At 52.8% G+C, this 57,671-nt stretch carries 48 protein-coding genes, 1 pseudogene and 1 CRISPR repeat array (2 of these 50 running past the window's edge); of the genes and pseudogenes, 21 read left to right on the top strand and 28 right to left on the bottom strand.

Translation table 11 applies throughout. From position 1 onward, the window contains the following. The 4 genes from ACH50O_RS04205 to cas3f form a co-directional block, all read left to right on the top strand. Positions 1-505, top strand: the 3' portion of a protein-coding gene (locus tag ACH50O_RS04205; RefSeq protein WP_446810789.1) for a nuclear transport factor 2 family protein. Its footprint begins 269 nt before the window's first position; only the last 505 of its 774 coding nucleotides appear in the window; the start codon falls outside the window, past its left edge; its stop codon occupies positions 503-505. Between the two features lie 873 nt (positions 506-1,378). After that, positions 1,379-1,666 carry a hypothetical protein gene (locus ACH50O_RS04200; RefSeq protein WP_446810788.1) on the top strand — a complete coding sequence of 96 codons (288 nt, stop codon included), beginning with the start codon at positions 1,379-1,381 and terminating at the stop codon, positions 1,664-1,666. Then, positions 1,645-2,325, top strand: coding sequence for a type I-F CRISPR-associated endonuclease Cas1f (gene cas1f / locus ACH50O_RS04195; protein WP_446810787.1), 681 nt, complete (start codon positions 1,645-1,647; stop codon positions 2,323-2,325). The genes ACH50O_RS04200 and cas1f overlap by 22 nt, the downstream gene beginning before the upstream one ends. A gap of 185 nt (positions 2,326-2,510) precedes the next feature. Beyond that, positions 2,511-5,816 carry a type I-F CRISPR-associated helicase Cas3f gene (cas3f, locus tag ACH50O_RS04190; protein WP_446810786.1) on the top strand — a complete coding sequence of 1,102 codons (3,306 nt, stop codon included), beginning with the start codon at positions 2,511-2,513 and terminating at the stop codon, positions 5,814-5,816. A 2-nt stretch (positions 5,817-5,818) separates the two neighbouring features. Here cas3f and ACH50O_RS04185 read toward each other — a convergent pair whose 3' ends face one another. After that, on the bottom strand, positions 5,819-6,310 hold the full coding sequence (locus ACH50O_RS04185; protein WP_446810785.1) for a GNAT family N-acetyltransferase: 492 nt from the start codon (positions 6,308-6,310) through the stop codon (positions 5,819-5,821). Further along, on the bottom strand, positions 6,300-6,587 hold the full coding sequence (locus tag ACH50O_RS04180; RefSeq protein ID WP_446810784.1) for a type II toxin-antitoxin system TacA family antitoxin: 288 nt from the start codon (positions 6,585-6,587) through the stop codon (positions 6,300-6,302). The genes ACH50O_RS04185 and ACH50O_RS04180 overlap by 11 nt, the downstream gene beginning before the upstream one ends. 257 nt (positions 6,588-6,844) lie before the next feature. Between ACH50O_RS04180 and csy1 the strand changes: the two genes are divergently transcribed. From csy1 to cas6f, 5 genes and pseudogenes are all read left to right on the top strand, one after another. Beyond that, the gene (gene csy1 / locus ACH50O_RS04175; protein ID WP_446810783.1) at positions 6,845-8,083 is read left to right on the top strand and encodes a type I-F CRISPR-associated protein Csy1; all 1,239 of its coding nucleotides are present in this window, start codon (positions 6,845-6,847) and stop codon (positions 8,081-8,083) included. Next, positions 8,080-8,421, top strand: a pseudogene (locus ACH50O_RS04170) (type I-F CRISPR-associated protein Csy2); the annotation flags it as partial. The gene csy1 and the pseudogene ACH50O_RS04170, both read left to right, overlap by 4 nt. A gap of 97 nt (positions 8,422-8,518) precedes the next feature. Continuing rightward, positions 8,519-8,959, top strand: a complete 441-nt coding sequence (locus ACH50O_RS04165) for a type I-F CRISPR-associated protein Csy2 (RefSeq protein WP_446810782.1) — start codon at positions 8,519-8,521, stop codon at positions 8,957-8,959. 16 nt (positions 8,960-8,975) lie between these two features. Next, positions 8,976-10,013, top strand: coding sequence for a type I-F CRISPR-associated protein Csy3 (csy3, locus tag ACH50O_RS04160; RefSeq protein ID WP_446810781.1), 1,038 nt, complete (start codon positions 8,976-8,978; stop codon positions 10,011-10,013). 3 nt (positions 10,014-10,016) lie between these two features. Beyond that, the gene (cas6f, locus tag ACH50O_RS04155) at positions 10,017-10,655 is read left to right on the top strand and encodes a type I-F CRISPR-associated endoribonuclease Cas6/Csy4 (protein WP_446810780.1); all 639 of its coding nucleotides are present in this window, start codon (positions 10,017-10,019) and stop codon (positions 10,653-10,655) included. 131 nt (positions 10,656-10,786) lie between these two features. Next, positions 10,787-11,955: a CRISPR direct-repeat array (repeat unit 28 nt; unit sequence GTCAGCCACCGCACAGGTGGCTTAGAAA). Positions 11,956-12,115: 160 nt separating this feature from the next. Here cas6f and ACH50O_RS04150 read toward each other — a convergent pair. The 3 genes from ACH50O_RS04150 to ACH50O_RS04140 all read right to left on the bottom strand — a co-directional run bounded on the left by ACH50O_RS04150 (position 12,116) and on the right by ACH50O_RS04140 (position 14,638). Next, complete coding sequence (locus tag ACH50O_RS04150) at positions 12,116-13,060, bottom strand: hypothetical protein (protein WP_446810779.1); 945 nt, start codon at positions 13,058-13,060, stop codon at positions 12,116-12,118. 546 nt (positions 13,061-13,606) lie between these two features. Further along, positions 13,607-14,167, bottom strand: a complete 561-nt coding sequence (locus ACH50O_RS04145; protein WP_446810778.1) for a hypothetical protein — start codon at positions 14,165-14,167, stop codon at positions 13,607-13,609. Positions 14,168-14,179: 12 nt separating this feature from the next. Then, complete coding sequence (locus tag ACH50O_RS04140) at positions 14,180-14,638, bottom strand: hypothetical protein (protein WP_446810777.1); 459 nt, start codon at positions 14,636-14,638, stop codon at positions 14,180-14,182. 318 nt (positions 14,639-14,956) lie between these two features. On the opposite strand from ACH50O_RS04140, the gene ACH50O_RS04135 reads away from it, so the two are divergent. The 3 genes from ACH50O_RS04135 to ACH50O_RS04125 all read left to right on the top strand — a co-directional run bounded on the left by ACH50O_RS04135 (position 14,957) and on the right by ACH50O_RS04125 (position 17,919). After that, positions 14,957-15,919, top strand: coding sequence for a helix-turn-helix transcriptional regulator (locus ACH50O_RS04135; protein ID WP_446810776.1), 963 nt, complete (start codon positions 14,957-14,959; stop codon positions 15,917-15,919). A 130-nt stretch (positions 15,920-16,049) separates the two neighbouring features. Continuing rightward, a complete protein-coding gene (locus ACH50O_RS04130; protein ID WP_446810775.1) occupies positions 16,050-17,471 on the top strand; it encodes an Nramp family divalent metal transporter in 1,422 nt (473 codons plus the stop codon). A 97-nt stretch (positions 17,472-17,568) separates the two neighbouring features. After that, complete coding sequence (locus ACH50O_RS04125) at positions 17,569-17,919, top strand: hypothetical protein (protein ID WP_446810774.1); 351 nt, start codon at positions 17,569-17,571, stop codon at positions 17,917-17,919. 516 nt (positions 17,920-18,435) lie between these two features. On the opposite strand, the gene ACH50O_RS04120 is transcribed toward ACH50O_RS04125, so the two are convergent. The 4 genes from ACH50O_RS04120 to ACH50O_RS04105 form a co-directional block, all read right to left on the bottom strand. After that, positions 18,436-20,907, bottom strand: a complete 2,472-nt coding sequence (locus tag ACH50O_RS04120; RefSeq protein WP_446810773.1) for a TonB-dependent siderophore receptor — start codon at positions 20,905-20,907, stop codon at positions 18,436-18,438. Positions 20,908-21,239: 332 nt separating this feature from the next. Further along, positions 21,240-22,229: a FecR family protein gene (locus ACH50O_RS04115; RefSeq protein WP_446810772.1), complete on the bottom strand. Its 990-nt coding sequence runs from the start codon at positions 22,227-22,229 to the stop codon at positions 21,240-21,242. A gap of 71 nt (positions 22,230-22,300) precedes the next feature. Then, positions 22,301-22,810 (bottom strand): RNA polymerase sigma factor, encoded by a 510-nt coding sequence (locus tag ACH50O_RS04110; RefSeq protein WP_446810771.1) that lies wholly within the window; start codon positions 22,808-22,810, stop codon positions 22,301-22,303. Between the two features lie 244 nt (positions 22,811-23,054). Continuing rightward, positions 23,055-23,957, bottom strand: coding sequence for a LysR substrate-binding domain-containing protein (locus tag ACH50O_RS04105; RefSeq protein ID WP_446810770.1), 903 nt, complete (start codon positions 23,955-23,957; stop codon positions 23,055-23,057). Positions 23,958-24,311: 354 nt separating this feature from the next. Between ACH50O_RS04105 and ACH50O_RS04100 the strand changes: the two genes are divergently transcribed. Beyond that, positions 24,312-25,199: a hypothetical protein gene (locus ACH50O_RS04100; protein ID WP_446810769.1), complete on the top strand. Its 888-nt coding sequence runs from the start codon at positions 24,312-24,314 to the stop codon at positions 25,197-25,199. A gap of 18 nt (positions 25,200-25,217) precedes the next feature. On the opposite strand, the gene ACH50O_RS04095 is transcribed toward ACH50O_RS04100, so the two are convergent. The 5 genes from ACH50O_RS04095 to ACH50O_RS04075 form a co-directional block, all read right to left on the bottom strand. Continuing rightward, entirely contained in the window at positions 25,218-29,144 is a 3,927-nt protein-coding gene (locus ACH50O_RS04095; protein WP_446810768.1) for a PAS domain S-box protein, read from the bottom strand. Between the two features lie 46 nt (positions 29,145-29,190). Next, positions 29,191-30,333, bottom strand: a complete 1,143-nt coding sequence (locus tag ACH50O_RS04090) for a response regulator (protein ID WP_446810767.1) — start codon at positions 30,331-30,333, stop codon at positions 29,191-29,193. 224 nt (positions 30,334-30,557) lie between these two features. After that, positions 30,558-32,042 carry an N-acetylmuramoyl-L-alanine amidase gene (locus ACH50O_RS04085; protein WP_446810766.1) on the bottom strand — a complete coding sequence of 495 codons (1,485 nt, stop codon included), beginning with the start codon at positions 32,040-32,042 and terminating at the stop codon, positions 30,558-30,560. A 9-nt stretch (positions 32,043-32,051) separates the two neighbouring features. Next, positions 32,052-33,386, bottom strand: coding sequence for a hypothetical protein (locus ACH50O_RS04080; RefSeq protein WP_446810765.1), 1,335 nt, complete (start codon positions 33,384-33,386; stop codon positions 32,052-32,054). A gap of 101 nt (positions 33,387-33,487) precedes the next feature. Next, on the bottom strand, positions 33,488-34,528 hold the full coding sequence (locus ACH50O_RS04075; RefSeq protein ID WP_446810764.1) for a M14 family metallopeptidase: 1,041 nt from the start codon (positions 34,526-34,528) through the stop codon (positions 33,488-33,490). Positions 34,529-34,637: 109 nt separating this feature from the next. Between ACH50O_RS04075 and ACH50O_RS04070 the strand changes: the two genes are divergently transcribed. Next, positions 34,638-35,276 (top strand): hypothetical protein, encoded by a 639-nt coding sequence (locus ACH50O_RS04070; RefSeq protein WP_446810763.1) that lies wholly within the window; start codon positions 34,638-34,640, stop codon positions 35,274-35,276. A gap of 145 nt (positions 35,277-35,421) precedes the next feature. Then, a complete protein-coding gene (locus ACH50O_RS04065; RefSeq protein WP_446810762.1) occupies positions 35,422-35,766 on the top strand; it encodes an Imm51 family immunity protein in 345 nt (114 codons plus the stop codon). A gap of 11 nt (positions 35,767-35,777) precedes the next feature. On the opposite strand, the gene ACH50O_RS04060 is transcribed toward ACH50O_RS04065, so the two are convergent. The 7 genes from ACH50O_RS04060 to ACH50O_RS04030 all read right to left on the bottom strand — a co-directional run bounded on the left by ACH50O_RS04060 (position 35,778) and on the right by ACH50O_RS04030 (position 45,194). Beyond that, complete coding sequence (locus ACH50O_RS04060; RefSeq protein WP_446812108.1) at positions 35,778-36,986, bottom strand: IS256 family transposase; 1,209 nt, start codon at positions 36,984-36,986, stop codon at positions 35,778-35,780. Between the two features lie 247 nt (positions 36,987-37,233). Continuing rightward, positions 37,234-38,664, bottom strand: a complete 1,431-nt coding sequence (locus ACH50O_RS04055) for a glutamate-cysteine ligase family protein (protein WP_446810761.1) — start codon at positions 38,662-38,664, stop codon at positions 37,234-37,236. 115 nt (positions 38,665-38,779) lie between these two features. Beyond that, positions 38,780-39,139: a DUF4186 domain-containing protein gene (locus tag ACH50O_RS04050; protein ID WP_446810760.1), complete on the bottom strand. Its 360-nt coding sequence runs from the start codon at positions 39,137-39,139 to the stop codon at positions 38,780-38,782. A 10-nt stretch (positions 39,140-39,149) separates the two neighbouring features. After that, positions 39,150-40,163: a dihydroorotate dehydrogenase-like protein gene (locus tag ACH50O_RS04045; protein WP_446810759.1), complete on the bottom strand. Its 1,014-nt coding sequence runs from the start codon at positions 40,161-40,163 to the stop codon at positions 39,150-39,152. After that, complete coding sequence (gene nifJ, locus ACH50O_RS04040) at positions 40,156-43,791, bottom strand: pyruvate:ferredoxin (flavodoxin) oxidoreductase (RefSeq protein WP_446810758.1); 3,636 nt, start codon at positions 43,789-43,791, stop codon at positions 40,156-40,158. The genes ACH50O_RS04045 and nifJ overlap by 8 nt, the downstream gene beginning before the upstream one ends. A 310-nt stretch (positions 43,792-44,101) precedes the next feature. After that, the gene (locus ACH50O_RS04035) at positions 44,102-44,635 is read right to left on the bottom strand and encodes a hypothetical protein (protein ID WP_446810757.1); all 534 of its coding nucleotides are present in this window, start codon (positions 44,633-44,635) and stop codon (positions 44,102-44,104) included. Between the two features lie 91 nt (positions 44,636-44,726). Further along, a complete protein-coding gene (locus ACH50O_RS04030; protein WP_446810756.1) occupies positions 44,727-45,194 on the bottom strand; it encodes an SRPBCC family protein in 468 nt (155 codons plus the stop codon). 507 nt (positions 45,195-45,701) lie between these two features. On the opposite strand from ACH50O_RS04030, the gene ACH50O_RS04025 reads away from it, so the two are divergent. Beyond that, a complete protein-coding gene (locus ACH50O_RS04025; protein WP_446810755.1) occupies positions 45,702-45,827 on the top strand; it encodes a hypothetical protein in 126 nt (41 codons plus the stop codon). A 48-nt stretch (positions 45,828-45,875) separates the two neighbouring features. Here the strand turns inward: ACH50O_RS04025 and ACH50O_RS04020 are convergent, their stop codons facing one another. Continuing rightward, complete coding sequence (locus ACH50O_RS04020) at positions 45,876-47,621, bottom strand: L,D-transpeptidase family protein (RefSeq protein ID WP_446810754.1); 1,746 nt, start codon at positions 47,619-47,621, stop codon at positions 45,876-45,878. A 445-nt stretch (positions 47,622-48,066) separates the two neighbouring features. Here ACH50O_RS04020 and ACH50O_RS04015 point away from each other — a divergent pair, with 445 nt between their 5' ends. Beyond that, a complete protein-coding gene (locus ACH50O_RS04015) occupies positions 48,067-49,356 on the top strand; it encodes a hypothetical protein (protein ID WP_446810753.1) in 1,290 nt (429 codons plus the stop codon). Between the two features lie 8 nt (positions 49,357-49,364). Here the strand turns inward: ACH50O_RS04015 and ACH50O_RS04010 are convergent, their stop codons facing one another. Then, a complete protein-coding gene (locus ACH50O_RS04010; RefSeq protein ID WP_446810752.1) occupies positions 49,365-49,511 on the bottom strand; it encodes a hypothetical protein in 147 nt (48 codons plus the stop codon). Positions 49,512-49,569: 58 nt separating this feature from the next. Between ACH50O_RS04010 and ACH50O_RS04005 the strand changes: the two genes are divergently transcribed. From ACH50O_RS04005 to ACH50O_RS03995, 3 genes are read left to right on the top strand one after another with little or no spacing between them, the layout of a single operon-like run. Beyond that, the gene (locus tag ACH50O_RS04005; protein WP_446810751.1) at positions 49,570-49,785 is read left to right on the top strand and encodes a DUF2905 domain-containing protein; all 216 of its coding nucleotides are present in this window, start codon (positions 49,570-49,572) and stop codon (positions 49,783-49,785) included. A 23-nt stretch (positions 49,786-49,808) separates the two neighbouring features. Then, positions 49,809-50,312, top strand: a complete 504-nt coding sequence (locus ACH50O_RS04000) for a YqiA/YcfP family alpha/beta fold hydrolase (RefSeq protein ID WP_446810750.1) — start codon at positions 49,809-49,811, stop codon at positions 50,310-50,312. A 19-nt stretch (positions 50,313-50,331) separates the two neighbouring features. After that, entirely contained in the window at positions 50,332-50,505 is a 174-nt protein-coding gene (locus ACH50O_RS03995; RefSeq protein WP_446810749.1) for a rubredoxin, read from the top strand. A gap of 22 nt (positions 50,506-50,527) precedes the next feature. Here the strand turns inward: ACH50O_RS03995 and ACH50O_RS03990 are convergent, their stop codons facing one another. The 4 genes from ACH50O_RS03990 to ACH50O_RS03975 all read right to left on the bottom strand — a co-directional run bounded on the left by ACH50O_RS03990 (position 50,528) and on the right by ACH50O_RS03975 (position 56,366). Beyond that, positions 50,528-50,893: a hypothetical protein gene (locus ACH50O_RS03990; RefSeq protein ID WP_446810748.1), complete on the bottom strand. Its 366-nt coding sequence runs from the start codon at positions 50,891-50,893 to the stop codon at positions 50,528-50,530. Positions 50,894-50,997: 104 nt separating this feature from the next. Then, positions 50,998-51,963, bottom strand: coding sequence for a protease modulator HflC (gene hflC, locus ACH50O_RS03985; RefSeq protein ID WP_446810747.1), 966 nt, complete (start codon positions 51,961-51,963; stop codon positions 50,998-51,000). After that, positions 51,960-52,937, bottom strand: a complete 978-nt coding sequence (gene hflK, locus ACH50O_RS03980) for an FtsH protease activity modulator HflK (RefSeq protein ID WP_446810746.1) — start codon at positions 52,935-52,937, stop codon at positions 51,960-51,962. Before hflK ends, hflC begins: the two co-directional genes overlap by 4 nt. Positions 52,938-53,099: 162 nt before the next feature. Then, on the bottom strand, positions 53,100-56,366 hold the full coding sequence (locus ACH50O_RS03975; protein ID WP_446810745.1) for a bifunctional diguanylate cyclase/phosphodiesterase: 3,267 nt from the start codon (positions 56,364-56,366) through the stop codon (positions 53,100-53,102). 285 nt (positions 56,367-56,651) lie between these two features. On the opposite strand from ACH50O_RS03975, the gene ACH50O_RS03970 reads away from it, so the two are divergent. After that, entirely contained in the window at positions 56,652-57,194 is a 543-nt protein-coding gene (locus ACH50O_RS03970) for a peroxiredoxin (RefSeq protein ID WP_446810744.1), read from the top strand. Between the two features lie 81 nt (positions 57,195-57,275). Here the strand turns inward: ACH50O_RS03970 and ACH50O_RS03965 are convergent, their stop codons facing one another. Continuing rightward, positions 57,276-57,671, bottom strand: partial view of a hypothetical protein gene (locus ACH50O_RS03965; RefSeq protein ID WP_446810743.1) — the 3' portion only. It continues 6 nt past the right edge of the window; the window shows 396 of its 402 coding nt (coding positions 7-402); its start codon lies off the right edge, out of view; it ends in the stop codon at positions 57,276-57,278.

Below are 57,671 nucleotides of genomic sequence, written 5' to 3'. Positions count from 1 at the left end.
AGGATCGTCCAGAGTAAATACCCTCCGTGTTTTTCAGGACGGCGAATTCGTATTCGCGCACACTGACTACGATTTTTTTGGTCCGAAGGTTGGCTTCGATATTTTTCGTTTCGAGAACGGCAAGATTGTCGAGCATTGGGATAACTTGCAAGAAAAACCTGCTGCTACCAATCCAAGCAGCCACACTATGCTGGACGGCCCAACAGAGGTTACAAATCTGGATAAAACCGAAGCGAACAAAAACCTAGTGCATAACTTCGTTGACGACATTCTTGTCAATGGTCGTATGAATGTGTTGGCAACGTATTTTGACGGCGACCACTATATCCAGCATAACCCGCAGATTGCAGACGGTTTGTCGGGGCTGAGCGCCGCCTTGCAAGTCATGGTCAAACAAGGCATTACGATGAAATATCACCGTATCCACAAAATACTGGGGGAAGGCAATTTCGTTTTGGTGGTGAGCGAGGGCTATTTCAGCCGGCCGGCACAGCGCGTTCTATGATCTGTTCCGCGTAGAAAATAACAAAATTGCCGAACACTGGGATACGATTGAAACCATTCCATTAACGACCATGCATAAGCATGCAAACGGTAAATTCTGACTCAGGTTCAAGGGCATGATTGTCTCTGACCTTTAATCAACGGATTGATTTACCAGGCCAATTTGGCTGTTGATAATCAAGAGCAAATTGCCGGAGCTTAGTTGGCAAATATTGACCTATAGAAGGTGTCGGCAAACCTATCCGACCCTTTGACTGATACGTTTGTCTGTCCTCGGCGACGTATCGGTGGCCGTATATTTGCACGCCGACGCTATCATTCGACGGCCCTTGGACCGTTCGAGCTGAGCCTGTCGACGCACAAGCATCCCGTACGTTGAGCTTGTAGGTTAGCGGTTAGGCACGCCCCCCCTCAACATTGATGACCTTCAAATCATCAGTAACTTTGATTTCGCTTTGCCGATGGTTTCCGGGTGATTTTATGGCTGTCGCGTTGGCTTCGTGCCTCAATCTACGCTCCCCAAACCTTTTGTCGTTTTCGGGAGAAGCAGCGCCCCAATCAGCGGCTAATGTGCCGGTGCAGGTGTCGATAGCTAAAACCCTGCCGCAAATTGCAAAATTCCGCTACGCCTAGCACAGTATCCGATCTAAAAACGCAGCCCTTTAAAAGGCTGCGTTTTTTCCATCGTCGGTTCAACCTGCCTGCAGACCGTCAATTAACGAAATACGCCAGTTAACTTTCCGACTTTTGCGCTCCGAACATATAGCTCCCCGCAGTTCCAGATTCGTCACGCTCAACATCGCGATGAGATTGACGCTAACGAAAAAGGTCAGCAATAATCTTCTTCCTATAGGAATTTCAGGAAAATCAGGTTATGGAACAACTCACCGATCTCAAAGCCATCCTCCACTCCAAACGCGCCAACATCTACTACCTGGAAAAATGCAGGGTGATGCAGAAAGACGGCCGCGTGCTGTATTTGACCGAAGCCAAGGACGAAAACTATTACTGGAACATTCCCATCGCCAATACCACCGTTATCCTGCTTGGCACCGGCACCTCGATCACCCAGGCGGCGATGCGCATGCTGGCCAGCGCCGGCGCGTGCTGGTCGGTTTTTGCGGCGGCGGAGGCACGCCCTTGTTTAGCGGCTGCGAAATAGAATGGCTGACGCCGCAAAGCGAATACCGCCCCACCGAATATATCCAGGGTTGGCTGAAATTCTGGTTCGACGACGCACAACGTTTGACGGTTGCCAAAGCCTTTCAAAAAGCCCGAATCGATTACCTGCGCCGAGTCTGGAGCAAAGACCGCGACCTGCAAGCCGAAAACATCTTCGCCGACGACAGCGCCATAGCCGCCGCGCTGGACAGTTACGCCGCGCAAGTCGAACAAGCCGGCAAGGTCGGCGATCTATTGCAACGCGAAGCCTTGCTGACCAAACAACTCTACCGCTATGCTGCCAGAGCCACCCAACACGCCGATTTCAGCCGCGACCACGACGCCACCGATCTCGCCAACGGCTTTTTGAACCACGGCAACTATCTGGCTTACGGCCTGGCGGCCACGACCTTGTGGGTACTGGGCATACCGCACGGCTTCGCGGTCATGCACGGCAAAACCCGGCGCGGCGCGCTGGTGTTCGATGTTGCCGACCTGATCAAGGATGCCATCGTCCTGCCCTGGGCCTTTGTCTGCGCCAAGGAAAAGATGAGTGAGCAGGAGTTTCGCCAGCAAATCCTGCAAAAATTCACCGACCACAAAGCTCTGGACTTTATGTTCGAGCAGGTTAAGCGGCAGGCGTTAAAGGAAACGGATTAGCAAATGAAGGCGCCATACCTATGTGTGAATGAATGGTGTTCGTCGTTCCCGCGCAGACGGAAACCCAGAAAGTATCTGTTCCTGGATTCCCGTTCTCACGGGAATGACGGTCGGTCATCCTCGGGTTCTTTGCAATTAGGCAAGACTACGCGATCAGTTTACGGGCACGGAGAGGGCCGCCAACCATGATGGTCACCTTCGTCAGCCAATGCCAGAAAAAAGCCCTGGCCCGCACCCGCCGCGTGCTGGACGCCTTCGCCAACCGCATCGGCGACAACACCTGGCAAACGGTGATTACCGAGGAAGGCTTGCAAGCGGTGAAAAAGTTACTGCGCAAGACGGCGACGAAAAGTACCGCCGTGTCCTGCCACTGGCTCAGAGCGCGCAGCCGCAGCGAACTGGTCTGGATAGTCGGCAATCGCCGCCGCTTCAACTCGGAAGGCATCGTGCCGGTCAACAGCACGCAAAAAACGGTCGTAAACAATCAATGGGAAAGCGACTGGCACTTTCTGCCGCTGATCAAAGCACTGACCACTTTAGCGGCGCTATTTCACGACTGGGGCAAGGCCTCGCTGTGTTTTCAAAACAAACTTTTGACCAAGCAGCCGCCCGACCCCTTGCGCCACGAGTGGATGTCGTTGATGCTGCTGAAAGCTTTTATCAACGGCGCAACCGGCGATACCGAATGGTTAAAGCGTTTGGCTGACGGCGTGATCGACGAACATTCAATCCAGCAAGCCGTCCGGCAAGCCTGCAACAAGCCGATGGCCGACTTACCGGATGCGGCTGGCTTGATCGCCTGGCTGATTGTCACGCACCACAAACTGCCGGATTTTAAAACTAAGGACACCGCCAAAGCATGGCAAGACGAACCTGCTCCGAATCTACGAAAAACCCTCGCCTACATCACAGCCGACTGGGGCTACAGCAACGAATCCGACACCGACCGGCTGAACCAATGCTTTGAGTTTCCCCATGGTCTGTTGCGCCAGTCCGCGTCCTGGCTAACGCAACTAAAAACGGCGGCGGCCAAATTGCAAGCTTGCCTGCCTATGCTGGAACAAGCAATGGCCGACGGCGGCTACCGGCTGGTACTGCACTATTGCCGGTTGAGTCTGATGCTGGGTGACCACAACTATTCCTCGCAAGACGCCGATAAAAACTGGCAAAAAGTCGTGCCGCTTTACGCCAATACCGATAGGCACGGAGAACCCAAGCAATTGTTGGACGAGCACTTGGTGCGGGTTGCCAAACAGGCTGCTACCGTCGCTCGCCGCTTGCCCTTATTCGAATCCGAGCCGCCACCGGTGTATGACGTAAAACGACTGAAACAAAAAAGCGCCGATGCCCGTTTCCGCTGGCAGGAACAAGCAGCGGCGGCCATCAAGGCGTGGAAAGCCGCACGGAATTTGGCGGAAACTCGTTTCGGTTTCTTCGCGGTCAACATGGCCAGCACCGGTTGCGGCAAAACTCTGGCAAACGCCAAAATCATGCAAGCCTTGTCCAAGGACGGTGAAAGTTTGCGTTACGCTTTAGCCTTGGGTTTGCGGACTTTGACGCTACAAACCGGCGATGAATATCGGGCGCGCATCGGCCTGGATAACAGCGAATTGGCGGTAATAATCGGTTCCCGCGCGGTGCTGGAACTGCATAATCAAGCCCGGCAAAAGACGGAAGCCATAGCGGCTGACGAGAAAAGCGGCTCGGAATCGGCCGAAGAATGGTGGGACGACAACGACGTCGATTTCGACATTCCCGACCAAGCACTCAGCGCCTTAAGCACGCTATGGACGGATAGGACCGGTAAAATTGACCACCGTAAACAAAAATTCCTCTATGCCCCGGTGCTGACCTGTACCATCGATCATTTGATGGCGGCCACCGAAACCCGGCGCGGCGGACGCTACATCTTGCCGAGTTTGCGGCTGATGTCGTCGGATTTGGTCATCGACGAAATCGACGATTTCGACGGCGACGATTTGATTGCCATCGGTCGCTTGATTCATCTGGCCGGCATGTCCGGCTGCAAGGTGATGATTTCCTCGGCGACGATTCCGCCGGCCTTGGCGGAAGGTTATTTCAACGCCTATCGGGAAGGTTGGCGTTTGTTTGCCCAGGCTCGCGGCTTGCATAGCCAAATCGGCTGCGCCTGGATCGACGAATCGGGCTGCGAAGTTGCTACACTGCAAAATGCCGATATTCAAGCATACCGGCAAACGCATTGGAGCTTTGTCGAAAAACGTAGAGCCAAACTGCAAAACATCCGGCAAAGCCCCGCCAAACGCATCGCCGAGATCGTCGATTTTTCTCTGCCAGAGGATAACAACCTGTCCGTCGGACAGGTTTACTTTAAGACGATTCAACAAGCCGTCGTCGAGCAACATCGCCGCCATGCCGAGTCCGACCCACATAGTGGAAAACGGATTTCGTTCGGCGTGGTGCGGATGGCGAACATTCCTCCATGCATTGCGCTGACCCGTTACCTGGCACAAGCGCAGGATTGGCCGGACGATGTCGAGATTCGCATCATGGCCTACCATAGCCAGCAGATCTTGTTATTGCGCCACGAACAGGAACGGCATTTGGATGCGGTGTTAAAGCGCGACCAACCCGCCGCAGTGTTCAGCGAACCTTTAATCCGCCACCATATCGACCGCAGTCAAGCCGATAACCTGATCTTTATCCTGGTAGCGACGCCGGTCGAGGAAGTCGGTCGCGACCACGATTTCGATTGGGCGGTGGTCGAGCCGTCGTCTTATCGCTCCATCATCCAGTTGGCCGGGCGGGTGTTGCGGCATCGGCCACAGACGCCGAAAGCGCCGAATATCAGCCTGCTGCAATACAACTTGAAAGCGCTGTTGCAAGGCGACGATCTGCCGGCTTTTTGCCGACCGGGCTTCGAAAGCCCGCGCCAGCGCTTAGCGACGCATGACTTGAAACGGTTGATCCCCTCCGAACAATTGCAGGCTATCACCGCCGCGCCGCGTATTCGAACCAACGCCGAACTAAGGCCGGCCGAAAGTCTGGCCGATCTGGAGCACCATTGCATCCAAAATTTGCTGACCAGCTACGACAAACAAGGCCCGGAAAGTCTGCAAGGCTGGCTCGGCGGGTGCTGGTGGTTGACCGCCTTGCCGCAACATCTGGCCCCGTTTCGCCAATCCGATAAGCAGCGAATCTTATTCGACGTGCCGGACGAAAAAGCCGATTGGCAGTTCGTCGAGAAATTACCGCAAGGCGGCATCAACGTCGTTGAAGGCAATTGCAAAATTGAGCGCGTGGAACTGAGCAAATTGGAACGGGAAAGATGCTGGCTGTATCGGGATTACGCCGAACTACTCGAACGACACGCCGAGAAAAAAGGCTGGTCGCAAACCGACACGGCTTTACGTTACGGCGAAATCAATGTACGAATTGACGACAACGATTTGCTGACTGGCGAACGTTTAGTGTTTGCCTATTGCCAGCAATTGGGATTCTGGAAACCGTGAGTTTAGGATTGAACCAGCTTTTTGATGGCCGAGAACGGTAGGACCAAGCGGTTTTTGCTGGTGCTCAGGCGTTTAAAGCCAAAGCGTTGATAAAAACCGGCGGCGCGTTCGTCCTTGGCATCGACGATCATGCCGAAAATGCCGATTTTTTCGGCGGCTTCCACCGTGATTTTGAAGGCGTGAATAATCAAGGCGTCGCCCAAGCCTTGGCCTTGAAAGGCTTGATCGACGGCCAAGCGGCCCAACAACAAAAAGGGCAGTTCGTGGTAAGCGCCGGTTTTGGCTTGGTCCGCTAATTCATCGGTCGCCACCGAATACGCGCTGATCGAGTAATAACCGACTATTCGCCGTTGCTCGGCCAGCACGTAAACGCGTGACAAACCGCGGTTTTGGTCCTGATTGGCAAATTGCCGCAGATACAGATTGAGTGCCGTATCGCCGCAATCGAAGGTTTTTCGGTCATGCAAATCGGGTTGTAACCGCTCAAACTTCATCGGCAACGATGTTGTTGTAGGTCTGCAAAGCTTTTTTCATGCGTTCGGTCGGCTCAGGCGGGTTATCCAGCAACTCGAAAAACAGCCGCCAATCGTCCGCACTGAACTTGGTTTGCTCGTGCGCGGCGATCACGGCTTGGGCTTTTTCCCGAATGCTTTGGCGGATGAACTTACTTTTGTCCAAGCCGACATAGCTTCGGGCCTGCTCGAGCAGTTGTATGGTCGCTATATCCATACGAACTTTTAGAACGTCTTGTTTGCCTGCTTCGATTGTCATATTACGCCTCCTGAATGGGATGCATTGTACCCACAAACTAGGCTCTTTGTTCCTATTTAGGGGCACATAACCTGCCTGTGCGGCAGCGAATTTGGACAATACAAATACAAGCAAACATTTCTAAGCTGCCTACGCGGCAGGCATCAGTCAGTGTACTTCAAAAAATTAATGAAAACAAATAGAAGAAAACAGGATTGATAAATACAATAGTCTAGCCTACACTCTACGGCGCGAAAAACTGAACAAGGACTGCAAACATGTTGGAACCCTCAGTACAAAGTTTCCTGTCGGAACGCCGAACGGCGTGGCTTAAAGAAAAATTGAAGTTCGCCAAAACCGAAGCCGAGCAACAAGACATCGAACGCGCCGCCGCCGATAAATTCGACTTGGCGAATTGGTTGCCGGACGCCGCTAAGCGGGCCGGGCAATTGGCAATGGTCACACATCCCGGAAAATTCAGCCATCCCGGTGCCAAGACCAGTTCGGTGATAGCCGACGCCGAGCGAAAAGCGGACGGCTATCTGCGCACCGGTAACGTTGCCGCCGAATTTGACGTATTCGGCAACGCCGCGGCGCTGGACGTGCAAAAGTTTCTATCCTTGACGCTGAGCGACGGACAAACGGTGTTGGCGCACCTCGAACAGGATACCCCGTTGATCCATCAACAATTCAATATACCGACAGCCTTCCAGAAACTTCGGCAAGGCTTGCTGAGCATCAAATCCGGCGCTGCGGAAACGGTCAAAACCTCGGAAAAAATCAAACAAGTCTATTTCCCGGTCGACGACGGCTACCACTTGCTATCGTTGCTGACGCCGTCCGGGCTGATGTTCAAGCTCAAGGAACGCATCAATGTGTTGCGTTTTTCCGAAGCCGCCAAGCAAGCCCGCAATGACCGCCGCAATCAAATCCATCACGAACAAGGTTTCGATGAACTCTACAACTTGACAGTGATTGGCTTCGGCGGCACCAAACCGCAAAACATCAGCGTATTGAATAACCAAAACGGCGGGACCGCCTATCTTCTGCCTTCGCTGCCGCCGCCTTTGGAACTGCGCGCCACGCAGAAACCCACCACCAACTTCTTTGCACAAAGCCTGTATCTCAAGGATTACCAGGACAAATTCAAAGCCCTACATAAATTGTTTCTCGATGCGGTCCCTAACAACATCGCCGTGCGCGAGGGCCGGGATTACTGGATTTTGCAGATCGTCGAACAACTGATGGAAAAGGTTTGGGCGATTCGCGAACTGCCCGGCGGCTGGTCGGAAACCAGCGCATTACCGCCAGCGCAAAAACTTTGGCTGGACGCGGCAAACGCTCAGCGGCGCGACAGCGAAGACGAATGGCTGGACGAAATCATCGTTGCCGTGGTGTCTTGGTTGGGCATCGCTTACAAAAAAGCCGTTGGCGAGCAAAAAGCCATCCCTCTCGGCGACCCCGAATCCAGGGCGTTTCGGCAATTACTCACCGAACATCGGGAGGTACTGCGATGAACCGCTTCCTGATCATCCCGCGCCTGAAAATCCACAACGCCAACGCGCTATCCAGCCCATACACCATCGGTTTCCCGGCCATGACGGCCTGGCTGGGCGGCGTGCATGCTTTACAGCGCAAGCTTAATGCCGCGTCGTTAACCGAACTGCGCTTTACCGCCTGCGCCGTGTCTTGCCATCAAATCGACCTGCAAACCTACCAAGGTAGGGGCGATTACGTACATTCCATCGTTGGCACCGGCAATCCGCTGGACAAAACCGGCGAACGACCGTCTTTTATCGAAGAAGCCCGCAGCCGTCTCAATGTCACGTTAGCCATCGAATATCAAGGCGTGAGCATGGGCGAAACCGATGAGTTTTTAGCCGTCGTTCAGCAGCAACTAACCACAATGAAACTCAGCCGGCGGCGACATCCTGTCTTTCGGCAAGCCGGAATTGCTGAAAATCGACGGCGATATCGAGCTTGGCAAACTGACCCGCAAGCTGATGCCCGGCTACGTCTTGCTGGAACGCCGCGAGCTAATGGCCCAGGCCATGCAAGATGGACAAGATGCTATCGATGCCATGCTCGACTATTTGACCGTCCACCACCGCAGCCAAATCGACACCAACGGACATGTGACTTGGAGCGCCGAGCGCAAAACCAAGGGCTGGATCGTGCCGTTTGCCTGCGGCTTTCACGGCATCGGCGAGCTGGGCCTTGCCGAGCAGCAGCGCGACCTAAACACCCCGCACCGTTTCGCCGAAAGCCTGGTCACTCTGGGCGAATTCGTGATGCCGTATCGGCTTAAACGCCTTGATGACCTGCTTTGGCGCAGCCGCTACGACGCGCAAAACAAGCTGTATTTAATCGAACAACATTCCCGCAACGCTTAACAGCAAGGAAAACATCATGGCAAAAACAGACAAAATCGCCGCTGCAACCGTACTGGCTTTCGAGAAAAAACTGGTGCCGTCCGATGGCCGGCTTTACGGCACGCAGTGGGATAAACGGCATGAATCGGCGGAATCGCTGAAACTGCAAGAAAAGTCGGTGCGCGGCACCATTTCCAACCGCCTGAAAAAAGCGCTGCAAGACGACCCCGCCAAATTGGACGCCGAAGTCGAAAAGCCCAACCTGCAAACTGTGGATAGTTGCGCGCTGGGTAGCGAACAAGACACCTTAAAACTCAGCTTCAGCCTAAAAGTGCTGAGCGGCGTCGAGATACCGTCTGCCTGCAACAGCGCCGAATTCGCCGCCAGTTACCAACAGGCCGCAGCCGGCTATATCCAGGCCGAAGGCTTTAAAGAACTGGCCAAACGCTACGCCACCAACCTGGCCAACGCCCGCTTCCTGTGGCGCAACCGGGTGGGCGCGGAGCGTATCGAAGTGGTGGTCAGCGTCCGCAACGAAGGGCAGCAAACCGTCTGGACCTTCGATGCCAAAGCTTTCGACTTGAAAAATTTCGACCACGGCAGCCCGGATGTCGCCGCGCTGGCCGATAAAATCGCCGCCGCCCTTAGCGGGCAAAGCGAATTTTTGCTACTCACCGTCGATGCCTACGCTCAAGTCGGCCAGGCGCAGGATGTCTACCCCAGCGAAGAGTTGGTGCTGGACAAGGGCAACAGCAAATCCAAAAAAAGCAAAATTCTCTATCACATTGACGGCCAGGCCGGCATGCATTCGCAAAAAATCGGCAACGCGCTACGCAGCATCGATACTTGGTATCCGGTAGACGAAGACAATCCGTTCATCGGCCCGATTGCCGTCGAACCCTACGGCGCGGTGACTAATTTGGGTAAAGCCTTCCGCACGCCTAAAGCCAAGGCCGATTTTTACACGCTGTTCGATCGCTTCGCGCGCGGCGGAGAACTGAGCCAAACTGAGCAACATTACGTGATGGCGGTGCTGGTGCGCGGCGGCGTGTTCGGCGAAAGCGGTAAGGATTAAGCCATGCACTGTTATTTGGAAATCACCTTGCTGCCCAATCCCGAGGTTGCTCTCAATTTCCTCTGGTCCAAAGTGTTTCAACAACTGCATTTGGGTTTGGTCGAAGCACAGGACGCCGAAAAACGAGTACCGATCGGCATCGGCTTTCCCAAGTATCGGGCCGAGGATAAACGGTTTAGCCTGGGCGATAAATGCCGCCTGTTCGCCGCCGACGAAGCCGCTCTGGAACGCTTCAACGCGCCGCAGCGCTTAGCGCGCCTCAGCGACTACGTGCACTGCACCGGCATCCGGCCGCTGCCGAACAAAATAGCGGGGTACGCGGTTTACCGGCGCGAGCGGCCCAAAACCAATCCGATACGCTTGGCCCGGCGCTATGCCAAGCGGCACGGATTGGATTTGGAAACCGCGCTGAATACGACCGTGCAGTTGATGACACCGGCCGGCGATGCCGGCTATCCGACGACATTTCGTTATGCCGACATGGCCGTACCGTCGGTGGCGTTGCCGTTCATTCGGTTGCAAAGCCTGAGCGGCGGGCAGACGTTTTGTTTATGGATCGCCAAAACCGAGGTTGCCGCACCGGTGGCCGGCGGTTTCAGCGCCTACGGTCTAAGTAGCGTCGCCACCGTACCGGAATTTTGACCCAATATTTTCCGCTCTTTAACAATATGAACTAAATCAGCCGGTTACGACCAACGGTTTTGCGGATGGTAAAAATAGATCAAACCGCCCGCAAGCCTTGTCGTAACCGGCCTCCCGTTTCTTTATAATCAGTCAGCCACCGCACAGGTGGCTTAGAAAAAGCTGGCCGGTGACCAAAAGTTGGAAGAAACGTCAGCCACCGCACAGGTGGCTTAGAAAGTTGCCGGTCACTTCGCGTTTAGTCGTGCCGAGTCAGCCACCGCACAGGTGGCTTAGAAACATGTTAGAGATTACTGCGAAATGAAGGTCATGTCAGCCACCCCACAGGTGGCTTAGAAAAACCTGGGCTACCGTCCCGCCGGCGTGGTGCAGTCAGCCACCGCACAGGTGGCTTAGAAAAGCACACGGGCAATCGAGCCGGCGCGGATGTGGTCAGCCACCGCACAGGTGGCTTAGAAATCCACCAGGTTGTTGCCGTTTTCCACCTGGCCGTCAGCCACCGCACAGGTGGCTTAGAAAGACACGAACTGGGCATCGCGCTCAATGACGGCGTCAGCCACCGCACAGGTGGCTTAGAAATTACGACAATACGGTGCGCAAATTTCGCGCGGGTCAGCCACCGCACAGGTGGCTTAGAAAGTTTGCGCGAATGAGGTGAACAGCATTCGCCGGTCAGCCACCGCACAGGTGGCTTAGAAAGTCATACACAATAATGGAGCCGTTGCCGCTAAGTCAGCCACAGCACAGGTGGCTTAGAAATTTTCCATGGCCGTAGGCTTGTTTTTGTTGAAGTCAGCCACCGCACAGGTGGCTTAGAAAAATTTTGAAGCGATGGAGCACGTTGAAGGCAAGTCAGCCACCGCACAGGTGGCTTAGAAAATAATGAAAAACGTAGTCGCCAGTCGCGTAATGTCAGCCACCGCACAGGTGGCTTAGAAAACTACTGATTTGCTGCTGAAAGAAGATGGCGTGTCAGCCACCGCACAGGTGGCTTAGAAATTTTGACGCAGCTTGATTATTTAAGGCTTGCTGTCAGCCACCGCACAGGTGGCTTAGAAAAATGTCGAGGCGCAAACCTGTCCGGAAGTGAAGTCAGCCACCGCACAGGTGGCTTAGAAAAAGTGCTACGCCAAGGCGCCAACGACATGGCCGTCAGCCACCGCACAGGTGGCTTAGAAAGCTGGGCGCCCAGCCGGGCACGTTTACCCCTTGTCAGCCACCGCACAGGTGGCTTAGAAATCGAACAGATAGCCCAACATCAACGCTTCAAACGTCAGCCGCCGCACAGGCGGCTTAGAAAATCGCCTTGGCAACAGAACTCCAGGCTGTATTTTGGTCGATTGTGTTTTTTGCCGTTACTTATGATCACCTCTGCTGGCTGTATAAATTCTGCCTTTAGAGGTGTCCGGCATTATTAGACCATTGCAATTAAAAACAGGGAGTTGTTTTTGGCGAAATCCTTAGTTGCCTTTACGACGTTGGCCAAAGAAGCCAAATCCAGCTAAGGCAGAGCCGAAAAGCCAAATAGCGCCGGGAATCGGAACGGCGGCTACATTCAATACATACCCGTCATTCGTATCGTACCAAGTGCCGTCTCTAACGCCTCCCAGCATAATGGTGTAAATTTGACCTGCTTGAGCGGTGAAACGAATATGGTTGAGATTGACCGGCGTCGCGCCGGAAATATCCGTCGTGGCGACTATATCGCCGAGTGTGAAGCCAATATCGTTAGGCAGCGGCGTGCCATTGCCGTTTTGGTTCCAGTCTCCATGATGCACATAACCGCTGTTGTTGCTTGTCATGCCTTGAAAGATGGTAAAACCGTAATTGGTGCCGCTTAAATTGACACCATGTATATCCAGTTCCACATCCGTGGTCACAGCCGACCGGAACAAGCCGATGTCCAGATCGTGTTTCCAGCCTTGACCGGAGGGGCTGGCATTATCGTACCAAGCGCCTTTGGCGGTATCGATATTAGCCGATACCCCGTAACGACTCAGCGAATCCGCATTGGAGATTTGTCCGGAATCATTGGCTGAATTCAGTTGAATACCCCAGTTGAGGGAAACCGCGCCCACATAATTGAAAGGTGTTGTGGTTGACCCACTGGTACCTACCCAACCTGCCGTGGCAGCATTGGGGTTGCCTCCGGAATTACCGCCCTTATATGAATTCTCCGGAGTTGGGCCTCCCCACACCCAGCCGTCGGTTTGGCCGCCGGCAGCGTTAAACACGCCGCCCGGCTGGCCGTAGGCGTTGCAGGGTGCGCAAGGGGTGGCGCCGTTGTTGTCGTACAAATTGTACATGGTGGTGGCGGCCGAGGCGCTTGACACGCCTCCGGCAGCTAAGGTCAAGCCGCCAATCACCGAGGCAATAGCATTAGTAAGTTTTGTTTTTTTGTTCATATCCGCAAGGTGCCTTATCACGACTGATTAAAAATAGTCCTTATCAAAATTCTCCTGTTTATCAGTAGGCAACTTTCAAGCCACTAATATTTTTAGCGACCTGATTTTGTATCTTGTCGGATTTTATGGGGATTTGAACAGCTTAAACTCCTTTTTCAGCACATTATCATTTTTAGTAAATTGCAAATTACGGCATATGGCACATTTGTATGGGCATATGCCGTAATTTATTAGGAGAAAAGCAGCGTATCGGTTTTTCGGCAACAATCCGACGTTCGCCCCCAAGCATCAGTCAATTTTCGGCCGCGCTGCCTCAATCGTCATCCAATTAAGTCTGAGCTATTGCGGATGTTGTCGTATTAGGTTTTGGCTTTTATATAGAATTCAGCTGTTTTCGGTAATTCTAGTTGGTTTACAAGTCTGCAATTTAGTATGAAATCTTGCAATCCACCGCCGTACAGGCGGCTCATGACGACGGTTCTGTTTTCCAAATACCGCTAACAGTCAGGCCGCCGGCCGGCCATGCAAATTTATCGGAATGGACGATCAAACTTTTCGTCTGTTAATGCCGACAAAACCCGCCAACACGGAACCGAACAACCAGATCGCGCCGGGCACCGGCACCGCCGCCGGCGTTACGCTAATCAATTCGTAGCTGTATGAAGTTGCGTTATTGGCTTTATCGAATACGGCACCGCCGAATCCGCCAAAACCCATGCCGCTGTAGTAATCGAATCCGGTGCTACCAAAATAGTTGGTGGCTATCAGCTCCTGCTGTGCGCCGCCAATCTCGTCGCCGAGATAGGGGCTGCCGACGTTGTAAACCATGGCCGACAAATCCGCCAAGTTATGGGTAAACGCGCCGACGATTGAGTTGCCCGAGAAAGATAAAGAAAACGCGGAAATTTCGTTGAAATTCATCCCCCAAATAGCACTCCCCACATTAATCTGCCCGGAGTTATCGGCATCATTAACGGTAAAACTACCGGAAATGGTCGCCCCGTCGTCAAAACCGGTTTGCACAAAGTTATAAACTGCCGCATTCGCGCCGGACGCCGTCAGTGCGGCGACTACCGTCAAGGCTAGTTTTAAATATTTCGTTGTCATGATAAACGGGCCTTATTGCGCGGGGGTGGACGGAAGGAAGGGCGAGAAACGCGTCCCGGCCGAGGTGCCGAGCAGACCGAAGTTATTGGTCCATTGTCCGATAAACGATTGTTTGTCCGGGGTAAATTGCAAATCAAAAGATGAATGCACGGTGACGTTAGGCGCCGGAGAAAAGTCTAATAGAGCGACGGCCGAGCAATCGGTGTTCATGGTTGCGGTGCCGCTGACCGGGCCGGCGAATCCAGGAACGATCGCACCGTTTTGCGCGGTCGTGAATGCGCAGGAACCGCCAATCACGCCGTTAAGCACGGTGATTTCGCAACGTCCGGTATGCAGATTAGCCAGCGCCACGCTGTTTTGATACAGCACATAGCTTCCGTTCAAATTGGCAGCCGTGCAACCGGGCGCGGCTTGCGCTTGGGCGGAAACAGTCAGACTGGCGGCAAGCAGCAGATAGTGATAGGTTTTCATCGTGTCCTCTTTAAGATATTGATTGTTATTTTGCCGTTGGCGAAATAAACCCGGCCGACGACCTGGCACGTGGTGCCGGGACAGCCTGGGGTTTATAAGCCAGGATTGCAACGCAACCCGCACAGTTGATATCAATACTTATGCCACGAACCTATAACTGTTTGTAAAACAGCAGCATACGTTAGAAAAACATTATCTCTCACCGGTAAACCCCGGAGAGAGAAACAAATTTATTGTGAAAGTTAGTGTAATCTCGCAAATTATTATAAAAGTAAGCGATATGCCCGGTTACGCGGGCAAAGCCTCCGGCCCAAGGACATGACCAAAATCAATCAATCGGGATGCGAACGTTTAAACAGCGACGCGCTGCCCACGCAGCTTGTGAGTCCGCAAAATTACTTGCGCCAATCCTTGCCGGCCCGGCTGGGCGCGGGCAGATCGCTGATTTTCCAGCTTGATCCGGCATTGAGTTATATCGAAACGCAATACCAACCGTCACGCGATCTGGCGATTGGCAGCAAAATCGATTTCGGCGAACCGCGCCTGGTGATCACTTTGGGGATAGCGGGCCAATCCCGCTTCATCGACAGCAAGGGACATGAACTGCGGTTTAGCCAAGGCCATACCACGATCACCAGCTTTGACAGCAGCAGCGGCGAACGCCGGTATCAAGCCAATCAAGCCGTTAAACAGCTGCGATTTTCCATCGGCAAAGCCTGGCTGGGGCGCTATTTGGGCGAAAACGAATCGGAGTTTTTCTTTCGGCACAATGCGCTGCGCTTATTAAGTTGCCGGCCGACCGGCATGCAAAGCCTAGCAGCGGCCGGACAACTGCTGGCTTGTGATGTCGGCACGCCCTTAGCCCCGCTAATGTTAAACGGCCATACCATGACGATCTTGGCAAACGAGCTTGGCGAACTGTGCCGGCAAGAACAATACGGCTATTCCCGTTTCGACAGCGGTAGCCGCAAATTGGCCAACAGCGCCCGCGACATTCTCGCGCAAAGCTATCGAAACCCGCCGTCGCTGGAAAGCTTGGCAAGCGCGCTAGGCATCACTCCGTTCAAGTTAAAAAATTTGTTCCAGCATTATTTTAATAACACCCCGTATGGCGTGGTGATCGATATCAGAATGAACCATGCCTACCGTTTGCTGGAATCGAAGCAATTGCCGATAAGCGTGGTCGCGGAAGCGGTAGGTTATCGACATGCCAGTAATTTCAGTCTCGCGTTCAACAAGTATTTCGGCATCTCACCGAAGCAGGTGGCCCGGAAACGCTGAATAAGCGACGCTTCCCCTTTTCCGGAATTCTATTTAAACAAACACACCGGATTGTTAAGCGGATTTGCCAAAACTCGGCAAATTTGCGGAAATGGCGGCTTTTTCAACCACGGCTTGCGTTTTTACCCCCATGAACAACACCGACTTGCAGTCCCTCCCCCGTCACCGCGTCCCGACATTTCCCGGCTGGTGGGCCGCGTTGGGGCCGGGCGTAGTGTGGATGGCATTGGCGCAAGGCAGCGGCGAGTTGATCTGGTGGCCGTACATGATCGCCAAATACGGCCTGACCTTTTTGTGGCTGTTGGTGCCCGCCTGTTTACTGCAATATCCGTTAAACCTGGAAATCGGTCGTTATACGATGTTGACCGGCGAAAGCATCTTCCACGGTTTTATTCGTTTGCATCGTGGCTTTGGCATATTTCTCTGGCTGTTGATGACAGTCTCGTTCTTGTGGTTTGGCGCCTTTGCCTCGGCTGGCGGCACCGCGATGGCGGAACTGACGCATTGGCCAACAGACTGGACCCAGCGCGGCCAAAGCCTGTTTTGGGGCTATGCCTCGATTGCGGTATTCGTCACCGCTATTCTGGCCAGCGGCGTGGTTTACACGCTGATAGAACGTTTCATGAAACTGGTCGCGGTGGTCACCGTGGTCGGTTTATTGTCGGCCTGCCTGCAAAGCGATGTACTCAAGGCCCTGCCGACGTTTAGCCTGGGCCTGCTCGGCCCGATCGGCGAGATGCCCCGCCCGTGGGACAGCGGCGATGCCAGCAAACTATTAACCGCGATTACTTTTGCCGGCCTGGGCGGTTTTTGGATTTTGTTTTATTCCTACTGGTTGCGCGACAAAGGTGCGGGCATGGCTGGCTTGGTGGGCCGCATTACTGGCTTGGGCGGCTCCGAGGAGGCTGTTCTGAGTGATGGTTTTCTGCCGGCTGACGAAGCGGAAAGCGCCAAGAACTGGTTAACTTGGCGGCGCTTTTTAAGCGCGGATATTTTGGTGGGCATTATCGGCAACTTATTCACCACGCTGATGACCTGTTTGCTGGCTTATGCGCTGTTGTTTCCAAAAGGCTTGCTGCCGCAGGAATACGAACTGGCGGTAGTGCAAAGTCAGTTCTTCGCGGTGAGTTGGGGCGAGATAGGCCGGCTGTTATTTTTGGTAGTCGCGGCGGCCTTTTTAACCGACACCTGGCTCGCCACCGCCGACGCGGTGAGCCGCATCCAGGCCGACATCGTGCTGACCTTGTTCCCGAAAAGCCGCCGTCTCCCCGCCCGGCGTTGGTATTACATCTTTTTGGGCCTGTTGACCGTCATCACCTCGCTGACCATGCAACTCGACGCCCCCGGCCCGCTGATCCTGACCAGCGCCATCATCGGCTTTGTCGGCACCATTACGTTTCCGGTGGCGCTGTATTTGATCAACCACAAAATGCTGCCGCCGCATTTGCCGGCGTGGGCCAGACCTAAAGGCAAGCCGTGGCTGTTGGGTTTGAGTTTTGTGGTGTATTTACTGTTGGCAGTGTTGTATTTGAAAGCCAGTCTTAAACTTTGACGGTCTGGCGCGAACTTTAAAGCCGGCGGGTACCGAGCAAAAAGATTTTTTTTCGGTACCCTGCAATTTTCTTCATTAGCAATAAGGCGACATATTTATGAAACTCATTAAAATCACCCTGTTTAGCTTGTCCATGGCGGCTAGTTTCGGCCTTTGCTCCCCTACTGCCCTGGCTGCGGAAACCACGGCCAGCAGTTCGGTCAGTGTCAGCGAAACCATCTCGCATCTAGAAAAAGCGCTGGAGGAAATTGCCAAAAGCGATTTCAATACCGCCCAGGTGCATTTAAAAGCCGCTCGCACCTCCGGCGAGAAAATCACCGGCAACGAAACCATCGTCAAACAAGCCGCCGCGCTGGTTATTCAAGGACAAATCAAAGCCAAGTTAGGCGACATCAAAGCGGCGTCCGAGGAATTGCACAATGCGATAAGCTTGTACAAATCGCTTTAAGTTAGACAGGAACAGCGGATAAGATGTTGGGCGGGTTTACCATCCTCGATAGGCATTTTTAAGCTTGGGTCCTAGCCACCATAGCCTTGCGAATCAAGCTAAAAGCCTTGCAGCCAAGGCAATTTGGTTTACGCCCAAACCTACGAATCTTTCGCGAATAGCAAAATACCCTTAACGCCAGGCTACAAGGCTTGAAGTCGATCTGTCCCCGCGAACATTCGACCCGACACAGCCTAACCGTCACGGACTTGGCCGCCATGGATTGCTGTAAACAAGATTAAGATCGACCGCATGGATACAGAGGTAGGTTAGGGTGACGACAGGAACCCCAACACGAAAACAATTCAGCCATCAGCCCACCATGATAGAGGAACAACCCAGCCAATAACATCTCCAGCAAGCAAGCCATCGATAATGCAAGATCAACGTTACCAATAATATTAAACACCATGAGTATTGGGGTCGTTGCCTCAACCTACGCGAGCGTAACTTACGTGGCAAGAACCTCAGTCAAATTTAAAACTCCACTTTTAAAGTACCTAAAAAAGTCCGAGGTGCTGCCTGCATAATAAAGTTTGAATTCGATGTGTTGTAGTAATGCTTATCCAATAAATTATCCGCGTTTAATTGAGCCGTTACGGTCGATGGTCCCATTTTCCAACTATAGCCGGTCATTAGCGCCAACGTTGCATAACCCGGTAGTTGGTAGCTGTTGGCATTGTCGCCTTCGACTTCGCCGCGAATATTCGATCCGGCTCCGAATTTCCAACCTTGCAAATCACTTTTCTGAATCTCATAGGTAGCCCACAGATTCCCGCCGTGGCGCGGCACACCAAAATAGCGTTTCCCCTCGTTGCCGCGATTATCCGCACCGCCAGTATCCTTGGTAACGCGCGAGTTTGTGTACGAATAATTGCCGATCAGTTTTAGGCCGGGGTAAACTTCACCGGCAATGTCAACCTCCAAGCCGTTGTTATTCACCTCTCCAGTGGTTACTGAAAAACCGAGGCTTCGATAATAAGGATCGGGATCGGGCGATTGGATATTCTGCTTGGTTAAATCGAACCAGGCGACACTGCCTGTCAAGCGTTTGTCGAAGAGTTCATATTTCAAGCCAATTTCCTTCTGTTCCGCTGTTTCTGGTTTTAGCGCACCGCCATTCCTGTTACGACTATAGAGATTAACCCCACCAAAATTTTCCACGTAATTTGCATAGAAACTTAACTCAGGTAGGGCTCTCCAAAGTAAGCCAACGCGAGGTTTGATCGCAGTTTCGTCCAGTTGGTTACTGCCACTATAACCACCGCTTGAAAGATCACTCATTGTCGCCATGTCGTAACGAAACCCGCCGAGTATCTGTAGCCCGTAAGGCAGTTTAATTTGATCTTGTAAATACAAGCCGCGCCAGTCTTCGTTGATCTGGTATCTGTCCAACGATGCACTTGACGGCACAGCCCCGTCGATCCCGGTATAAACGGGGTGATAAATGTCCAAGGCATTTAAACTCCAGGACCACGCATCGCCGCTATCCGCTGCCATGTTCATGAAATCCCAGCCCAACATTAACGTATGACCAAGCGAGCCGGTTTGAAATTTTCCGGTCAGATTAAGCGAGGTATAAAACTGTTGACCGCTCCAATTATTCTTCATGGCTCCCAGAGCAACCTGACAGGACGACGCCGTGCATGGATCGATCAAGCCTCCCCAAAATGTCACGAATGGCGTCCGCATTGGGGCTGCATAGTTATAGGCATTGAAGTTTTGGCTCAGGGTCCAATTGTCATTGAACGCATGCGACCAGTTGAAGCCCAGCCAAATGGCGTCCGACTCCTGTTGTCCCGATCCGGGCTCGCTCAAATTCCGGCTGATCGGTAGGTTTGGAATTTGTCCATTGACGATGGGAATCCCATTGTCGTAAGTGTCATTACTGTGTTTATACTCTAATTCGAAAGTTGCCTGGGTCTGATCACTAATCTTCCATTGCAGTTTCGGGGCGAAAAACACGCGATCATTTTTTACAAAATCCCGAAACGAATTCGCATCTTCATAGGCGAAGTTCATCCGATATAACCAACTCTTGTCTTGCGTAACCGGTCCCGTTGCATCAACTGTCGTCCGGTAAAAATCGTAAGAACCGAATTGCTGTTGCAGCGAATAGAAAGGCGTGGCTAATGGCTGCTTGGTCACCACATTCACCATGCCGCCCGGTTCGATGCGACCGTATAAAATCGATGCAGGTCCTTTCAACACTTCGATGCGTTCTAAATTCGCGGTTTCGCGAAAGCCGTCTGTCAACCAAGACGGATTGGTTCTAACGCCGTCTCGATAGTAGTCGTAGGTTCTAAATCCGCGAATCACGAACGGGGTTTGCTGATGACCGTCTTGAGCCGTCGCAAATACACCGCTAACATTTTGCAAGGCCTTATCAATACGCACGACTTGTTGATCTTTCATCACCTGCTTCGGCACCACCTGCACCGAAAACGGCGTTTCCATAATCGGCGTATCCGTCTTAGTCGCCGTCATTGCGTTCGGCAAACTGTAATCCGAATTGTAAGGATCAGTGGCATCGTAAGCCGCCTTGCCGACCACTTGCACCGCCGGCATCGTCTGCGGCCCGAGATTGTTCTGCATCTGCTCCACTCGCGGCTGCAAGGTGATAGCCCCTTCGCCGGTCGTCACGGCTTGCAACGGCGCATCGCCCAATAAAATCCTGATCGCTTCGTCGGCGGTGTAGTCGCCTTGCAGGGAGCGGCTGCGCAGGTTGTCGGCGATGTCGGTGCCATACATCAATTGTTGCTGACTTTGCCTGCCGAACATCAATAAGGCCTGATTCAGCGATTGGGCGGGGATGTCGAAATGGTGTTTGTTGCCGGCGGCATCGCCAAGGGCGGTTTGCGAGATCAGAGCCGCGAGCAAGACGGCTTTGGCGGCATGGCGCCGGCCCTTGCCGGCTGAGAAAGGTTTGCAATGCTTTGCGTTGGACATGGGTTCTCCTGGTTTCGGTCTGGTTACACGGCAGCATTCGGGCTGGTGTTAGTTAAGACGGAAACTTTTTAAAAACCCACATCAGGCGGTGATCGAATTATTTCATCGGCAGAAATTAGCAATGCCGAATTGCGCCGGCGATGTTAATGGGGGGGCGTGCTTGCCGTGTAGTTAAGGCCGATTCGATGGTGTTATGCAGAGACTTTTCGTAACTATTCAGTACCCGTTCAACAGGATGGAGTTTACGCCCTCTCCAGCAGGAGAGGGTTTTTGTACTCCGCGCTGAATTAATTACGAGTTTCTCCCTCTTTGCAAAGGGGAAGTAACAGCGCCTAACGCACCACCACCAAATAAGGGGTGATATTGGTAATTTCCAATTCCGGCACAGCGGCTTTTAAACTGGCAATGGCTTGATCCAGCGCATCCAGCCGAAACAGGCCGCTGATCCGCTTGTCGGCCAACGCCGGATTCAGCAGCAGCACCCTGCCGGGCCGGTATTGATTGATTTGGGCGACGGCTTCGCGTAACGGTACGCCATCGAATTGCAGATAACCCTCGCGCCATAGCGCCATGCTTTCCGGCGGGTTTACAGTTTGTAAGGCAATATTGTCGGCATCAATCGACGCGGATTGTCCGGCGGTCAGCCGTTCGCGGTGCTGCTGTGCATTCCGGATTTCGACGATGCCTTCAAGCAGTTCGACCCGAGTTTGCGCGGACTGGCGTTGAACGTCGAAAGCCGTGCCAATCGCCCAAACTTCGCTACCGCCCGCGTTCACCACGAAAGGCCGTTGCGCATTTTTAGCCACTTCAAAAAACGCTTCGCCCGCCAACAACTCTACCCGGCGCACGCTATCGTCGAAGTGGACCGCCAGCGCGGTCGCGGTGTTTAGCGTAACCCGCGAGCCGTCGGCCAAAAACAGGCTGCGTTGCTCGCCCTTGCCGGTCAGATAGTCGGCCCGCCATGCCGGCGGCGGAAACAACACCGCTAAAGTCACTGCCAGCACCGCACTACAGGCGATAGCCAACGCCCACCTGGGAGGGCGATACGGCGTTTCACGGATTGGCCGCGATTGCGGTTTGCGATAACGCTCGTGAAGCAATGGCTCCGAGCCGGGTATCGCCCGGCCGCGCAGACCTTCCATGCCCCGCCATACCTTTCGCGCTTGTTGCCAGGCCCGATCATGAGCCGGATCGGCAGCGCGCCAGTCCTCAAGTTGCCGCTGTTCCGCCAACGAAAAGTCGCCGGAATGCATCCGGCTCAGCCAACCGCAAGCGCGTTCCAGCAGACGTTCGGCATCGTCCGGCTTTGGTTCGGTGGACATTTTCAGATCCTGCATGAACAGTGAGGGTGACATATCATAGAACAGGCCGGCAGCCGAAACCAACGCTAGCGCTAGGGTTGCAGGGTCTTGGCGCAATGCAATAGCGCCCGTTTGATGTTTTCTTCCACAGTGCGGACGGAAATGTTCAGCGTTTCGGCAATTTCCCGCTGTTTCAAGCCTTCGAAGCGGTTTAGGTAGAAGATGCGCTGACATAACGGCGACAAGGTTGCCAAACTGTCGATCAAGCTGTCCAGTTCCTGCTCCCCGAGCGCAACGGTTTCCGCACAACGCGTGTCTTCAATTTCCGGCGGAGCATCTTCCGGCCATTGCACCATCGCGGCATTGCGTACCGTCTGACTCCGATAATGATCGAACAACAGGTTCTGTGCGGTGCGAAATAGATAGGCTTTCAGATTACCGACATTCCCCAGGTCGTCGCTCCGGCACAAGCGCACGAAGGCTTCCTGACAGATGTCGGCGGCGGTTTCCCGGCAGCGCACGCGCGAAAAAAGCACGGCCTCCAGTTCTCCGTGACAACTGGCGTATAACGCATGCAGCGTTTCGTTAACTTGAGATGACATAAAGTGCTGGTAGACGGTTTTTGCCCGGACGTTTAGACCGCAAAGTACAAAGCAAAATTAAAGCCGTAAGCAGAATTTTAAGTTGAATCAGCCGCCTGGGTACTTGGTAAACGCGCCCCATCAGCCTTAATTTTAATAATCTGTGTTAAAAAACCCATCGCAATCATGCCATATCACCGCTTTTTATAGGCTCGGCATCGTGAACTGCTTAGCACAATATGTTGGATCAACCGCCGTGCCCAAGCTATTCGGACGTTTTCCGCGCGGCCTCCGCCAACAGTTCGTCGATAAAATAGCGGCAGTAATTCGGTACATACAATTGCTTCAGGTAGGCTATTTTCGTCGTGGAGCCGGGTATCAGGCGGGTCAAATCCCTGGCGATCAGATCGGAATCCTTACTGACCTCGTAAGAGGTGCCGGCAATAATGCCCACCCCCATCCCCAGCCGCACATAGGTTTTGATCACGTCGGAATCGGCGGCGGCCAGCGTGATATCCAGCGGCAGATGCAGGTTATGAAAGGCTTTTTCTATCGTCGTGCGTCCGGTAAATCCGGGCGTGTAGGTCAAAATAGGCTGCGCAGACAGACGTTGCAGGCTGATTTCGCCTTCGGCCAAGGGATGTCCTGGCGGCATCACGGCAATATGGTGCCAGTGATAGCACGGTCTAACGACCAGTTTTTCATCTTCGTCCAGCTTCTCTGTGCAGATGGCGATGTCGGCTTGATGCCGGTGCAGCAAATTAATCAGGGTATCCGGCGACGATTGCACCATGTAAATTTTGATGTCGGGATATTTACGCCGAAACTTGGCAATCGGCTCCGGCAATAAATATTTGGCTTGGGTGTGCGTCGTGGCGATGCGCAAGGTGCCGCTGCTGGTATCCAGAAAATCGTCGGCTATCAGTTGAATATTTTTTTTGGCCTGATTGATCAGATCGACTTCTTCCATGATCTTATCCCCCAGCGGCGTCAGACCGGTGAGCTTTTTCCCCTGCCTGATAAACAGCGGCGAGCCCAGTTCCGTTTCAAACAATTGGAGTTGCCGGCTGACCGCCGATTGCACTACATGCATTTTTTCCGCCGCCTTACTCAGGTTGAAATCGGTTTCTTGCAAAGTTCGCAGCAATTCCAGCTGGTTAAGATTCATCGTATAGCTCCAAAAAAACTTGCGGATCCAAAAAAATTTCGATTACTAACCTATACTCTAATTCGGTCTAACAGACGTAATCTATTCTTTCGATATAAAAATCACATTATATCGTTTTATTTTAGAGGATCCGCTCACTAACATGCTTAGTCGACAATGGGATTATGTCAACGATTGTTAGTGATGGGTAACCTCCTCCTAGCAACAGGGACGTTTTGATGGCGGGTTGCAAGACCCGCCATTTTTTTCAGCACACAAACCCGCTGCAAAATCCCGCCTCATATTGCGAAACCGTTCGACGGCTAACCCGCAGCCCTCGCGGTTTCCCGCACGCGTTATTCAGGAGTCAAGCAAATGCCTTTACAACAATTGGTAGAATATTTTAACGATAGACTGGAGCAAGAGCACAACAGCGGCTTTAGGCCTTTCATATTGCGCGATGGCAGCGTACACGCGCTGTTTGGCCCCATATGCATAGGCAGCGTGTTGAAACCCGTGCGTGAGACCTTACGCAGCGCGCATTCTATCGGTCACATGGCGCAGCTGAGCGTGGCCACCCATTCGGCGCAAACCATCCAAAACGGTGAACTGGAAAATCTGCTGGCCCTGTCGCCGGCGCCGGCCGGCCAGCCGGAATCGATCATAAATTTCGATCGTTTGTCGCGAGCCGTGCATATGCTGAATTATCTGCCGCAAGCCCATCGCGACGAAGTGCTGTTTCTGGATGTGGATCCTCGCCATATCCTCGGCGTTAAAGAAGATCACGGCGCTTATTTTGAAGAGGTTATTGTCAAATGCGGCCTGGAAACACGGAATGTGGCTATCAGCATGACCGTGAATAACGTCTATGCCCGTTACTACCAAGCGCTGCTGAAGGGTTTGCAGAACTATCAGCGGCGCGACTACCGGCTGGCGTTGAAGTTCGACTATCACACGCTGGAAAAGACCGCTGTCGAACTGATTTCCAGAGCCGCGCCGGATTTTGTCGGCTTGTCGGCGCAGCACCTGGAGCGCATTCGCGACAACAAACTGCCGGAAAAATTACAACAGCTTAACGGTTTGGTCGATTCGATAGCGGGCCGCAGCATTATGCTGGATGTCGACGACAAACGAAGCGCCGCGCTTGCCAGACAGACCGGATTCGATTTGGTGCAAGGCGAATATTTCGAACATTCCTTACCGGTCGCGGCCGAGCCGCCAAGCAGTGTGCGCTATGCGCAACAGAAACACGGCAGACTTTAAATCCGCCGCGCGCCTTGGCTAAGTTTCTACAGTTCTTTTGCGCTGTAGCTCGGCCAATAAAGCGTGCAGATTATCGGCCAAGTCTTCCGCCAAGGACACGGCATCCTCGCGTCGAGCCTTGGCGGCGGCTTCGGCCTGCTGGGCAATTGTCAGCATCTGTTTAACTTCGAAAATACCGGCAAAGCCTTTCAGATTGTGCGCGACGAATTTAATCGTCTCATAATCCCGCTGCGATGCGGCTTGGCGCAGCTTATCCAAATTTGCCTGTTGCGCGCCATCCAGCGCATTGCGAATCAGTTTATCGATAAAGGCCTGACGTCCGTCAAAGCGCTGCAGCATTGCCGGCCAATCGATCAATCCGTCGACATCAAGCTCTGTCGCCGCAATGGCGTTATCCGCCGTTACCGAGCCTTGGTCCGCCGAGGTTTGATGCTGCAAATCGCTGCTTTCCGGCGGCGTGTCTATCGAGACGTGTCTGCGCAATGCCGCAACCAACGCGTTGGCATCGATCGGTTTGGTAACCCGCTCCCGCATGCCCATTTCCAGACAGCGCTGACGTTCTTCCGGCATCGCATGGGCGGTTAAGCCGATAATCGGCAAATCCGGCGCAATTTCGATAATCCGCTTGGCGGCCTGATAGCCGTCCATCACCGGCATCTGAATATCCATCAACACCGCATCGAAGCCGGCATAACCCGCTTCTTCCAAGCGCTCCAGCGCCTGCTGGCCGTTTTCCGCGAACGTTACCTGTGCCCCTTCGTGGACTAATAAATCCTCCAACACCAAACGATTCAAAGCCACGTCTTCGGCGGCCAATATCCTGAATCCGCGCAAACGTCCGCCTTCTTGTTGATAATCGGTCGAATGCTCGACGCCGGCATCGGTGGCCGGCAACGGCAAGTTCAGCGTAAATTTGCTACCGGCGCCCAAACTGCTTTTTACAACGATATTGCCGCCCATCAGATTGGCGAGGTCGCGGCTGATTGCCAGGCCCAGGCCGCTGCCGCCGAACTTGCGGGTGGTGGAACTATCGGCTTGCTCGAAAGCGGTAAACAAGCGACTGACCTGCTCGGCGGTCATGCCTATCCCGCTATCGGTAACGCTGATTTCGGTCATGTCGCCCTGACGTAAAACGTCCAGGCTGACATAGCCTTGTTCGGTAAATTTCACGGCATTGGACAGCAGATTGACCAAAATCTGCCGCAAACGCAAGGGATCGCCATACACCCATACCGGCAATTCCTGGGGACGATATACGACCAGATCGAGTTGCTTTTCCTTGGCGCGCATATCCACCAGGCTAATCGCATCGTCGATCAACGCATCAAGCCGGAACGGATGTTCATCCAAGGTCATTTTGCCGGCCTCGATCTTGGAGAAATCCAGAATATCGTTGACCAGACTTAATAAATGCATGCCGGCATCGTAAATCCGCGTGCCGTTTTCTTGCATAGACCGTCCAAAATTATCGCGCACGCTAATTTTGGCCAGGCCGATAATCGCATTCAACGGCGTACGAATTTCGTGGCTCATATTGGCCAAAAACTCGCTTTTCATATGCGCCAGATGCTCCGCCTCCAGCCGCGCGGCCTCGCGAGCCTGCTCTATCGCCTTACGCTGGCTGATATCGCGCATCACGCCGATATAAGTACTGCCAAAGTCGTCCATCAATTCATTAACGCCCAGCTCTATCGGCACCAACACTCCGTCCTTGCGTTTGCCCACCACCTCTATCCGGCGGCCGATAATCACTCTCTCCTTACTATTATCCAAATGCCGGCTCAAATAGCCGTCGTGCTCGGAGTGATAAGGTTCCGGCATCAGCATCTTCACGTTTTGCCCCAATAACTCGTCTTCTTCGTAACCAAACAAATCGCCGATCGCATCGTTAACCAGTAACATAATTCCCTTGTTATCAATCAATACCACCGCATCGGACATGGTGCGCAGTACCGCCCTGGTTCTAGCCTCGCTAGTGACTAATGCCGCCTTGGCGCGTTTATTTTCGCTGACATCGCGCACCGTAGCCTGCAGCACAGTTTCGTTTTCAATCTCGACCCGGCTAAGTTGTACTTCGGCGTGGAAAGTCTCGCCGTTTAACCGCCTATGTACCCATTCGAACGTCGTTGAACCTTCGGCAATCGCCAATTCGAGCTTTTCCTTAGCCACGTCGGCGGATAGACGGCCGTCGGCTTGCCGTTCCGGCGATAAGGTAGCCGGGGTTTGGGCCAGAAACTCTTGTTCATCCCGGCAGGCGAACAGACTTAATGCGGCGGAATTGCCCGATATAAACCCGCGCTCGGCACTGAGGGTCATCAAAGCATCCCGCGAGGATTCGAATAAAGCCCGGTGCCGTTGCTCGCTGGATTGCAAGGTTTGCATGGCCCGTTTTTGCGCGGAAATATCCCGAATAAAGGCACTGAATTCGATGCTGTTTCCCAATTTATTCGGGGTGATGGCCAACTCAATCGGAAACTCACTCCCATCGCGACGCAAGGCCAACACTTCGATACGCCGATTCAACACCTGCCCGTGGCCGGTGTCCAGAAAATACCGCAGGCCTTGCAGATGAGCTTCGCGGTAACGCGCAGGCACGATTAATTCGTGCAACAAAGATCCCACGGCCTCGGCGGCCGGCCAACCGAAAACCTGTTCGGCCTGCCGATTCCAACCTTGGACGCGCCCGTCGGCATCCATTTGCACCACGGCATCTAAAGCGGTATCGATGATACTGCGAATCCGGATTTCATCGTCGCGCCGTGCCTCCAGCAGCACCGAAAAACCGTCCGCCATTTCGTTAAAACTCTCGGCAATCTGACCGATCTCGTCGCGCACCGTCAGTTGCATTCTTTGCCGGAAATCGCCTCCGGCAAACGCTTGCGCGGTTTTCGCAAGACTGGCGATGCAACGGCTGACGGCCAGGTGGGCGCCAATCGCGAAATAAATTATCAGTAAAAATAAAAAACCCGGAATACCGACGCTCAGCGCCAGCGTGGTTTTTGCGGTCTTAATTCTGGCCTCGATCAACTCTTCGGTAGCCGGAATAAAACTATCGTAAATTTCCGAATAAGCCGCATTGAGCGCCAAGGTAACTGTCGAGAAAAAATATTCGGGATTAATATTGAACTTTTGCTGAAGAATTTCGGCTATGACATGTTGCGTAATCAGATTCGATGCATTGACGATATTCTCCCTGGTAACGGTCAAAATCGGGTGTAACTCCGATTTGTAGCGTTGAAAATCGTGGGTGGTCTCTTCAATAACCCTGATGCTGGTTTCGATTCTGTCCTTTATGACCAAAATATCGATCTTTTCCTGCTCGCTAATCTGCTTTTTGGCCAATATCCCCACGCCGTAACCGCGCAACTGTGCAATGCCTTCCAGCGCTGTCGGCATTTGCTCCGTTACCAACATAATCAAATGGTAGGAATCCAGATTGGCGTCAGTAACCAACAAGGATTCTTCACCGACAAGTTCCTCCAGATCCAATAGCTTTTGCACCAGACGGCTGTGTAAGCGGTAGTTTTCTTCGGCACCGTAAATTGCCGAATTTTGCCGCAGTTGCTTCCATTGGCTATTAATCTCGGCTAATGCCGCCGCGGTAGCCGAATCGCCCAGCAAGGTTTGCCGCAAAGCCGATAATGACGCACCGACCTTGGTTTCCGCCCGATCGCGTTCGTCGCGTAAACCGTCTAAGCCGCGCAGCACCGCCACGGACAGACCCCGATGTTGCTGCACGAACTGCACGGTCTGGGTGATGTGCTTGATTTGCTCCAATCCGCGCAGTTCTAGCTCCGATTCGACAATTACCCGGTTTAAGCTTTGATACAGGTTATAAAACACCACCAATACCGCCAACAGCGACAAAAACCCTATCACTACAAACTTCTTGCTGAAACTTAAACGGTTCATCAGCGCCACGGCGGGCGAAAACAAAGCTTGCACGGGTAATCCTCGGCTTTATTGTTGGATTATGGGTATAGACGGCTACTTAGCAGCTTGCAGCCGCCGATAGCAGCAAGGCTTTTTGCTTTTCGACAATTTGGTTCAGGCGTAACGCCAACCTGCTATCGGTTTCGAACAGGTTATCCATCTGCGAAGTTAATTCATCGACATAACCGTGCAGCAAAAACTCCTGATTGTCGGTCAAACCAAGGTGAATAAACGCAGCCTCCATATTCATTTTGTGCTGTTCGGCCAAATTCACCATCTGCGCATGATTGGTGTGCTGATTTTCTTCAATCTCGATCAATAAATCGGTCAACTCCTTCACGCCTTCCAAGCGCGCGTTGACTTCCCGCAAACGCATTTGCTCGCTGATCATCGCTTCCACGCGAGCGCCGGCTCCTTCCGCAAGAATAGCCAGGTGGTCGCGCAAACGGCCGATGGCATCCTGATCTTCGACATCCAAGCCGGTTACCAACAACACCACATTCGAAAAATTGATCACCAAGCGATCGCCGGCCTGATAGATACGGCCCAATTTCGATACGTAGCTCAGAATCGACTTTTCCAGCGGCGTGCACACCGTTTCGGAACTAAAGTCGTACTCCTCGTCGCCGTTGGTCAATTTGACCAAACCGTCAAGACCGTATTGCTGCAAGCTGTCGATCAACAAGGCCCCCAACTCCTCAAAGGTGGCACACTGGAATGAGGCTCGCAAAAACTGCAACACCGTACCGGTTTCTCCCAAACTGGACATGGCGGTAAATGCGGTTTTCTGGGCATAGGACAATTGAGACTTCAGTTGCCGTTTCTGTTGCTCGGCTTCGATAGCCAACTCGACCTTGCGCAGCAACACGTCTTTTTTGGCATTTTTCGGAATGAAATCGTTTCCGCCCGCATCGAACGCCGTCAATAAAATCTCCAGATCGTCGTGCGCGGAAACGAACATGACCTGCACATCGTCGTTGCCGTCTTCGCGAATCTGCCGGCACACTTCGATACCGCTTTGCCCCGGCATTTCGATATCCAGCAAAATCAAATTCGGCGCCAAATCCATCGCCGCCAAACAGGCGGCACCATCGGCAAATTCGTGAATTTGATAATCGTGCCCTTGCAATTGATCGGTGATCACCAACCGCAATAGAGCATCGTCGTCCACTACAAAAATACAAAAAGGTTTATCGGACATATTGGTTCCTAGTTTGCTGAATTTGAAGCTGAAGCCATTTCGACCGCCGAGAAATTAAGGATAGCGCTTTACCCCATAAATTCTGCGTTAAATTATCTTAACAGCAGGAGGGATATTGCGGTCGGCTAACCGGAAGAACTGTGATCGCGACATCGGTTAAATCCTTGGTCTTGCGATGAGCAAGCACCGTTACTCAATCTGAGAGCTGAGCCGGTTGGCGGCAATCAACTGCTGTGCGCATTGGCGATACCCAAAGCCGCCCAATCGAAGGCCGGGCCTATATCCCATTTGTCGCTGCGAAAATTCACATGGCTGGCGATACCGGAATAATCCTGGAAATAATCCAGATCGCGCTCGAATTGTTTGGGTTTGGGCGGCAAGGTTTTCGGGATGGCAAACCGCCCGCATAAATCGTTCAGTAACAAGCGAATCGCTTGTACCTGCTGCGGCGGAAACGTGGCGAAGTACTGTTCGCCGCGGTAGCTGGTTTGCACATATTTATCGGTTTGACTTTTATCGCAGTATTGCGTGCCGAAAGGCTCGGTTTGACCCCGGCGCGGCGGCCACCAATTCAAAACCTCCGGCTTATCCGTCGCCGGCCGCAACGGACCGACATTGGCAATTTCTATCGCGATTGAGCGTTGATCCAGCCGGCCGTTGAACCCTTTCACCCCAAGATGATAAGCCCACTGTGTTGGGTCGAACACTTCATAGACCGTACCGTCGACATCGACCAAATAAGCTGCGGCGATATGCTGGGCATCCCCCACCCAGGTATCGAATGCCGATTTGGCCGACGAACCGGCGGTAAAATGCAAAACAATCAGATCCTTTTTCGGCTTCTCGGTAAAAAATTGCCCGGCGGGCAAACGGAAACGGGAACGGTTGATCGCCAACCCGCCGCCGGACGCTGCCGAAGTTTGGACACGGCTTATCATCGTGTCGGTATCGGCATCGCTTTCGTTAGCCAGCGCCAGCGCCCGCGGATTCGGCCTATCGGTCGCACCCGCCCAGACAAAATTGCCGTCTTTATCCTGATACCAATAGCCATTGCCGGACACGCTATCGCCGGCGGTAAAGCTAACGATCTCCACCTTACTGCCAGCATCCAATACCCTTACCACGGGCGCTGCGACAGAGGCGCGAATTCGCAGGTTGGCCCGACTCAGCAGCACAATATGCTTGCCAGCCAAGCCATTGACCGCCGAATCGGGCAAAGCCGCCCGGATTATGCCGGCAATATCCACAACCGGACCCGGACAGCTTACCGACGCGCGGATGGCACTATGCGGCAATACATGCGCCGCATCCAGGTCTATAGCCCAGCGGTCGGCAATTTCTCTGATCAATCTCGAACAAGCGGCCGTTTGTTCGGCGCTATGCTGGCCGAGCATAGGCGCTTCCAAGGCGACGCCAATCGAGAAAAAATTGGGATTGGTGTTGGGTCTTTGCTTGATAAAACCGGCTGAGGGATTGACCACCAAACCGGCGTGAAAGGCGGTGTCGGCTTCCTCGACATATTGGTGAATCTTACCGTTGTTACCTATGGCGTAATGCATCGACTGCAAGGCGCCCGGCCGGTTGTAAAGGATATCGGCCTCAGCCAGACTGCCGTCCGCTGAATGCAAGACGATGATTTCCGGCTTGAAACCGGCCGGGCGGCCGCTGCGAAAATTACCCTGAATACAGCCGATCCACTGCTTTTCCATACCGCCCCCTCAACCCAGCGCTTTCAGATCGCCGCGTTCACCTTGCAGCGGGTTGGCGGCCGGCGGATTATCCGGGTTCTGCGGATCGGTCACGCTCTGCGTGGTTTGACGAATATTTTTTTGCTCCTCGTCCTTGCGCGCCAAACCCGAACGCAATTGCAATAGCTTACCCAGCGCGTTATACCAAAACGGCCCGCCCAGACTGAGTAAAAAAATCGACAAAACCAAACCGGGCAAACTCATCGACCGCCAATGCTTACGCCAGCTTTCCCAATCATTGGGCAAGCTAATCAAGCCCTGCTCCGCCAGAAAATTTAAATAAAACTTTTCTTTTTCCGGATCGACGGTTGGTTGGGATTGAGCACCCTCTTTCGCTGCCGCTTCATCGGGCTGTTGCTTCTTATCCTGCGCCTCGTCCGCCAATTTGGGCGCCAACTCCACAAAAGCCGACCGCATTTTCTCGTCCATGGACAATCGGTTGATCAAGTTCACCGTGTCCAATTGCAATGCAACTGCCACCAAAGCCGCGCTGATAACGCTGACCACGCGGGTAGTGGCGATAAATCTGACACTGACTCGGTCTATCAAATGGTCGAAATTCAAACAGATTTTTGCCAGAAACTGGCTGGAAGCTTCCTGCAATAGCGCATTCGTCACGCGCACATCGTGAGCCAACTCCGGATTGGACTTTTCAAACTGCAGCGCCAGCATCCGCACGTTTTTCAAGGTGTTGCCGGCATCGGCGATACCGTTGTCTTGCAGGACTAATCTCAACTTATCCAATAGATCGATTTGTTTGGCGACAATTTTCTCCAGTTGCTGGTACTGCCGTTTTTTGGCTTCGGCCTTTTCCTTCTTGATTTTGGCAAGCAAGGTTTCAATGCCCAGCCGCTTAAAAAACAGCGGATATTCCAGCAATTTGGTTTCCAGCGCTTCCGTGGCCTGGCCGACGTTAAAGGTTTTATTCGCCAATCTGGCTTTGATTTGCTCGAATTCGGTTTTGATCGACACATCGTAGCAAGCCGCCAAATCCAGCAGGCTTTTGATGAATTCCTCGCGATGGATCACTTCACCGAACTGGAAAAACTGCAGCCATTCCGGCAATCGGCAACGACAGCGGCCACCGATAGTCCGCTGCATCAGCGTTAAGGCGGCGATGGCCTCGGCCTCCGCTCTGGAAAGCCTGGCATCCAGCAATTCCAACAAATCGGCCAGCCCAGTGCGCAAATTACGGCCGCGGCTGGCTAATAAATTCAGTATCCCCTGGCTGACCAAAGTCACCGCCATACTGACAATCAACATCACCACGGACAATCCCAGCAAAACATCCAAGGACTTCAACATCGGTCTTCTCCTTTGCAACATCGTCTTAGAAACGCCGCGGACGAAAGCGGTTTATGACTAGGCGTCCGGCGCTTCCGATAGCTTAGCCCAAATTGCCGCGTTTAAGCCTTGGGCTCCAGGGCCAAACGCTCCATCAGATAACATAAACAATCCTGGCGGATGACGCGCTCGTCCAGCGTCAACATGGACGGCATAGTCTGCCGAACGATTTGCACTTGTCCATCCGTAATCCTCAGAAATTGCTCGGTAACCGGATTGCCGTTGTTGTCTTTAGCGATCAAGGGCATCGATACAGAACGGGTGGTGCCTAAGACGGTACCGGCCGGAATCTCCGTGAAATTCAGGCTTTCCAGCTCCGGATCTAGTTGCAGGTCGGCCTTAGGATCGCTAAAGCTATAACCGACATCTTCGGCAACGGTGACTTGCGCCACCGTGTGATAAATATCCACATCCTGCCTCGCCACCGGCTGAGCAGGAAACTCGTGCAAATGCAGGCAACTGTCCAAAAACTCGAAAGCATGTTCGGTGCCATGCGGCTGACCGGGCCAGCCGCACTCCAAGGTCACCGCCGGACAAATCTCAGCAAACGCGCTGGACTGCGTGCCCTTGGGATGGGTGAAATACACCAGCAAGCGGCCGAACAGCGCTCCGAGATGCAGAAAGTCCTTATCCAGCTTGTTGATGCAGGCGTAATGCGGATTCAGGCCGGTGTTGTTATGCACGTCGATGCTGGCAAACACGCCGCGTTCACGCATGATATGGCAAATCTGAGCCGCCCAACCGGTCTCAGACGACTGCGGTAATGCAGTACCCGGCCAGATACGGTTGAAATCCGGCTGACCGTCCTGCCGTCTTAGATTAAAGCGGGCAGCCTGGGTATTGCCGAAAAACAAGGTCAAACCGCGCGGCAAACTTTGGCCATGATATTTTTGTAGCAGCTTTTGTACGGCCAGAAAGCCGGTGGATTCGTTGCCATGCAGCAGGACTGAGACGAACAGGGTTTCGGGGCGTTTACCGGGTAGGTGGAATAGTGTTGGCTCGGGGATAAGGGTGTATAGATCTGAGGCGTCGATATCCAACAGTCCGTTGGGAAGGTCGTTGCATTGCCTTAGGCAATGCTTGTTGGCTAGATTCAGTACCATATTTTCTTATTTACGCTGTTTTACACATTCTATAATCAGCTTTTAAAATTCACCATTACACTATCAAACTTGCTATCCCACAAATTTAGACACAACTCGACTGATAATCATGGACTGGACAGAAGGTTTAAAGCAAATATCTATATTAATTGCAGCTTGGGTAGCGGTTTATGGAATTGACTCTTGGAGGAGAGAGCATGCAGGCAAGCGAAGAATTGAATTGGCCGAAGACACCCTTGCTCTCTTTTATGAAGCGGTAGACGTCATCAACTGGATGCGACACCCAATGGCATTTGCTGCTGAAACCGAAAGCATAGAAAGAGGGAAACACGAATCGGAAGGAGATTACCAAGCTCGAAAAAATGCCTCAGTGGTCTTCGTGCGCTACCAACAACATCAAGAACTTTTCAATAAAATTCATTCAATGCGTTATAGGTTTATGGCACAAATAGGGAAAGATAAAGCAAAGCCATTCGAAGACTTAAGAGACATAGAAAATGAGATTAAGGCCGCAGCAAGAATTCTTGCTCGTCTTTGGTCCCGTGAACAATTTGTAACACCCGAACAATGGGAAAACCACCAAAAGCAAATCCAAAATTACGAAGCCGTATTCTGGAGTGGGATTGAAGAGGAAGATCCAATCACTCCGAAACTAAACTCCGTGATAGAGAAAATAGAGACAACTTGCCAAGCAGTTATTACTGGAAAAGGCAGTCTGCACAACATATTGAATAGAGATATGTTTTAAATCTTTTTATCATTCTCACGCTCCTGCATGGGAACGATGGTGTTGCAGTTATTTCATATTACCCACGCGAAAACAGGTTCTCCACTGCGCTGCCGTCGCAAATAATTTCACTAAGTTTTTTATTCGTCAAAACAAAGAGGTCATTGTGGAAGAAGATAAGACAGACAAGATTACCTATGCGCCGTTTATCCTCTTGGACTCGGGGGAGTATAGGTCTCTAATGCTTTCCGACCAGCACATGGTAGAGAAAATTCATGTATTCGAAGAGCGGGCTGACGAAGGCTGGAATGGAAACGGCTATGACTGGAACTCAATAGCCCAAGTCATCGTGACCGAACAGCTACCCGATTTACAAGATGAGCTCGATTTCGATCCGGAAGCCGGAATGTTTTCGGCGCAAGGATCACGTTTCGCGCTGGAACGTCTCGGAAAAGCAATGTCATTGGCCTTTCACAACGAAGAGGTAGAGGGTGTCCTGAATTTTGTGTAAACGGGATTTAATTATCGATTGTGCATCCTGTCTTCAAACTGAATGCTAAACCGATTCAAAGCCGGTTTCCAGTCATGCAAAGGCATGGTCCATTTTTTACTGATATTCATCAGGGCCAAATAGAACAATTTCGACAAGGCTTCATCACTGGGACATGAACCGCGATTCTTGGTGATTTTCCGCAAACTCATGTTTACCGACTCAATGGCATTGGTGGTGTAAATGATGCGGCGTATCTCCGGCGGATAGTCGAAAAAGGGGATGATCCGATCCCAATTGCGTCGCCAAATTTGGGCAATCGGTGGATAGGCCTCGTTCCACTGCACCTCGAACTCAGCCAGCTTCTGCTCCGCCTCGGCGACGGTGGCTGACTGGTAAATCTGTTTGAGATCGGCGGCGATCTGTTTGCGCATTTTCCAGCCGACATAGTTGAGGCTGTTGCGGACCAAATGCACGATGCACAGTTGAACGGCTGTGTGTGGATAGACGGTTTCAATCGCTTCGGGAAAGCCTTTCAAGCCATCGACACAGGCGATGAAGATGTCTTGGACGCCGCGGTTCTTGAGGTCGGTGACGACTTGCAACCAAAACTTGGCGCCCTCGGTTTGAGCTATCCATAAGCCCAGCACTTCCTTTTCGCCGTTCATATTGACGCCAATCGCCAGATAAACAGCCTTGACCCGCACTGCACCGGTATCACGCACTTTGACGTGGATGCAGTCGAGATAAACGATGGGGTAAATCGGATCGAGCGGTCGCGATTGCCAGGCTTTCACTTCCTCAATCACGGCGTCCGTCACTGAGGAAATCAAGCTCGACGACACTTCTGTGCCATACAGCTCTTCCAGGTGGCTCTGAATTTCCCTGACTGTCAGGCCTCGAGCATAGAGCGAGATGATTTTGTCATCAAAGCCCGTCCAACGGGATTGGTGTTTGCCAATGATTTGCGGCTCGAACTGCCCATGGCGATCACGGGGAATCTCAATCGGTAACTCGCCAAAGTCACCTTTCAGGGTTTTCCGGCTCTTGCCGTTGCGGGTATTGCCGGTGGCGTTGCAGACTGACTCATGCTTGCCATGGCCTAAATGCTCAGTCATTTCGGCTTCTAGAGCCCGCTCGACCAAGGCCTTGGTCAGTTGTTTCAACACGCCGTTTGCGCCCAGCAGGTCTTCGGGTTTTTGATAGCCTGAAAGCAAGGCATCGATCAGGTCAGTTGGGATAGATTAGGTTTCGGTCATGGTTACTCCTCAAAGTAAGGGCAGTGTCCTGCCTAATGACCGTTTACACAAAAATTCTTACACCCTCAAGAGGTACTTCGAGATCTTCTGTCACGTGCTGAACTTGATTGATCGGCTGGTGTAGATCGCGTGTTTATCGTTCCAACTCGTAACTCGTAAGGCGGAACGCGATAGCGGTTCCGCCAAATGATCACCTACCGATTTGGCGGATCGCCTATCGGCATCCGCCTTACAACGCCCACCCCGCAACCGCTTCCCCACTTCGTTGCCGCTGCAAATAAACCCGCGTCAGCTCCGCAAATTCGCCCGGATTTTCCTTGATAAACCGCCGCTGCCACACGCTGCCGGTTTGCTGGTTGGCGAGGCGCTGGCGAATCACATCCAGATAATTATCTCGGTCGGCGCTACTAATACCCAAAGCCTGCAATCCCTGGGCGGCGCGCGGCAACAACTCTTGATCGATCAAGATTGCCAGTCTCTGCTTATGTTCGCCAAACCAGACGACATGGCTATCCAAGCCATGCAGGGCGGCTTGATAAAAATTATCCTTGGCTTGGGCAAAGGATAACTCCGCCCCACCCGCCTGGCGTTCGTCGGCCAGATTCTTAACCAGCCCGTAATAAAACGCGGCGTTGGCGATCATGTCCAGCACGGTCGGCCCAGCGGCCGGCGTGCGGTGTTCGATGCGGATATGCGGGGTGCCGTCGGCGTCGAAACCGACCAACGGCCGATTCCAGCGCCAGATCGTGCCGTTGTGCAAGCGCAAGTGCTGAAATGCTTCCGGCGCGTCGTCAAAATGTTCGGGCAACAGAATTGGAAAATGCTGCTGGTTCTCGACAAAACATTCCAAAATCGACTGCCTGGCAAAGTCGGAACCGAAACTTACCCGGTGTAACGGCCCGTCGGCCGCGCCGGCGTAACCGCCGGTGGCGATAGCCTGCTCGAATAAGGGGATGCGGGTTTCCGCCCACAAATCCTTACCGAATAAAAACGGCGCGTTCGCAGCCAAAGCCACCATTGTCGCCGAAGCAATGATTGAGGCATTGTAAACATGATGGGCGATGCTGAGCGGGCATTGAATATGCAATTGAAACGAGGTGGTGGCAGCTTCCAGCATCACGTCGTGGTGCTGGATTTTCAAATGCTCGTGGCCGCAAATATCTAACACAATCGGCCTGCCCCGGCAGCGCAAAATTTGCTGATTTAAGGCCCGGTAGCGGTTCATATCCGACATATTGCCCAGATGCAGATCGCTTTGCTGCAGGGTCGGTAAGGTGCCTATCGTCAGCAGATTCAAACCCATCCGCCGGGCATGTTGTTGGGCTTGGCGCCAGGTGTTTTGCAAATCGCTGTGCATGCGGCTGAACGCATCGCAGGTCAACGGTAATGGCGGCGTATTAAGCTCGATATTGAATTTGGCCAGCTCCGGCCCAGCCATTGGGTGGGCAAAAGATTGCAGGTAGGCATGATTGGCTGGCGCCGGTTGCATGTTGTCGTTCAGCAGCCAAGCTTCGATTTCAAAGCCGGCCACCGGCGCGGCTTCCGAGCAGGCTCGGCTTTTAATCAGTCGGCCGAGTAGTTCTGTTTCTGTGGATAGGCGTTCCCGAAAGCGCTGAAAGTCGGCATCCTGATAGACTGCGGCATGAATTTCTTGACCCATGACTGTGCGCTCGTAATCCGGCGGAACAGGTTGAAATAGTAAGATCGTTAAAGGTAAAGCATGAATTTAGTCCAGCCAAGCGGATTGTTGAGCTGCCGATATTAGGAAACTAAATTTAAATATCGGCAACTGCCATCCTCAACCACCGCTCCAACACCTTACAAACATAGGTTTGTTCGGCATCATTCAACTCCCTGCCCTGCGGAATTTTATGCCATTTTTCCAGACATCCCCGGCAGCAGCAGGCCGTGGCGTGTTGCGCGACAAACACCGGATGGCCGTGAAACGGGGTTTGTTTGCCGTCATTGCGCGGCTCGGCGACGGCCAGACGTTTGCCGATAAAGTCTTGGGCATGGCTTAATACCGTTTCCAGACCTTTGCTGCGCAAATAGTCCAGATCCTTGTCGTTTAGACGAAACTGGCTGCGGAACTTGGATTTAGCCAAGCCGGCAAACAGTTCGTCCAAGTCCCGCACGGCTTTAACGCTATCTCAACACGCCGGCGGACGGCGTGTAACTGTCCAACACATGGATGTAATTGGCTCTCTCATACGCGCTAGGGTCGATGGCGTGTTGCTGGCTGACGCTGCCTTTTAACTGGCTAATGGATTCGTATTCGTGTTCGATCAACCATTGCTCCAGTTCCGCGCGAATTTCGCTGAGCTTACCCACGCCTTGCGCCAGTAATACACTGCACAGATGCACTACATCGGCCCCGGCCAACAAGGCTTTGATTACATCCGCGCTGTGATGAAAACCGCCGGTCACTGCCAGGGACAGTTTCACCCGGCCATACAGCAAGGCGGTCCAACGGATGCGTAACAAGGCTTCGGCTTGCGTGGACAATTGCAGCTTCGGCACCACCTCCAGCGTCTCCAGATCGATATCCGGCTGATAAAACCGGTTGAATATCGCGATGCCGTCGGCACCGGCCGCTTCCAGGCGTTGGGCAAAATGGATCGGCGAACTGAATTGCGGCGATAGTTTTAAAGTCAGCGGCACACTCACCCGGCTTTTTAATTCCCGCAAAATATCGAGATAGCGGTTCTCCACAGTTTCGCTGCTTTCGTCGGCATTGGCCGCCAGATGGTAGATATTCAACTCCAGCGCGTCGGCCCCGGCTTGTTGCAAAGCTTGGCCGTATTCGATCCAGCCACCTTTGGAAATGCCGTTTAAACTGGCGATCACCGGAATGTGCAGATGGCTTTTCAGCCGTTGCAGGTTTTCCAGATACTGTTCCTGATAAGTCAGAATCTGATCCGGCACCGGATGAAAGGAATCCGCTTCACCGTAACCTATACTCTGCCCGTAAAAAAAACGCTCCATTTGCTGCTGTTCGGCTTCGATTTTTTCTTCAAACAAGGAATACATCACCAAAGCCGAGGCCCCTGCATCCTCCAGGCGGCGGGCGCTATCCAGATCCTTGCTTAAGGGCGACGCCGATGGCACCAGGGGGTGCGCCAGTTTCAGGCCCAAATAATTTGTCGTTAAATCAACCATGTTGGCTCTCCTGAGCAAGATCGGCTTTTAGGGCGGCTTTGGCGGCGGCGACGCTGGTGGCATCGCTCCATTCCAGCGCGGCCAATTGTTGATAGTAGCGGTAGCGGTTCTTCACGTCCTGCTGCGCCTGCTTCAAAAATGCTTCGGCGTGGTCGGGATGGCTTTGCCAGAGCATACTGAAGCGGGTTTCGCTCATCACGAATTCGCGTAGCGGCACCGACGGCTCGGCGGAATCCAACTGCATCGGATTCTTGCCTTGTTGGATACGGCCGGGATTAAATCGAAACAACGGCCAATGTCCGCTTTTGACTGCCAGGTTTTGCTGTCTATGGTTGTTGGACAAATCCACGCCGTGCGCAATACAGGGCGCATAGGCGATGATGATAGACGGGCCATCGTGGGCTTCCGCTTCCAAAAATGCATTCAGGGTTTGCGTGTCCTTACCGGCGTAAGCGACATGGGCGACGTAAACGTTACCGTAATCCATGGCTAACAAAGCTAAATCCTTTTTGGCCGTAGCTTTGCCGCCGGCCGAGAACTTGGCCACCGCGCCCAGCGGCGTGGACTTGGACGTTTGACCGCCAGTGTTGGAATACACTTCGGTGTCCAGCACCAGGATATTGACGTTGCGGCCGCTGGCCAACACATGATCCAAACCGCCGTAACCGATGTCGTAAGCCCAGCCGTCGCCGCCGATGATCCAGACGCTTTTCTTGCACAAATAATCGGCCAAGGGCAACAAAGCTTGCGCCGCAGGTTGTTTTAGTGAGGGTAAATGCTGTTTTAATTCGGCGACACGTTGACGCTGATCGTATATGCCGACTTCATCGGATTGGTCGGCTTGTAAAATTGCATCGATCAACTCGCCGCCCAAGGTTTCCCGTAGCGATTCCAACAATTCGGCCGCATGCTCGGCTTGCTTATCCACCGCTACCCGCATGCCCAAGCCGAATTCGGCATTATCCTCGAACAAGGAATTGTTCCAGGCCGGACCGCGGCCGTCGGCATTTTTGGTCCAAGGTGTAGTCGGCAAATTCCCGCCGTAAATCGACGAACAGCCGGTGGCGTTGGCGATGATCATCCTATCGCCGAACAATTGCGAGGCCAGTTTTACATACGGGGTTTCGCCGCAGCCGACGCAAGCGCCGGAGAATTCGAATAATGGCTGTAAGGCCATCGATCCCTTGATGGTATTGGTTTTCAACAAACGGCGGTCGTATTCCGGCAAGGACAAAAAGTAATTCCAGTTTTGACTTTCCGGCTCGCGCAACGGCGCTTGCGGACTCATGTTCAAAGCCTTCCGGCTGGCGTTGGATTTGTCGCGGATCGGGCAGATGTCCACGCACAGACCGCAACCGGTACAGTCCTCCGGCGCGACCTGATAAATAATCGAAAGCCCGGCCGGAAAATCCTTACCCAGCATGGCAGCATGCTTAAAGGTCTCCGGCGCATCGCTCAATAGGTCGTTTGCGACGATTTTGCTGCGAATCGCCGCGTGCGGACAAACCATCGGGCACTTGCCGCACTGGGTACACAGATCGGTTTCCCAAACCGGAATCTCCAAAGCCAGATTGCGTTTTTCGTAGGCCGCCGTGCCGGTCGGGAATGTCCCATCCACCGGCATCGCGCTGACCGGCAAGGCGTCGCCGCGACCGGCGATGATTTCGCCGGTGACCCGGCGGATAAATTCGGGCGCGCTGTCTGCAATCAATGCTGCAATATCGAAACTGCTGTTGGCTTGCTTGGGCAGAGGGACTTGTTGCAAGCCGGCCAAGGTTTCGTCTATCGCTTTAAAGTTTAAATCGACGATGCGCTGGCCTTTTTTGCCGTAGGTTTTTTCCACGGCATGCTTGATCGCGGCGATAGCCTGATCTTGCGGCAACACGCCGGAAATCGCGAAGAAACAAGTCTGCATGATGGTATTGATCCGCTTGCCCATGCCTGATTTTTCCGCAACCGCGTTGCCGTCGATCAGATAAAAACGAATCTTCTTCGCCAGCATTTGCTCTTGCATCTTATGCGGCAAAGTATCCCAAACCTGCTCGACCGGTACCGGGCTATTCAATAGAAATACCGCGTTGTGAGCGGCATTGGCCAGCATGTCGTAGCGTTCCAGAAACACAGTTTGATGACAGCCGATGAATTTGGCGTCGTTTTCGGCTATCAAATAAGTTGAGCGGATCGGTTTGGGGCCGAAACGCAAATGCGAAACCGTGATGGCGCCGGATTTTTTCGAGTCGTACACGAAATAGCCTTGGGCAAACCAATCGGTTTCTTCGCCGATGATTTTAATCGTGTTTTTATTCGCGCCGACCGTACCGTCGCTGCCCAAACCGTAAAACATGGCTTGGAAGGTTTGGTCGTGGGCGTCGGTGCGATATTCGCTGTCCCATTCCAGGCTGGTATGGCTGACGTCGTCGTGGATGCCGATAGTAAATTGATTTTTCGGCCGCTCGCGTTTTAACTCGTCGTAGACCGCTTTGATCATGCCGGGGGTAAATTCCTTGGACGACAGGCCGTAACGGCCGCCGACCACTTTCGGCAAATCGGCAAACTTACCGCCGTTGCTGAAATCTTGCGCCAAAGCCGTCAACACATCCTTATACAAGGGTTCGCCGTCGGCGCCCGGTTCCTTGGTGCGATCCAATACCGCAATCTTCCGGCAACTGGCCGGTAAGGCTTCAAGCAAGCGCTCCGGCGCAAAGGGCCGAAACAAACGCACTTTCAACAGACCGACCGCTTCGCCCTGGCGATTGAGATAATCCAACGTCTCTTCCACCGCTTCCGCGCCGGAGCCCATCAGCACGATCACCCGTTCGGCATTCGGTGCGCCAACATACTCGTATAAACGATATGCCCTGCCGGTCAGCGCCGCGAATCTATCCATGGCTTGCTGAGCAATGTCAGGCAAGGCCGTGTAATAGGGGTTGACCGACTCCCGGCCTTGGAAATACACGTCCGGGTTTTGCGCGGTACCGCGCAGTACCGGCTTATCCGGTGTCAAGGCCCGTCCGCGATGCTCGCTAACCCAGGCATCGTCTATCATCGCTCGAATGACTGCATCGTCGACACTAACGATTTTCGACACCTCGTGCGAGGTGCGAAATCCGTCGAAAAAATGCATGAAGGGAATCCGGCTTTGCAAGGCCACCGCGTGAGAAATTAGCGCCAGATCCTGCACTTCCTGTGGCGAGTTGGAGCATAGCATGGCAAAGCCGGTCATCCGCGCTGCCATCACATCGCTGTGATCCCCGAAGATAGACAGGCCCTGGCAAGCCAGGGAACGGGCGGCGATATGAAACACTGTCGGGCTTAATTCGCCGGCGATTTTGTACATATTCGGCAGCATCAGCAGTAAACCTTGCGATGCGGTAAACGTGGTGGCAAGAGTACCGGCTTGCAACGCGCCGTGTATAGTACCGGCCGCGCCGGCTTCACTTTGCAATTCGACAACTTTGGGGACCGTACCCCATAAATTGGGCTGCCCGCGCGACGACCATTCATCTGCCCACTCTCCCATCGGCGACGACGGCGTAATCGGGTAAATGGCGATGACTTCGTTCAACTTGTGGGCAATGCCGGCGGCGGCCTGGTTACCGTCAATGGTGAGGGTGTGTTGAGTTTCCATGGGGAACAACCTTTTGCGTAATAAAACGGGGCCGGTCGGCCATTGCCGCCGGCTCTTCTGAACAGTACTAAGGATAGTCAAAAAAACGGCCGACCAATTGACTAATAATTAGTCAATTTAAAGCCGCTTCAAACAAGACGGGCACTGGAAAGCTTTGCCCACGATTTGATCACAAACTTATCCACAGCTTCTGTGTATAACTGTACTTTTGGACAATGGTTACCGCGTCAAAATAACCGCCCCACCTTGAAAGCGGTTAAGTTAAATTTGCCGCGGTAGCGTTGCGAACGCGAAATTGCCGACTCCCGGCTTATTCATCGCGTAAGACTATCGGCATGATCTTTTCTTCGACGCTGATCACTGCCTTATTTAGCACAAAGAAATGTTTGTCCTCGACAAATTGCACGCCCAACATGTAAAAAATCGGCCCCCAAAATGGATTGATCATCAAGCCGCCCAGCGTGCTTTTCAGAGTCCGTTTTAGATTTCTCAACGGATTAAAAGCAACCGCCAAAGTCTGTTGGGGATGTTCGTCAAACACCTGCGCAATCGGTTTTAACGTGTGTTGGTCCCGGCTTTCCAGTTCTCTCATGGACACCGTCAGTTTTTGCGCCATCTTATAGAAATGCAGACGGGCTAAGGTGGCCGAAATCGCAAATGCGATAGCCATCAACGGCAACAGAATAACGGGCGGCAATAAGGGGGCAAAAGCCGGCGCCAGCAATACCGAGCCATAACCCAGCATGATGGTATCTTCGCCGCGCTCCACATCGCGATCCAGATTTTTGACGATGGCAATCACTTGATTGCCGGATTGATCCAAATAACCTTTGTCTTGAGCCATATCAGTCTCCTTCAGGTTGAATTTGCAGGCCTCCGATTAGATGCCTGCCGGTAAAAAAAGTCAACCGGCGTTCCCGTGTCCGATTGACGCATCATATATCCACAACACCCCATTTCGCTTGTAAATACTCTCGGCGCGTGTCGAAAATCCGCTGCAATTTTTCGGCTATCAGCAAACCGTGCAACAGCCGCCCCAACCATCCCCAGCGCATCGTATAAAACACTATGTCTTCCAACAGCACCCCGCCGGGAATTTCGTTTAAAGCCACCTCATGGCTCCAAAAATTGAACGGCCCCACCCGCTGTTGATAGACGAACCGTCGCGGCTGGTCGCATTGGCTGACTTCGGAAAGCCAAGACATCGGTAACCCGAATACCGCTGTCATGCGGTAACTGATCAGCAATCCGGCATAAATGTCGTCCGGAACCGGGGAGGTAATCTCGACATGAAAAAAATCCGGCGTGATGCTGTTGAGATAATTCGGTGATGAGAAAAACGCCCAAGCCTCTGCCTGCCCGACGGCAAGACGCTGCTGGCGATGAATACGGTAAATTTTCATATTTCTGCGGTTAGCGAGAGCAAGCGGACGCGACTGTTAGCAATCTACCGCAAAATGAATTTTATGGTAGCTCGAAAGAGCATGATAAAGATTGAAACCGGGCTAACGATTCAGGCCTGATTATTAGCTGTCAGGGAACTGCTAACAAGTTGTTCTCAGGGAGAGGTCCCCTCACCAACCCTCTCCCAGTAGGAGATGGTGCATTGATTCTTTGGTGGCTCACCTTAGTAATTATTGGCTTTTTCGAAGCAGCAAAAGATGGGGCGGTACAGGGCGATAAACCGCTGGCACATCAATCGCCGGCGTGTTGCGCTTTACCGCTGTCTTCCTTGATTTCCGCAATCAAATCGCCGAGATTTTCGCGCTGCCGAAGTACGAAGTTTCTACTTTCCGCAGCAGTTCTACTACTTAACGAGATGATCTCCTTGCGATATTTATGCGCGAGATACCCGGCGAATATCCCACCGGAAAACAATGCAAAGGGATGCCGAATTTAGAGAGCGGGTAATGCGTCTACTAGCGTGCGTCAGGCCGGAAATGACGATACCCATTACCACGCCCTTTACCAGAATCTCACCATTGGTAGCCGGCGGCATCCGCAGGGCCTTGCTTTTGGGCTTGGCGATTTTTTAATTTTTTCGGCGACGGTGTATTTGGCTATTTTCGATTGCGTCATGTAAGTCAACCGCCATTATTCGGTGGCTCGGATTTACTTACTAACTGCTGTTTATCGGTTGAACTCCCGTTCAAGGCACTTTGCAGCAAGCCGTCATAGCCATAAATATCCAGATAGAACCGCGGTTTATTGTCCCGATCGACAAACGCCGTGGTATAAAAAAACAATACCGGTATCGATCTTTTCAGGCTCACTCGTTGGGTTTTAGGTCCGGCCATAGCTTGCTGTATTGTTTGCAGGTTCCATTCGGCTTGGTCGCCAAGCACGAACTCCGCCAGCTTTTCCGCGTCCGCAACTCGAACGCAGCCGTGACTGAGATCCCGGCGATCCCGGTTAAACGCCGATTTGCCCGGCGTATCGTGTAAATAGACATCGGCCTTGTTCGGAAAAATAAACTTCACCCGCCCTAACGGATTGTTACTGCCGGGCCGCTGTCTGGCACGCATCCTGCCGCTTTTGAGTTCGTCAACGATACTATTCTGATTTTCTTCATCTTCGCCGGCGGAGCGTTCGACCAGCTCGATATCCTGATCGTCCAGAAACCCCTCATTGTCCATGAGTTTCGGCAGCATTTCCTTATCCAGGATACTTTTCGGAATATTCCAGTACGGCATGAACTCCAGATATTTCATCTCTTCCCATAGTACCGGAGTCTGATTCTGCTCGGCTTTGCCGACAATCACTTTCATCGTCAACGGCTCCAGATCTTCTCGGGATTTGAATGCCCACAACTGAAACGCCGGGATATTCACAAAAATCCTTGGCCCTTCCGGCAGCTCCGGCATCCAGCGTAAACGTTCCATGGCTAATTCGATCATGGCAATTTTGTCGGCCGGCGATTGATTTATTAAGGCCAGGGTTTGTTTCCCGATCACGCCATCGGCTTTCAAACCTTGCTGCTGCTGTACGCGTTTTACCGCTTCCGCGGCCGCCGAATCGTAAACTGTTTCCGCAGGGCTAACACCTGTAATTTCCGTAGCCGTCAATTCGCCTAAATCGAGCAAATGTCGGCGTAATTCCGGCAATTGCGGGTCTTGCTCGCCGGGATGCAGCGATTTCGTCAACACCAATTTCGGCCACTGCATCGTGGTATTTTGCTGACGATACCCGGCCAATAAGGATTTTAACTGCCGATATTGTTTGATTTTCGGCGCCAACGCTTCCGGCAAATCGGCAAGGTTTTGTTGCTTAAGATATTGGTCGAGCAAAATCGCGATATCGCCAGCCGACTTAGCGGCAAACTGGGCGGGATAATCAAAATTACGCGGATCGACTCTACCGTTATATAGATCCCGCGCAAAATGCACTAACGCAATTGACAAGGCCACGTCGTAAGACGCCAATTCCGCCGTCGCGCTTTGCGGCAGCGTAACCGCGTGTTGCAAATAGCCGCGTAAACGTTCGGCATCGTAATTTAACGGATTCAGGCCATCTGCAGTTGCGTTGTTCAATACGGCCAACGCATCTTCCCGGTTTTTCGCCGACCGCTCAACACCCAGCCAGATCAATTGATTGGCATTCATCCGATATAACTGCTTCACGACTTCGCTGTGCGCGGAAAAATCGGCTTGCCCTAGCAAGGGATGCTGTTTGCTTGCCAGCAGCGATTCTATCGCCTGCCTGATGCCGGGTTCCGGACTTTGCGTATTCGCGGGTTGCGAGAAAAAATACAGCAATGCCAACAATGCCAGCATACGTGAGGCGTTGAGCGGTTTATTTGTATTTTGCGTCGGTGCGGCGTACTGCTTCATTATGCTTACGGTTTTATCTGCGGGTTATATTCGGCATATCGGCAAAATATGCATTTAAGCTCTGACTGTACCCGACGACGAGGCCGCGCACCCTGCTGTACTGCCAACAATCGGCACATACGGCAAGTAGGAAGTAAGCAAATATTCTCGCATACAAATAACCGAAGCCAAATCCGTCGCGCCATTTTATAACCCTCCCGGATACGGGCATCGCGACGACCCTGTTATCCGCTTAACCGTTTGCATGTCTAAGTAGAGGCAGTCATTTTTATCGAACTGTCCGGTTCCACTCCAATACATCAGGATTAACCGGCTGCGGCAATCGAGTTACGGACACTGGCAACGTACCGGTTAACAATTTGCCGATATAGACATGGCAGCTTCGCGTTAAAATAAGCCATCTGTTGCCGATGCTACACACAAGACTTAAGGTTTTGTCTTCTTAATGTATCCAAACCCGACATCTCATTCCACGCCCAATGCCGAGCAACTCAACAGCGATTGCCGCTGCACGTCGCTGAATCGCAAAGCGCTACGCGCCGAACTGGCCAAACTCGACGACAACGACGCCTTGTATCGGATGATTACCGAAGAACGCCCTCATCTGTTCGCCGAGTCCGCAGTGTTTATCGATCGGGATTGCCTGGACCGGCAATTGCATATCATCTCCGCGCTGGAACGCGTGATTTCGCTGCCCGCTTATCAACAACATGTGCTGACGCATGCACCCGACGCCGCGCAATTTTTTACCGAAGCGCAAGGCGTATTCCTGGGTTACGACTTTCATCTCAGCGCTGCGGGACCGAAACTGATAGAGATCAATTCCAACGCCGGCGGCGCGCTGATCAACGCCGTGCTGATTCGCGCGCAAAACCGTTGTTGCGAAATCGTTGAGCATAGGCAACCCGGCAAACTTGATTTACCCCGGCAGAGCAGCCACCCGGCGGAAAATTTATTCATGGACATGTTTTACCGGGAATGGCAGGCCGAACGCGACTTAAAGCCCTTGCGCAGCATCGCCATCGTCGACCACGACCCGTTGAATCAATACTTGTGGCCGGAGTTTCTGCTGTTTAAGCATCTGTTTGCACAACATCAAATCCAAACCGTCATCTGCGATCCGGCCGAGCTTAGCCATCGCGACGGCGCGCTGTGGCACGGCGATCTAAAAATCGATCTGGTCTACAATCGTTTAACCGACTTTGGCTTGGAAGCCGAAAGCTGTTTAGCATTACGCGAGGCTTACTTGACCAACGCCGTGGTACTGACCCCGCATCCGCGCAATCACGCATTGTATGCCGACAAGCGAAATCTGGCCTGGCTGGGAAACGACGCGTTTCTGCAAACGATAGGCGTCGACGAGAATACCCGTTCGGTATTGCAAGCAGGCATTGCGCACACGGTGTTAGTCGAGCCGAAAAATGCCGAATGGTTTTGGTCTAACCGCAAGCAACTGTTTTTCAAGCCCGCCAAGGGTTATGGCAGCAAAGCGGCCTATCGCGGAGACAAACTGACCCGGCGAGTATTCGAGGATATCCTGCAACACGATTATGTCGCGCAAACCCTGGTCAAACCTAGCGAAAGACATCTGGACGCCGGCGAATTGAAACTGGATCTGCGCCATTATGTCTATCGAGGCCAAACCCAGTTGATCTGCGCCCGCCTCTACCAAGGCCAGACCACCAACTTCCGCACGCCGGGCGGCGGTTTTGCCCAAGTGCTTGTGGTTTCGTAAATTAATAGTCAGTCTTGCCCCAACAGAGTGGCATTGGCGGCATTGACTATGGCATCGACAGTCAAGTCGGCTATATTGGCTCGAATTGCAAAAATCGAATGCGTCATAAAGTTCACGCTGAACGGGTTTGAACCGCTGAACGATAGTAACACCATATCGAAAAACGCCGGATAATCGTAGAATCGGCGAATTTATTGATCCACGGGAGTTGATATGGAACCCAGCAAGGCACTAATAGGCATTGGCGCTGCGATCCTGGTCATCGGTTTGATTTTGCACTACGCGCCCTGGCTAATCAATTGGTTCGGCAAGCTGCCGGGCGATATCCGGATTGAAAACAAAAACAGCTCGGTATTTATCCCAATCACCTCGATGATCGTGGTCAGTGTGCTGCTCACCCTACTGGCGAATTTGTTGTTCCGAAGATAAGATTGCCCGGCAAGGTATCAAGCATGGCTAAACTGATAATTTACAACCACGGCATGGACAGCATCCCTTGGGGCAAAAAAGCGCTGGCATTGGCGGAAATTGCCGAAAATCGGGGTTTTGAGTTTAGAAGCCCGGATTATCAAGCCAGCAACGATCCGGAGTGGCGGGTACAACAGCTATTGGCGCAAAATATAAGCGGATACGATAAAATTATCTTGGCGGGTTCCAGCATGGGGGCGTATGTGGCGACAGTCGCTGCGGAGATCATCAACCCGAACGGGCTGTTTTTGATTGCTCCCGCCTTTTATTTACCAGGATACTCTCGCACGGAGTTTAATCCGCAGACCGCCCGTATCGAGGTATTTCACGGCTGGCAGGACGACGCGGTCCCGCCGGAGAACGTCTGGCGCTTCTGCGCCGAACATCGAGCCCGCCTGCATCTGCTGGACGCCGACCACCGCTTGTTAAGCATATTACCGATCATGGCCGCGGCGTTCGACCGGTTTCTAGGCGAATGCCTAAGTTAATACCCGAGGATATTTTTCAATGAGCGATTACAAGAAATATCACTGCATGGAATGCGAACACATTTACGACGAAGCCGAGGGCGATCCGGACAGCGGCATCGCACCTGGCACCCGCTGGGCGGACATCCCCGACGATTGGGACTGTCCCATCTGCGGCGCGCCGAAAAGCTTTTTCAAGCTACTGGAATATTAACAATGTACAAGCTACGGCATCCTCAGTACATGCCGTTACCCAATAACGCACCAGCCGCCGCACCGATACCGGCGGCTATCGGGTCGCCGCCGCCAAACTGATAACCTATCGCGCTACCCACCATACCGCCCAACAAACCTTGCGGCGAACGTTGATCGTAACTGTTGTAACGCGGCGCGGGCGGCGGCGCATAGTAGCGGGGAGCCGGCACATATTCGACTACCGGCGCGGGTTGGTAATAAATCACCTCCTCCCGATACATCGGCCGGTCGTAGCCCTCGTAGTGATGATGGTGACCGTGATGCCCGCCCCAATGGCCGTGATGGTCCGCCAAGGCAGCCGACGAAAACAGTAATCCCAAAGCGATTAATTTAGATCTTTTCAACATCGCAAACCTCCTGTTAGAAAATTATTTGCTTGGGGTAAATTGTGTTGCAGGCAACTTAATCTTCGCTTAAAGACCATCGGCTATGGATTCCGAATCGATTTTTCTTAACGGTTCTTTGGCTCCACCCGCTTCAACAAACCAAATAAATCGCTATTTGTCGACAACACGATAGTGGCTTCGCCGTCTATCACTTTTCGGTAGGTTTCCATACTCTTCAAAAACTTGTAAAACTCCGCGGACTCGGCTTTCTGTCCGTAAGCCTTGGCATAAATCTCGGTGGCCTTGGCATCGGCCTCGCCTTGAATCTCCTGAACGCGTTTATAGGCTGTGGACTCGATTTCGTTGATATCGCGCTCCTTGTTGCCGTTAATCCGCGCCGCTTCGCCTTCGCCTTCCGAACGAAAGCGCTGGGCAATCTGCAAGCGCTCGCTGATCATCCGTTGATGAATTCGCTCCAATACCTGATGGTTGTAATTAATACGTTTGAAACGCACATCCAGCAGTTCGATACCAAACTCAGCCAATTTCGGCGCCGCCGCATCGAATACGTCTTTTTCAATCGCGGCCCGACCCACCCGTATCGGCCGCAACACGCCTATCGTCCCTTCGCCGGTCAGCGGCCCCAGGCTCTCGTCCTGCAAAGGTTTACGATCCTTATCCGAACGCACCACCTCGATTAACTCGTGGCGGGCGATCGCGGTACGGGTTTCGCTGCCCAAAATGTCTTCCAACCTGGATTGCGCACTACGCTCGTCGCGCAAGCGCAAGTAATACTGCATAGGCTGAGTGATCCGCCAGCGCGCGAAAGTATCGACCTGCACATAAGTTTTGTCCTTCGTGGACATCTCCACCATCGGTCCGTCCCACGCCAGGTAACGTTTGTCGAAGCTGTTGACCTGCTGGGTAAACGGGATTTTGAAATGTAGGCCGGGGCTGGTAACCGGCTCGCCGACCGGTTTACCGAATTGGGTGATGATGACTTGCTCCGCCTGATTAACCGTATAAGTCGATTGCATCAGCAGAAATGCCGATAAGGCAATTAATGCCCAAACTCTTAACGGGGAACTCATGGCGTCACCCCCGCTGTTTGACCGGGAAACGGCAACATCGGCAATATCTGCTGCACGGTATCGTCGACGATAATCTGCTGCCGGGCTTGCGGCAACACATCACCCATGGTTTCCAGGTAAATTCGGGTGCGGGTCACGTCCGGTGCTTTCAAATATTGCTCCAGAACCTGATTGAAGGCTGTCACATCGCCCTCGGCTTCGTTAATCCGCTTAAACCGGTAACCTTCGGCGGCGCGAATTTTCTGATCCGCTTCGCCGCGCGCCCGCGGCACGGCTTTGTTATATTCGCCATTGGCCAGGTTAATTGCATTTTCCCGATCCTGCTGCGCCCGATTCACTTCGTTGAAAGAAGGCTGCACCGGTTCGGGCGGGTTGACATTCTTCAACTGTACTTGGTTGATCGACACCCCTAGCTGATAGCGGTCGGCCAACATACGGGCACGCGCCAAAACGGTTTCCTCGATCTCCTGCCGGCCTATGGTAATAATCTCGTCGACGGTACGATCGCCGACCACTTCGCGCATGACCGCCTCGGAAATATCCCTTAAAGTCAGGCCTGGGTCGCGCACGTCAAACAAATACTTCTCGGGATCGGTAATCCGGTACTGCACGATCCATTCGACCAACGCCGAATTCAAATCGCCGGTCACCATCGATTTTTCCAAAGCCGGTTCGTCGCCGATTTGATCGGGATTGGTAAAACCCGGCGAAGCAAAACCGAACTCCAGCTTTTGCTGACGCTGAGTCGCAACGGTAATGACATTGTCGATGCCGAACGGCAACTTAGCGTGTAGACCGGACGGCACTTTTTCGATGTATTCGCCAAAACGCAGCACAATACCCTCGGACTCGGCCGGAATGGTATAAAACGACATCGTCGCACCAACCAGTACAGTAACAACCGTCAATATCGCCAATGGCGAAATCGGCAACGATTCGGGCAGGCTTTTGAAAATAGGATGAACGTCATTCACGAGCTAGCTCCTGTTAAATCGGCTAGAAATAGGGAAAAGCAAATCCCTAGACAACCCGGCATTCGGCGGTCAAGCATGAACGCAGTCGGGCATTTCGTCAATTTGGCGTGGTCTGACTCGTTTAAATGAGGGCGATCTCCGCGATCCGACTAAACCCTCTGTCTAGAAAACCTTCTCGGCATTCATGCTGCTCTGCCGTAAAAACGCTTCAAATTGGTCGCTGGGCATCGGTTTGCCGAATAGATAACCTTGTAGCTCCTGGCAGCCCTGTTCGCGCAAAAACTCCCGCTGTTCTATGGTTTCCACGCCCTCGGCGATGGTGCGCAAACCCAGGCTGCCGGCCAAGCTGATCACCGCGCTGACGATGGCCTTGTCTTCCGAATCGGTGCTGATGTCGCGGACGAAGGATTGATCGATTTTTAATTTGTATACTTTAAATTTTTTCAGGTAACTCAAGGACGAATAACCGGTACCAAAGTCGTCGATAGACATGCGCACACCGCGATGATGCAAATTATCCATCACCGCAATGGCGGCTTCGGGGTTTTGCATCGCCACCCCTTCGGTCAATTCCAGCTCCAAATACTCGGGCGGCAAACCTTCTGCGTCAAGTATGCGAGATACCAACTCCGGTAACGCCGGATGACTAAATTGGGCGGCCGACAGATTAACCGCCATGATGAAAGGCCCCAAGCCCTGCTCCAAGCAGTGTTTCGCCTGCCGCACGGCGGTTTGTAACACCCACTCCCCTATCGGCAGAATCAGCCCGCTATCCTCGGCGACAGGGATGAATTCGGCCGGCGAAACCATGCCAAATTCGGGATGCCGCCAACGCAACAAGGCCTCCGCACCGATGACTTGCCCGCTATGCATATCCGCTTGCGGCTGATAATAGACATGAAATTGCTGGCGATCCAAGGCATGCCTTAGCGCATTGACCAATTGCAGGTTGCGTTGGGCACGGGCGTGCATTTCCGGCGTAAAAAAGCGGTACCCGTGCCGGCCTTCGGTTTTAACTCGGTACATCGCCGCATCGGCGCTTTTGGAAAGGCTCTCCAAATCCCGGCCATCGTTAGGATACAGTGCAATGCCGATCGACGCACTCATCGTCAAATCGAATTGCTCGATCCGGCAAGGCAGGGCAATGGCATACAGCAATTTTTGCGCAACGTTTGCAGCCCCGTCGGCACCCGCTCCCGGCAGCAGGAAAATGAATTCGTCCCCGCCCAAGCGGGTCACGGTATCTTCGTCCCGCAACACCGCGCGCAAGCGATTGGCCAACTCCACCAGCAACGCGTCCCCGACGCTATGGCCCAGCGTATCGTTAATATCTTTAAAATGATCGAGGTCGAGAAACATCAGCGCCAAATGGCCGCTGCTGCGCTTTGCCAAACTCAGCGCATATTTCAAGTGTTCGTCCAGCTGACTGCGATTCGGTAAACCGGTCAGCGGATCGTAATTCGCCAAATAGTAAATATGTTCTTCGGCCTGTTTGCGTTCGATAGCCAAGGCGACAAAGTGCGCCACCATCTCCAGTAGGCGCAGTTCATGGCTATCGGGCACCGCGGGCTGGCGCTGATAGATGGCAAAACTACCCAGGACTTTCTTGCCGGAGGAAAGGATGGGTTCAGACCAGCACGCCCCCAAACCAGCCTGTTCCGCCAGCGGCAGATAAGGCTGCCAGAAAGGGTGTTCGGCGATATTCTCGACTATGGTCCGCTTCCCGGTGAATGCCGTATTGCCGCAGGACCCGAGTCCGGCGCCTATGGTGGCGCCGTCGATCGCTTGATTATAGAAATCCGGAAGACTGGGGGCAGCACCTATGCGTAAGCGCTGACCGTCATCCACAAGCAAAATCGAACAAAGACTACCCGGTAGCATCGTCTCAAGTTCAGTGACCACGTCCTGCAGAATATTCGGCAACGGTACGTCGCCGTTAAGACGTTCAAGCATAAAAATACGCAAGCTTTCCATTTGCCGGGCTTGTAAACGCTCCGCCTCGCGCTCAAAGCCGTTTAAAGCATGATCGATGTCCATGACCATTTCCATCAGCAGTTTACGCGCGGCGTCGTCAAAAGCATTTTCGGTGTCCGCATACAGCATAAAAGCGCCAATAGTCTTGCCTTTCAAATGTAAGGGCAAGGCCGCGGATGCATTCCAATCGTATTTGGCGCCCCGCTCGTGCCACGCGCTTGTCGCGGAATCGTGCTGAAAATCCTGACACCAGAACGGCCTGTCTTCACGTACGGCCGTACCGGTAGGTCCGCAGCCGGATGGCAAGTCTTCATCTATCGTTATTTCAATTCCATCCAGATATTCGGTACCGTTTCCGTAAGACGCCACCGGTTTAATCAGTTTGCTGCTTTCATCCACTATACCGATCCAAGCCATCGTCATTCCACCGAATATCACCGCGTCGCGGCAGATTTGCGGAAACAGCTCAGCTTCGCTGGTACACCTGACAATAGCCTGATTACACTGACTTAAAGCGGCGTACAACTGGGTCAGGCGTAGATTTTTCGCCTCGACATCTCGGCGTTCGGCGTCGACATTCGCCAATTTGAACCGGGTCTCCGATAGCCAGGCCATCACGCTATTTTCCAAGCCCTTAGCAACCGGAATATTTTCCGAAAAATCGCCGCGCCCCAGACGAACGATCTGAGCATGCAATTCATCGACCGAGGCCCCCAATATGACATGCAAAGTCCGATAGACCCGCCACAGCATCAAGACCAGCATCATGCCGAAAACTACGAATACGCCGCGCAATACCACAGCAACAAACTCCTTGGCCTGCACTTCCTTGAGCGTACGGCCCTCCATCATCTGGTAGGCCTCGCTGATCGGCCGCATGATCATGGCTTTCGCCTGATGATAGGCTTTATCCTGTAGTAATAAGCTGGCCTCATGACGCTTGGCTACGGACGAATCGCCTTCGGTAAGCGCCATTGCCGCGTATTCGATCTTGGTTAGGGCATCGGAATGGGCTTTCGCTTCCGCCATCCTCGCTAATTCCGCCTCGGTAAACCCGGCATGCCGCATCAAATCCAGTAAGGCAACGGCTTGACCGCTGGAATACTGGGGCGCCTGACCGTCGGCTATCATCAAATCCCAATACGCATATTGATAATCAAGCGGCCTCGGTAATCTGCCGTCGCGAATATCCAGAATCTCTTGGAAGTAACGCTTGTAGATAGGATCGCCGGTCGCCACGTAAGCGCGCACCATATGTGAAAGATCGTCCGACGACTGACGTAATTCGTCCATCAGCAGATGGGATTGCAAGCGTATTTCATTGACGCGGTCGATCTGCTTTTCCGAACGGACGTATATCGCAAATGTAATGGCGAAAACCACAAACACGGCCAAGGTCAGCCACAGGCTGCGAGAAAACCGGGAAAAGTAAAGGGGCCGCATCTTTGTGCTCATGCCGTTTTTAGGCGTCGAAATTGATTTTACTTATGCAAACTTGTATATGCGTCATCACGGGAACCATGAGTTCCACTGAAATTATTCTACACCCATAAGCACCCAGCCACTGAGAATTCCGCTAGGCTTGTCGGCTTAAATCCGCCCTGATTCGATTAGGAATTTCCGCGAGAAACGCCATTGCGGCACCCGACTTTTACGGAATAATCGGATTGAAACGCAATATGGTGATCACGCTGTTAAATTCAGCCGCCATTGCAACATCCTGCCTTACGGAGCTATTTTATGTATAAATCCAATGCCAGCCTTGGCCGATTGATTCTGACTTGTTTAATTTGTTTGCCGCTTCTCGCAACAGCGCAAGCCGACACGTTGCAGACCGGTCAGCAAGCACCGCTGTTTCAATTACCGGCACAAGACGGTACTAAAATAAGTTTAGCCGACCGCCAAGGTAAAGGCTGGACCGTGTTGTATTTTTATCCCAAAGCCGGGACACCGGGATGCACGACGCAAGCCTGCGCGTTTCGCGATGCCATTCAAGCAATACGCCGGCAAAATGCCGAGGTTTACGGCATTAGCACCGATGAATTGCAGGATTTGGCCGAGTTTCACCGGCAACACCAATTAACGTTTCAGCTGTTATCGGACGCGGATGCCACAGTTACGGAAGCGTACGGCGTGAAGATGCCGATACTGAATCTAGCCAAACGCCGGACTTTCATTTTAGATCCTAGCCTGACAATACGTAGGATAGACGACGATGTCGACCCTGCGCTGGATGCGCAACGCGTCGCCCGGATGCTTGAACAGTTACAGCTAGCCCCATAACCAATTCAGCCTTTGCAGTCGGCGAATTGTAGAGACGCAAAATTTGGCGTCTCTACAAGACATTTACTAAAAATCGGGCGGTTAGTGAATTCGGACCAAGTAACCCTCGGTTTTTTCGCAACCGGGTTTGCTATGAGCAGTAATGCTTAAACGCGCAAAACCGTGTTCGATAGGACGATCCAACTTGCCTTTAATTTCCAAGCGGCCGCTGGGTTGTTGAGCAATTTGTAACTCTTTAGGAGTGAAATGATATTTGGTTTCGCCGGCGTTAACATTGATCACCACCGACGTGAGCGTGGTATTGGACGATGCCACCAAGGAAAATTCGGTGAAGGATTGTAGATACTTATTTGTCGCGGGCTGAAACTCGGAAAAAACCGGTTTGTCACAGTGATGCGAACTCTGACTGCTGCCGTAAGCATATGCGGCATTGCCGCTCACGCTTAACAACAAGGCGACAGTGACTCGAATTAGGTT

The sequence above is a fragment of the Methylomonas sp. 2BW1-5-20 genome (assembly GCF_052474515.1).
The sequence above is the reverse complement of the archived record's forward strand: the minus strand, read 5'-3'. Positions and strand labels throughout refer to the sequence as shown.

Coding starts and splice junctions, on each gene's coding strand:
- hflC (WP_446810747.1), bottom strand. CDS start 51,963: ATGAGTTCCCCGTTAAGAGTTTGGGCATTAATTGCCTTATCGGCATTT.
- ACH50O_RS04010 (WP_446810752.1), bottom strand. CDS start 49,511: ATGGTGTTACTATCGTTCAGCGGTTCAAACCCGTTCAGCGTGAACTTT.
- ACH50O_RS04045 (WP_446810759.1), bottom strand. CDS start 40,163: ATGGTTGATTTAACGACAAATTATTTGGGCCTGAAACTGGCGCACCCC.
- ACH50O_RS04015 (WP_446810753.1), top strand. CDS start 48,067: ATGTATCCAAACCCGACATCTCATTCCACGCCCAATGCCGAGCAACTC.
- ACH50O_RS04035 (WP_446810757.1), bottom strand. CDS start 44,635: ATGGCTCAAGACAAAGGTTATTTGGATCAATCCGGCAATCAAGTGATT.
- ACH50O_RS04020 (WP_446810754.1), bottom strand. CDS start 47,621: ATGAAGCAGTACGCCGCACCGACGCAAAATACAAATAAACCGCTCAAC.
- ACH50O_RS04030 (WP_446810756.1), bottom strand. CDS start 45,194: ATGAAAATTTACCGTATTCATCGCCAGCAGCGTCTTGCCGTCGGGCAG.
- ACH50O_RS04005 (WP_446810751.1), top strand. CDS start 49,570: ATGGAACCCAGCAAGGCACTAATAGGCATTGGCGCTGCGATCCTGGTC.
- ACH50O_RS04085 (WP_446810766.1), bottom strand. CDS start 32,042: ATGGAAAAGCAGTGGATCGGCTGTATTCAGGGTAATTTTCGCAGCGGC.
- cas6f (WP_446810780.1), top strand. CDS start 10,017: ATGCACTGTTATTTGGAAATCACCTTGCTGCCCAATCCCGAGGTTGCT.
- ACH50O_RS04055 (WP_446810761.1), bottom strand. CDS start 38,664: ATGGGTCAAGAAATTCATGCCGCAGTCTATCAGGATGCCGACTTTCAG.
- nifJ (WP_446810758.1), bottom strand. CDS start 43,791: ATGGAAACTCAACACACCCTCACCATTGACGGTAACCAGGCCGCCGCC.
- cas3f (WP_446810786.1), top strand. CDS start 2,511: ATGATGGTCACCTTCGTCAGCCAATGCCAGAAAAAAGCCCTGGCCCGC.
- ACH50O_RS04070 (WP_446810763.1), top strand. CDS start 34,638: ATGGACTGGACAGAAGGTTTAAAGCAAATATCTATATTAATTGCAGCT.
- ACH50O_RS03975 (WP_446810745.1), bottom strand. CDS start 56,366: ATGAGCACAAAGATGCGGCCCCTTTACTTTTCCCGGTTTTCTCGCAGC.
- ACH50O_RS04075 (WP_446810764.1), bottom strand. CDS start 34,528: ATGGTACTGAATCTAGCCAACAAGCATTGCCTAAGGCAATGCAACGAC.
- ACH50O_RS04105 (WP_446810770.1), bottom strand. CDS start 23,957: ATGAATCTTAACCAGCTGGAATTGCTGCGAACTTTGCAAGAAACCGAT.
- ACH50O_RS04025 (WP_446810755.1), top strand. CDS start 45,702: ATGCGTCTACTAGCGTGCGTCAGGCCGGAAATGACGATACCCATTACC.
- ACH50O_RS03995 (WP_446810749.1), top strand. CDS start 50,332: ATGAGCGATTACAAGAAATATCACTGCATGGAATGCGAACACATTTAC.
- ACH50O_RS04080 (WP_446810765.1), bottom strand. CDS start 33,386: ATGTTGAAGTCCTTGGATGTTTTGCTGGGATTGTCCGTGGTGATGTTG.
- ACH50O_RS04140 (WP_446810777.1), bottom strand. CDS start 14,638: ATGAAAACCTATCACTATCTGCTGCTTGCCGCCAGTCTGACTGTTTCC.
- ACH50O_RS04110 (WP_446810771.1), bottom strand. CDS start 22,810: ATGTCATCTCAAGTTAACGAAACGCTGCATGCGTTATACGCCAGTTGT.
- ACH50O_RS04000 (WP_446810750.1), top strand. CDS start 49,809: ATGGCTAAACTGATAATTTACAACCACGGCATGGACAGCATCCCTTGG.
- ACH50O_RS04130 (WP_446810775.1), top strand. CDS start 16,050: ATGAACAACACCGACTTGCAGTCCCTCCCCCGTCACCGCGTCCCGACA.
- ACH50O_RS03990 (WP_446810748.1), bottom strand. CDS start 50,893: ATGTTGAAAAGATCTAAATTAATCGCTTTGGGATTACTGTTTTCGTCG.
- ACH50O_RS04185 (WP_446810785.1), bottom strand. CDS start 6,310: ATGAAGTTTGAGCGGTTACAACCCGATTTGCATGACCGAAAAACCTTC.
- ACH50O_RS03970 (WP_446810744.1), top strand. CDS start 56,652: ATGTATAAATCCAATGCCAGCCTTGGCCGATTGATTCTGACTTGTTTA.
- csy3 (WP_446810781.1), top strand. CDS start 8,976: ATGGCAAAAACAGACAAAATCGCCGCTGCAACCGTACTGGCTTTCGAG.
- csy1 (WP_446810783.1), top strand. CDS start 6,845: ATGTTGGAACCCTCAGTACAAAGTTTCCTGTCGGAACGCCGAACGGCG.
- ACH50O_RS04180 (WP_446810784.1), bottom strand. CDS start 6,587: ATGACAATCGAAGCAGGCAAACAAGACGTTCTAAAAGTTCGTATGGAT.
- ACH50O_RS04100 (WP_446810769.1), top strand. CDS start 24,312: ATGCCTTTACAACAATTGGTAGAATATTTTAACGATAGACTGGAGCAA.
- ACH50O_RS04145 (WP_446810778.1), bottom strand. CDS start 14,167: ATGACAACGAAATATTTAAAACTAGCCTTGACGGTAGTCGCCGCACTG.
- ACH50O_RS04120 (WP_446810773.1), bottom strand. CDS start 20,907: ATGTCCAACGCAAAGCATTGCAAACCTTTCTCAGCCGGCAAGGGCCGG.
- ACH50O_RS04090 (WP_446810767.1), bottom strand. CDS start 30,333: ATGTCCGATAAACCTTTTTGTATTTTTGTAGTGGACGACGATGCTCTA.
- ACH50O_RS04135 (WP_446810776.1), top strand. CDS start 14,957: ATGACCAAAATCAATCAATCGGGATGCGAACGTTTAAACAGCGACGCG.
- ACH50O_RS04115 (WP_446810772.1), bottom strand. CDS start 22,229: ATGTCCACCGAACCAAAGCCGGACGATGCCGAACGTCTGCTGGAACGC.
- ACH50O_RS04200 (WP_446810788.1), top strand. CDS start 1,379: ATGGAACAACTCACCGATCTCAAAGCCATCCTCCACTCCAAACGCGCC.
- ACH50O_RS04150 (WP_446810779.1), bottom strand. CDS start 13,060: ATGAACAAAAAAACAAAACTTACTAATGCTATTGCCTCGGTGATTGGC.
- ACH50O_RS04125 (WP_446810774.1), top strand. CDS start 17,569: ATGAAACTCATTAAAATCACCCTGTTTAGCTTGTCCATGGCGGCTAGT.